Here is a 56,301-nt window from a genome sequence, read left to right on the forward strand (position 1 = left end):
ACCTCGCCGGTCTGCGCCGCCGCCGCGCGAACCTCCGGCGGCGCCGCCGTTTCCGCCGCCGCCAGCACGGTCACGCCCGCCGCGCGCCCGGCGGCGGCCAGCACCTCGTCCCAGTCCGGGAGCCGGCCGGCCACCGGGAGCAGGACGAGTCCGCCGGGGCCGTCCAGTGACGCGAGCACGCCGTCGCCGCAGAACCGTTCGAACGCCGCCAGGAACCGGCGGAGCTTGCGGCGGACGGCGATCCCGGCGTCCACCCCCGGCGACTCCTCGTCGGCGTGCGGCCCGAGTTCGACGTTCAGCACGAGGTACCGCGCGGGCAGCGTGATCCCGGCGCTGCGGGCGACGACGTCGACCGGGCCGCCGTCGACGAGCACCGACAGCAGCGTCCGGCGCGCGGTGTGCTCCTGCCCGACCTTCGTCCGCAGCTCCTCCAGGTACCCGCGGGTCACCGCGCCGGTGACCGTGCCGACGAACGCCAGCACCCGGTCCGCGACTTCGAGCAGGTCGGCGACGTCCGCGCGGCCCGAAGATGCCGATCCGACGGCGAAGATCTCCCGCGCACCGACGTGGTAGGCGGTCAGCACCGCCTCCAGCGGGAAGCCTTCCTCCGCCCGCCGGACCGCGGACGCGCCGACCTGCCGCAGCTCGGCCGCGTCGAGCTCCCGGTCCTCGCGCAGGCTGCGCGCGAACGCCCGCACCGCCTGCCGGGTGATGCCCGCGATGTCGCCGGCCAGTTCCTCCACCGGCAGCCGCCGGTAGTCCGCGACCTCGGCCTGGATCCGCTCGAGCACCCGGGCGATCAGCTCGGGCTCTTCCCGGGTGAGCCGCTCGTGCACGCGCTGCCCGCCGAGGGTGAGGTCCCCGCCGCACTTGTGCTCGGTCACAACCGATCCCCCCGTTCTCTGCCCGGATTCCCAGTCAATCCGGTGACGGCCCGTGCCGATGGTGTCACGGAGACCAACAGTGTCAAGGAGGACACCGTGCGAGTGAGGACAACGGCGTTCATCGCGATCCTGGTCACCGCGCTGACGGGCGCGGCGGCGGGCCCGGCGGCCGCGGGCACCGGCGGCGAGTACGTGGCACTGGGCGATTCGGCGGCCGCCGGACCGCTGATCCTGCCCTGGGACCTCTCCTCCCCCGGCTGCCTCCGCTCCCTGCTCGACTACCCGCACGTCGCCGCGAAGCAGCTCGGCGTGCCGCTGAAGGACGTCACCTGCTCCGGCGCGACGACGGCGGACATGACCGCCCCGCAGCAGACGTCGGCCGGCGCGGTGCCCCCGCAGCTGGACGCGCTGAGCGAGCAGACCCGCACGGTGTCCGTGACGATCGGCGGCAACGACGTCGGCCTGGTCGGCGCCGCGACGAGCTGCATCAACCCGCTGCCCGGCGTGGTCCCCGACTGCGTCGACCGGTACACCGCGGGCGGCCACGACCAGCTGGCCGAGAAGATCGCCGCGTTCGAGCCGGTGTGGGGCGCGCTGCTGGACGCGATCCACGCGAAGGCACCGAACGCCGACGTCTTCGTGGCCGGGTACGGCACCTACCTGCCGCACAACGGCTGCTGGCCGGTCGCGCCGCTGACCCCGCGCGACGCCAACTACATCCAGGGCAGCATCGACAGGACCAACGCCGCCCTCGCCCGGCAGGCCGCCGCGCACGACGCGCACTACGTCGACGTCCGGACCGCCTCGGTCGGGCACGACGTCTGCAAGCGGCCCGGCGTGAAGTGGTTCGAGAGCCTGGTCCCGACGTCGGTAGCCGCGCCGCTGCACCCGAACGAGGACGGCATGGCGGCGATCGGCGGGCTGGTCGCCTCGGCGGTCAGCGGCTGAAGTCCCAGCGGGTGGCGCCGTGCGGCTCGGCGGTGGCGACACCGATGGCCCGGTGCAGCGTGAGCCGGTACAGGTGCCAGGGCGCCGGCCCGGCACTGGCCGCCATGAAGGGCGCGTTGAACCCGCCGTCCTCCACCGTGGCGGGCCAGCCGCCCTCGCGGTAGACGGCCGCCACCCGCTCGAGGGTCTCCGGGTCGGCGATCCGGTGCGCCGCTCCCTCCATGGTGAGGTCCAGGCCGCGCAGCCGCACCGACACGCTGCACGCCGGGTTCGCCGCCAGGTTGCGGGCCCGGCGCGTGCCCGGCCCGCTCACGAAGTACAGGGCGTCGTCCACCCAGATGGCCCCGACGCCGGCGGCGTGCGGCCGTCCGTCGGGCCGGACGGTCCCGACGAAGAACGTCAGGTCTTCCTTGGGGGTCTGGGTGGCGAGGAGGTCGCGCGCCCTGCTCCACGGCAGCGCCGCGAGGCCGGACCGGTCGAGGTTCCTGGTTTCGCTGGCTTCAGTCATGCCTACGCGTCGAACGGGACGACGGCGGATCGACACGCGACGAGAGTTTTCGCGCCGCCAGGGTCGTCGTCGCTGGTCGCGGGCACGATCGCCAGCTCGTCGACACCGGCCTTCGCGTACTCGGCGGCCTTCGCGGCGATCTCGGCGCCGGACCCGAGCAGCCCGACCGCGGCGATGGCCTCGACCGGCACCGCGGCCAGGAGCTCGCGCGGGTGCGGGCGGGTGCGTGCGAAGTCGACCAGGTCGCCGAACCCTTCGGCGCGGAACATGTCGGCGTAGCCCGGCGCGGCGAGGTAGCCGACGACGCCGCGGCGCAGCTGCTCGGTTTCCGCCGGGCCCGGGTCGGCCGCGCCGACCACCCACGCCGCCACCGGCGGCGGGGTGGTGCCCGCGCGCGCCGCGGCCGCGTTCAGCCCGCGCACCAGCGTCGCCGCGGCTGCCGGGCTGACCAGGTTCACGACCATCCGGTCGGCGTGCCGCGCGGCGACGTCGAGGGCACGCGGGCCGAAGGCGGCGATCGTCAGGGGCGACTTCGGGGCGGCCAGCCGCAACCGGTACCCCCGCGAGCCAACCACCTGGCCGTCCACAGTGGACTTCTCGCCCGCCAGGAGCTGCCGGACCGCGATCGCGGACTCCGCCAGCGCCGTCGCCGCACGCGAGCGCGACCGCCCGTGCCAGCCGCGCACGACGACGTCGCTGGACGTCCCCAACGCGACCCCGGTCGACCGGCCGGTCAGCGCCGCCACCGACGCGACGCCCACGGCGATGGTCGCCGGGTCCCGCACGGTCACCGCCAAGGGCCCGAAGGTCAGGGAAATCCGCGAGGTGGCCGCGCCGATCGCCGTCCCCAACGCGAAGGCATCCCACGTCGCCATCTCGCCGATCCACAGCTCGGGGTAGCCCGCGGCCTCGGCCGCGCGGGCCGTCTCCAGCGCCTCCTCCGGCGGCCGGTCCTGCCAGAGCCCCAGCGACACCGACAACCTCATGCGGCGGCCTGCACGATCATGGTGACCACCGTGGTGAACGACCCGCCGACGTTGAGCGTCAACGCCGTCCGCGCGCCCCCGACCTGCGTCTCGCCCGCCGTGCCCGAGACCTGCCGGGCCGCGTCGCGCAGCATGCGGACGCCGGTGGCGCCGACGGGGTGGCCGAGGCCGATCAGGCCGCCGCCCGGGTTGATCCCGGCCGCGTCGAGGCCGCCGCCGTCGATGAACCGGCCGCCTTCGCCGGGCGGGGCCGCACCGAGGTGCTCCAGCGCGACCAGGCCCGTGATGGTGAAGCAGTCGTGCAGTTCGACGACGTCGAGCGCGCCGGCGCCGGGAACGCCCGCCCGCCGGTAGGCGTCGGCGACGGCGCCGCGCAGGTGCGGGAACAGGTACTCGCCGCCGGAAGCGATCTTCTCGCGCAACCCGATGTGGGACGTCCGGTGCCCGAACCCCGCGATGCGGGGGAACCCGCCGCCGAGCCGTTCCGCGAAGGCGGGCGAGGCCAGCAGGACCGCCGCGGCGCCGTCGGTGATCCGGCCGCAGTCCTGCTTGCGCAGGCTGCCCTCGATGACGGGGTTGAGCTCGTCGTCGGGTCCGAACGAGCCGGCCGGGAACCGCCAGTCACGGGCCTGGGCCAGCGGGTTCAGCGCCGCCCTGGCGAACGCGTGCTCGGCGAACTGCCCGAGAGGCTCGGGGTCGAGGCCGTAGCGCGAGTCGTAGGCGGACGCGACGTCGGCGAACAGCGCGGGCCACGGGAACTTCGCGGTGACGGCCTCGTGCCCGGCCCACGCGGCGGACCCGAGGTGCTCGGCGGCCCGCTGCCCGTCGACGTTGCGCATCAGCTCGACGCCGACGACCAGCGCCAGGTCGTAGCGGCCCGCTTCGAGGTCCGCGCACGCGGCGAGCACCGCGGTGCTGCCGGAGGCGCACGCGGCTTCGTGCCGGGTCGAGGGCACGCCGTCCAGCTCCGGCACGGCCGCCACCAGCAGCCCGCCGAGCTGGGCCTGACCGGTGAACAGCTCGGCGGCGAGGTTCCCGACGTGCGCGACTTCGACGTCTTCGGCGCTCACGCGAGCGTCCGCGAGGGCCGCGGGCACGACCTCGGCGAACAGCTCGAGCAGCCCGCGCCCTTCCTTCGTGAAGTTGCGCGCGAAGTCGGTCTGCGCCCCGCCCAGCACGAACACCGTCATGGCCTCACCCCAAGCTCTCCCGCAGCTGCCGCTTCAGGATCTTCCCCACCGGGTTGCGGGGCAAGGCGTCGGCGTACTCGAGCCGTTCCGGCAGCTTGAACGCGGCCACCTTCTTCTCGCGCAGGTACGCGACCAGCTCGTCCAGGCTCGGCTTGCGCGAACCGGGCACGACGACCGCGCACACCCGCTCCCCCATGACGTCGTCGGGCACGCCGATCACGCCGACGTCGGCGACGTCCGGGTGCCCGGACAGCAGGCCCTCGACCTCGGCGGGCGAGATGTTCATGCCGCCGCGGATCACCAGGTCCTTCATCCGGTCGACGTACTTCAGGAACTCCCCGCGCTCACCGGCGATCTCGAAGACGTCGCCGGTGCGGAAGTGGCCGTCGTCGTCGAAGGACGCCGTGTCCAGTGGCTCGCCCATCTCCTTGAGGTACCCGGCGAAGACCGTCGGCCCGGCGATGTGCAGCTCGCCGGGGCGCCCGGGTCCGGTCACGTGCTCGCCGGTGGCCGGGTCGTGCAGCCGCACCGACGTCCAGCCGGCGACCGGGGTCGACCAGGTGACGTCCGAGGCGTAGTTCGGGAAGTAGCTCGCGCACTGGTCCGGGTCCGGGATGTCCACCGGGCCGGACAGCAGCGCGGTGCCTTCGTTCGAGCCGAAGAAGTTGATGATGTCGATGCCGTACCGCTCGGCCCAGCTGCGCACGAGCCACGGCGAAAGCGGCGCCGAACCCGACCCGATCTTGCGCAGCGCCGAGATGTCCACTCCGGACAGGATCTTTTCGTTGTGCAGCAGCATGGTCAGCAGCGCCGGCGGCGCGAGGGTGTAGGTCACCCGCTCGGCCGCGAGCTGCCCCAGGAACACCGGCAGGTCGAACGGGTGGTGCGGGACGAACACGGCGCCGGTCAGCAGCCACGGCAGGAACATGCCGCCGATGCCGGCCATGTTCGTCATCGGGAACGGCGAAAGCAGGACGTCTTCGCGGGTCATCCCGGCGGCCTGGACGCAGCCGCGCGCGGTCGCGAGCCAGTCGCCGTGGCAGCGCGGGACCGCCTTCGGTTCGGCTTCGGTGCCGGACGTCCAGCAGATGGTCACGCAGTCGTTCACGTCGGCTTCGGTCAGCCGGGAGTCCAAAGTAGATTTCTCCGCCGCGGACAGTGGCGCTTCGGGCCAGGCCAGGGCGCCGGCCGGTTCGTCGTCCCCCGAGGCGACGACGAACCGGACCGGCTGCGCCGAAGCGCCGATTAGCCCAAGGGCCGCCCCGGCGAGCTCGTGCTCGCCGTATCTGGATGCGGTCACCACCCCGACGGCGCCGGTGCGCCGGCACATCGGGCCGAGCTCGTGTTCCCGGTAGGCCACCGGGAACGGGGTGACGATCGCGCCGATCCGCACGATCGCGAGGAACGCCTGGACCAGGGCCGAGCAGTTCGGCAACTGCACGGCCACGACGTCGCCTGCCCGCACCCCTCTGGCGAGCAGGAACGCGGCCAGGACGTCGACGCGTTCGTCGAGCCGGTTCCAGGTCCACCGCACCGGGTCGCGTCCGACCAGTGCGGTGGTGTTCGGTGGATCGACCAGCGCGAGACCCTCCGGGTCGGCACTGACCCGCTCCTTCACGAGCCGGTCGATCGTCTCCGCACTCCACCATCCCCGCGTCCGGAAGTCCCGGGCGCGACCCTCTCGATGGCATCTCATGAACGGAGGTTTTCCAGCTGGTCCGCCCGGACCCAGGTCGCGTGAAAACCGAGCGGGACACGCTGGGGAAGCAGGACCCTGGCCACGGGTCCGGCAGCGAGATCGGCGGCGTCGAAGATGTCCAGTTCCGAGCGTCCCTCGCGCTCGTCCTGCACGAACGTCACCAGATAACCGTCCGCCGAATCGGCGGCTGCTCCGTCGCGGGGTGCGAACGGGGCCTCACTGCCCCACCGGCCGGGACCGAACCGGTATTCGGTCTTTGTGCCGGCAAGATTGTCGTGGCGCACCAGCCCGTCGAACTTCAGCGTCGACTCGGGCGAGATGTGCACCGCGTAGGAGTACCGGTTCGCCCGTCCGACACCGCGGGCGTCGACGGTCGGGAACTCGGTGTTGTCGTCGTCGAGCGGCGCCTCGTGGCACGCGCCGGTCCGCAGGTCGAAGCGGTAGCGGTGCAGCTGGGCGTCCAGGCGCAGGTAGGAGAGCATCTTCGCGAGCGGCGTGTGCGCGTCGGCGCGCGGCTGCGGGCGCTGCACGCGGCAGACGTCGAGGACGACTTCGCTGCCCTCTTCCCACGCGTTGACGACGTGGTAGATGTAGCACGGGCTCGCCTCGAACCACCGGATCTGGCTACCGTCTCCGTAGCGTGGCAGGACGCCGAAGCGGCTCGGCATCGAGCGGTCGAAGTGCAGCTTGTGGCGGCCCTGCTTCGCCGCCTCGAGGTCCTGGACCAGCGGCAGGTCCATCAGCACCGCGTAGTGCTCGGTGATGGCCATGTCGTGCGGCAGGCGCGGGCCGGGCAGCTCCACTTCGGTGGTGCGCACGACCTTGCCGTCCGCGCTGATCACGCCGTAGCGCAGGTACGGCGGGCGAGGGCCGTAGTCGAACCAGAACAGCTCGCCGGTGGTCTCGTCGACCTTCGGGTGGGCCATCATGTCGCCGGCCAGCGTGCCGAGGAAGTCGTCGGCGCCGAGGGTCTCCAGCGAGAGCGGGTCGACCGCGTACGGCGAGCCGCACAGGTACCAGGTGGCGAGGATCCGGCCGCGGTGGAAGACGACGTCGGTGTTGGCGTTGTCCTTGAGGCCCAGGCCGTGGGTGTTGCCGAAAGGGTTGTCCTTCGGGTTCTCCATGACGCCGGTCCAGAGCGCCCGGCCGGCCGCGGACTCGGCTTCGAAGGCCTTCGTGCGGACCCAGCGGTTGCGGTAGCGGGCCTTGCCGTTCTCCAGGTGGACCGCGTGGATCATGCCGTCACCGTCGAACCAGTGGTAGCGGCCTTCCGGGGCGAACCGCGGGTTCGGGCCGTTGCGCAGGTAGACGCCGTTGAGGTCCTTCGGGATTTCGCCGACGACCTGCAGGTCTTCGGCGTCGATCTCGGTGCCGACCGGGGCGTAGACGCCGAGCAGGTAGGGGTTCGCCTCGGCCGCGTCCGCCGTCCGGGCCACCATCAGCGGCTGTTCGGAGGTGCTGGTCATCGGGCTGCTCCCTGGCTGCGCGGGCTGATGGAGATGAGACTATGATTTGTGTACCCAGGTGTCAATAGGCTTCTTTTGGTGTAGTCAGGTGCTACCCTGAGGCCGTCATGCAACAAGGGGGAAGACGTGGTTCAGGCGACTGCACAGCGCATCAGGCCGGCGGGAGATCCGCTCCGCCGGGCGCTCGAGCTGGTCGGCGACCAGTGGACGCTGCTCATCCTGCAGAGCCTGTTCCTGCGCTTCCGGCGGTACGAGGAGCTGCGCCTCCGCCTGGGCATTTCCCCGACGGCGCTGTCCGGACGGCTGCGGGACATGGTGGACGCGGGCATGCTCACCCGGGTGCCGTACCGCGACGCGCGGCGCACGCGGCACGAGTACCGGCTCACCGAGCGCGGCCTCGAGCTGTGGCCGCTGCTGATCTCGATCTGGGCGTGGGAGCGCGAGTGGGTCGAAGGCCGCCGCGAGGTGCTGCCGACGCTGATCCACCTCGACTGCGAGCTGGCTACATCAGCGCCCCTCGGCTGCGCGGCCTGCGGCCGCCGGGTCGACGCGCGTGACGTGCGGGCCTCGCGGCTGGACAGCACAGGTGTCGCGGCGGCGACGGCGTCCAAGCGCTTCCGCCGCAAGGACGCGGATTCGCTGGCCGGCGACCCGATGATGTTCTTCCCGGACACGATGGAGCTGCTGGGCGACCGGTGGTCGACCGGCCTGCTGGTCTCGGCGCTGCTCGGCTGCCGGCACTTTTCGGAGTTCGAGCGTGAGCTGGGCATCGGGCCGAGCGTGCTGTCGGCCCGCCTGAGCAAGCTGGTCGAGGTGGGCGTGCTGCGAACAGGAGCGGCGGCCACGCGCACGGACGCGCGCGACTACCGCCTGACGGCGAAGGGCCTGGCGTTCTTCCCGGCGCTGGCGTTCATCGCGGAGTGGTCCCGCGGGTTCGAGGTGGCGGGCCAGGAACCGGACATCACGCTGCACCACGTGGAGTGCGGCGAGCGCCTGCGCCCGATGCTGCTGTGCGACCACTGTGGCCGCCCCCTGACCCGCAAGTCGGTGCAGTTCGGCGGCGTGCCGTCGCCCAAACGCCGAGGGTGACGGAAATCGGCTCGCCAAGGGGTGCGAGTGGTGCCAGGCTGGAGCGGTCACACGTCGTCGTTTTCGGAGGTAAGCATGAGTGAACCGACCCCGTCGCCCAGCGGCGAGGAGGACGACGTCAAGCGCAAGTTCCGCGAGGCACTGGAGCGCAAGCAGGCCCACGCGCGTTCGGGAGCGTCCCACGAGAACGGCGGCGGCAAGAACCAGCACGCCCACGGCCCGGCGGCGAACAAGCGGACCTTCCGCCGCAAGAGCGGCTGAGCGGCCGGACCCGAGAACTCCCCCGCCCTCCCAGGCAGGGCCCGGCAAAGTCGTGTCGTTGCAGGCAGGCACGGCTCTCGGTGGTGATCATGTGGTTGTCGAAGCCCATGATCTGTGAGAGAGCCGTGCCTGCTGTTGCATCTTCTCCCATTCCCGACGTGCTGACCCAACTGGCCTCTGCCGACCCTGAGCATGTCGCTGACCTGCGCGAATACCTGGCACTGGTGCCTGATCCGCGGAAGCGGCGCGGCGTGCGGCATTCGCTGGGATCGGTCCTGACCCTGGCCGCGGTCGCGGCGGGCGCCCAGTCGTTCACCGCGATGGGGGAATGGGCCGCAGACGCACCACAACGTGTACTGGCCCGCCTCGGCGCCCGGTTCGACCCCCACCGCGACCGGCACATCCCTCCCGAAGAGGCCACCATGCGGCGGGTGCTGTCGGTGGTCGACGGCGACGAACTCGACACCGCGATCAGCAGCTGGATCACCGCCACCGCCACGGATACCTCACAGGCGATCGCGGTGGACGGCAAATCACTGCGCGGCACCTTCGCCCGCACCGGCGGAGCGGGCGTCCATCTCCTGTCCGCGTTGACCCACCGCACCGGAACAGTGCTGGCTCAGCAGCAGGTCACCGCCGGGACCAGCGAGATCACCTGGATGCAGCCCCTGCTCGACGCCCTCGACCTGGCCGGGGTGGTGGTGACCGCTGACGCACTGCACACGACCCGCGGTCTGGCCGCCTACCTCGCCGGCCGTGGTGCGCACTACATATTCACCGTCAAGGAAAACCAGCACCGGCTCCACACCCGCCTGCAGGCTCTGCCCTGGCCCCAAGCCACCCACCACACCACCACCGGGATCGGGCACGGCCGCTGCGAGCAGCGCATCATCGAAGTCCTGCCCGCCCCCCACGACCTCGGCTTCCCCGACGCGGCAAGGGTTTTCCAGATCACCCGCTACCGCACCGACCGTGCCAGCAAGAAACGCGAAACCCACACCGTCCACGGCGTCACCAACCTCACCACCGCACACTGCGACCCCGCCGGCATCGCTACCCACCTACGCGGCCACTGGCGGATCGAGAACCGGCTGCACTGGGTCCGTGACGTCACCTACCGCGAAGACGCATCCCGCGTCCGCACCGGCACCGCACCCCGCGCCATGGCCACCCTGCGCAACCTCGCCATCAGCGCCCTCCGCCACACCGGCCACACCAACATCGCCGCCGCCCTACGAAAACCGCCCGCGACCCCAACCGGCCACTCACACTCTTCGGAATCCCCACATGACCAGTACAAACGACTTTGCCGGACCCCTGGCCCTCCCAGGGGGGCGTCCCCGGATCCAGTCTATCGCCCCGCACTGACAAAGCCGCCCGAAAGCATCTCGGGTGGCTTTGTTGTCCACAGCACCGTGAGGATGTGGACAACCAGTTACGGCGTGAATTCCCCGAGGTGGTCCAGCACCACGAACTCACTCCCCGGGCCGGCCGCCGCCACTGCCTTCCGCAGTGCCTCCAGCCCGCCGTTCGGGTCGTGGGCCTGCCCCAGCGGCAGGTCGAAGTCGTCCCAATGCGTCGCCGCCACATACCGCGGGTTTCCCAGCGTCCTCAGCAACCGTGGCACGTATTCGCGCACCCGGGCTCCTCCCGGTGGTACCAGCGCCACGTCCGGACGCAGCCCCGCCAGCTCGGACTCCACGTAGTTCGCGCCGCCGAAATCGAGCACGCTCGCCCCGCCGCCGGACACCAGGTACGCCAGCGTGCCGCCCTCCAGCAGGTCCGAAATCACCCGCGGCCGATCTCGGCGGGACAGCGGCCGCGTCCCCGGGAAGGCCACCCGGGCCCGGGCGCCCGTCGCCGAATGCAGGGATCGCAGCACGCGGATCGAGTACCCGTCGAACGCCAGGTCCTCCCCGCCGGTCGCGATCGACAGCTGGTCCTCCGGGGCGCCCAGCGCCGCCATGAGACTCAAATGGGTCTCGGTGCCGATCACCGTGGCGCCCGTGCGGCGGGCCAGGTACGGGACGTCCGTCAGGTGGTCGTAGTGGCCGTGCGTCACCAGTATGTGGTCCGCGCGGAGGAACCCCCGATCCAGGTAGCCGTCGATCAGCGCGTGGTTCACCGAGAGCGGGGTGCGGGGGTCGGCGCCCGCCGGCGTGTACGTGCCCGTCTTGAACCTCGTCAGCCACGGGTCGATCAGGACCGTCTTCGGCCCGATGCGGATCTCCCAGCCGTTGTTCCCCCACCAGCGCAACGTCATTCCCGAAGCCGCGCGGGCCGTGGCCGGTGCGCCCGCGAGGATCGCCGCGGCCGCCGCGCCCGCTCCGAGCAGCCCGCGTCTGCTGATTCCTGTCTCCATGCCGACACCCGACCACGAACCGCCGGCGCCTGTCCAAGATCGCCCACCGGCCATAGCCATAGGCGAACGGCTATCGTCGCAGCGTGGACCACCTTCGTTCGCTGCGCTACTTCCTCGTCGTCGCCGACGAACTCCACTTCGGGCGGGCCGCCGAGCGGCTCGGGATCGCACAGCCGCCGTTGAGCCAGCGCATCAAACGGCTCGAAGCCGAGCTGGACGCGACGCTGTTCGAGCGCGGCCGCCGCGTCACGCTCACCGAAGCCGGCGAAGTGCTGCGTGCCGAAGCCCGCGAGCTGCTCGCCCGGTGGGACCGCATGACGAACCTCGTCGCGAAGGCCGAGCGAGGGGAAACCGACGCCCTGCGCGCGGGCGTGCCGCCGGAGCTGCCCGGCCGGATGCTGGCCGCGATCCTGACCCGGTTCGCCGAAGAATGCCCGGCCGTGCGGCTGGACCTGCAGGAGCTCACCACCGCCGAACAGGCCCGGCTGCTCGCCGACCGCGAGCTCGACGCCGGGCTGCTGCAGCTGCCGGTCGACGTCGTCGGACTCGACCTCGGCCCGGCCGTCGACACCCCGCTCGGCGTCGTGCTCCCCCGCGACTCGCCGCTGGCGCGCCACCCCCGGCTCGCCCTCGCCGACCTGGCAGGCGAAGGCCTGGTCCACGCCCCGCGCGCCGCCGCGCCCGGCAGCTACGACGCGCTGCTGCGCACCTGCTGGGACCACGGCTTCCGGCCGCAGTCGATCCGCCACGCCCGCAACCCCGAGTTCGTTCTCGGCCTGGTGCTGGCCGGCCACGGCGTCGCGTTCGAACCGGACGTCCGGAGGGAACCGCGGGTGGTCTGGCGCCCGCTCGAAGGCGAGGTGCTGCGGGCCCGGACGGCGTTCGCGTGGCCCTCGGCCGACCGGCACCCGCAAGCGGCGAAGCTGGGGGAAATCGCGGCCGGAGTCCTCGGCGACGACGGCGTCTCGCGGCTGGTGCCGCCGCCGGAGAGCCCGCGGCCGTGGGACGTCTTCTACGACCGCAGCTGATCGACCGCGGCCCGCGCGGCCGCGCCGATCGCCTGGTCGATGTCCGGGCGCCGCAACGCCTCCGCCCCGCCCGCCGTGAACACCGCCACCGCGTACGCGGCGCCGTCCGGGTAGGTGGCGACGCCGATTTCGTTGCGGATCCCCGGCATCGTGCCCGTCTTGCCCGCCACCGCCACCTCCGGCGGGAACCCCGCCGCCAGCCGGTGCCAGCTGACCTGCGCGGACATCCACTCGCGGACCGGGGCAGCCCCGTCGTCGGCCCAGATCGCCGATAGCAGCGCCGTCATCTCGCGGGGCGTCGTCGACGACGTCCGCAGGGGATCCAGCGCCCGCAGCGGCCGCCCGGCCCCGGTGTCCTCGATGATCGTGCGCAGGACGTCCCGCGGGGCGCCGATGACGGCGGTCCGCGTCAGGCCCAGCTCGGCCAGCAGGGACCGGACGTTGTCCACGCCGACGCGGTCGAACAGCAGGTCCGCGGCGGTGTTGTCGGACACCGACAACGCCAGCCGCGCCGCGTCGCGCAGGCTGTAGGAGACGTCGTCCGCGAACCCCGCCGAACCGGTGCCGCCCAGGCGGTCCGCCGCCGACGCGCACACGCGGTCGGCCGGATCGAGCAGCCCGGCCGCGACCTGGCGCGCGAACTCGTACGCCAGCGGCACCTTCACCACCGACGCCAGCACCACCGGCGCGTCCGCGTCCCACCCCAGCGCATCGGCGGTACCGAGACGGCGGGCGTGCAGGAACCCCCGCACGCCCACCGCATCGAAGAACTCGGAAAGACTCACACGGTCAGGATGGACCGCAGCCGCCCGACCTCCGCCATCCGCCGCTCGGCGAGCCGGTCGGCCGCCGTCGCCGGGGGCACGCCGTCGGTGTCGGCCAGCGCGAACACCGCCTTCGTCGTGTCGTAGATGGCCGTCGTCTTGCGCTTGGCGCGGTCGAAGTCGAAGCCGTGGCGCTCGTCGTCGACCTGGATCACGCCACCGGCGTTGACCAGGTAGTCCGGCGCGTACAGGACACCGCGCTCGGCGAGCTGCTTGTCGATGCCGGCGTGCGCGAGCTGGTTGTTCGCGGCGCCGCAGACGATCCGCGCGCCGAGCACCGGCACGGTTTCGTCGTTCAGGACGCCGCCGAGCGCGCACGGCGCGAAGACGTCCAGCTCGGTGCGCAGCAGGGTGTCCACATCGGACGCGACCTGCACCGAGGGGTGGACGCTGAGCGTCCGGGCGATGGCGGGCTCGTAGACGTCGGTGATCGTCACCTGCGCGCCGGCTTCCACGAGGTGCCCGACGAGGATGTGGCCGACCTTGCCGACGCCGGCCACGCCGACGCGCTTGCCCGCCAGGTCCGGGCTGCCCCAGACGTGCTCGGCCGAGGCCCGCATGCCCTGGAAGACGCCGAACGCGGTGAGCACGGACGAGTCGCCGGCGCCACCGTCCTCGGGCGAGCGGCCGGTGACGTACTGGCACTCGCGGGCCACGACGTCCATGTCGTGCACGTACGTGCCCACGTCGCACGCCGTGATGTAGCGGCCGCCCAGGGACTGCACGAAGCGCCCGTACGCACGCAGCAGCGCTTCGGACTTGAGGGTCTTCGGGTCGCCGATGATGACGGCCTTGCCGCCGCCGAGGTCGAGCCCGGCCAGCGCGTTCTTGTACGCCATGCCCTTGGACAGCGCGAGGACGTCGTCGAGCGCGGCGGATTCGGTGGGGTACGGGTGGAAGCGCGTCCCGCCCAAGGCGGGCCCGAGCGCGGTGGAGTAGATGCCGATGATGGCCTTGAGGCCACTGGCTTGGTCGTGGCAGTACACGACCTGTTCGTGCCCGGTGCCCCGGGCGAACACTCCTTCGGTCACGGTGGTGACTCCTTTGTCTCCCGCGCCCGGTTTCGTGGCCGGGACGCGCTTCACGGATTGGCCCGCACCCGCCGCGGAGGTCGTCCGCTCGGGTGCCCGGGACCAACCTAGATCCCCGGTGATCGAGGGACCAGTGGAGGTCCCGCGATACGGACGGGTAGCCCGATCTTTAGGGGGCCCGGCGGCCCCGCCTGGGGTTCGGCCCCCGAGGGGCTCAGCCGCCGATCACCTTGCCGAGCGTGCCCATCGCCGTCTCCAGCTGGGTGTCGGAGAGGTACGGCGCCGGGCCGAAGCGCAGGTGGGCGCCCCGGCTGTCGGTGCGGACGCCGTGCGCGGCCAGCGCCGCCTGCAGGCCCGCGGCGTCGGCGCAGCGCAGCGAGAGGAACCCGCCGAGCATCCCGAGCGGCGTCTCCCGGTCGCGGGTGACGACGTCCTCCGGCAGCGCGAGCTCGTCGAACACCGAAGCGAGCAGCCCCACCTGGTGCTGCGACACCTCGCGGAGGAACTCCGGGGTGAGCCCCTGCTCGGCGAAGAACCGCTGGACCCGGACGCCGCGGTAGTGGCTGGCCGGGTCGTAGGTGGCGCCGGCGAACCGGTCGCCGCCGGTGGCGTAGGGCACCGCGCCCGGGTGGCGCTCGTCGGCGAGCGCGCCGAACTCGGCGTACCAGCCGGTGATCACCGGCCGCAGCTCCTGGGCGTGCGCCGGCAGCCGCAGGAAGCAGTTGCCCTCGCCGAGCTGCAGGTACTTGTAGCCGCCGCCGAGCACCCAGGCGTTGGTGAGCCCGAGGTCGTGCAGGGCGAACGGGACGACGCCGAGCGCGTGGTAGGCGTCGACGACGAGCTCGATCGAGCGGCCGCGGCAGACGTCGGCGAGGTGCGCCAGCCCGGGGACCAGCCTCGACGTTTCGAAGAGCACCGCGGACACGAGGACGGCGGCGGTGTTGCCGTCGACCTCGCCGGCGACGCGCTCGGCGAGCGTCGTCACCGGTTCCAGGGGCACCCGCACCACCTCGACCCCCTCCTCTTCGAGGCGGGCGAGCTGACGGCGGAGGGTGTGGAACTCACCGTCGGTGGTGACCAGGCGCGGCCGCCGCGGCAGGTCCATCGCCGACAGGAAGCGCAGCACCAGGTCGTGCGTGCTCGCACCCAGCGCGTACTCGCCGTGCGGGTCGCCGAGCAGCAGGCGGAAGCCCGCGCGCAGCTCGTCCGCTTTGGCGAACGCGCGGTCCCACTTGCCGTCGACGTCGCGGGCGGCGTCCGCGAAGGACTCCAGGAGCCCTTCCTCGGCGACGTCCGGCCAGGCCTGGTGCGAGTGCCCGGAAAGCAGGAGGCGGTCGGCCACCGCGAACCGGGTGTAGTGCGCGGCGAGGCTGTTGGCGTCCGCGCGCAGATCGTCCAAAGTGGTCACAGTCGGCTCCGTACGGCCCAGAGATCCGGGAACATCGGCTGGAAAAGCGTGGTACGCAGGTAAGTCGCGCCGGATGATCCTCCCGTCCCGGTCTTGTCGCCGATGGTGCGTTCGACCATCTTCACGTGCCGGTAGCGCCACTCCTGCATCCCTTCGTCGAGATCGACCAGACACTCCGCGACGACCGAGGGTCCCCCGTCGTCGCTGTACACGTCCAGCAATATCGCCTGCAGGGCCGGGGACGGCTCCACCGGTCGAGTGACGTCTCGGTCACACTCGACCGCGTAGCCAGAAACCTTGAGGTACGCGAGAAAAGAGTCGAACAACGACGGGCGCGCCATGGCTTCGGCAATGCGTTTCCGCTGCTCGCCGTCCTCCGGGTAGTGCGCGAACACGCGCTCGTCACGGCGTCCGAGCACCGCCTCCAGCTCGCGGAACTGGGCCGACTGGAAGCCGCTCGAAGCGTCCAAACGGGCGCGGAAACTGGTGAACTGGCTGGGCGTCATGGTTTCCAGCACGTCGATCTGCGCGACCGCGACCTTGAGGATGGTCAGGATGCGGCGCAGGGTGCGGATCGAGTGCGCGGTGTTGCCCTTCTCCAGGTTCGCCTGGAGGAAGGCGGCTTCGTGCAGGATCTGCTTGAACCACAGTTCGTACACCTGGTGGATCACGATGAACAGCAGCTCGTCGTGTTCGTCCGAGCGCAGGCGTTGCGCGTTGAGCACTTCGTCGAGCCCGAGGTACGAGGTGTAGCTCAGGGCTTCCTGGGTCGCTTGGCTGGGTTCGGTCATCCCTTGGTCACCTCGTCGAAATGGCGCTGAGCGGGCTGCGCGAGCGCGGTGTACAGATCGTGGAACAGCTCGACGGCCGCCGCCCGGCGGTCCGGGGCGGGCACCAGCTCGGCGGGCAGTTCCGGGTCGAGCGACGGGAACATCCGGAAGGTGTGCACCAGCCGGGTGCGCACCTCGAACGCCTCGGCGTCCGGCGGCTCCCGCCCCGCGTACCCGCCGAACTGGCCGACGAACGCGGCGTACCGCGCGGCCAGGTCGTCGAGGTCCCAGGCCCGGCCGGCGAACCGGCGGACGTCCAGCGCGGCCGACGGGCGGCCGAGCAGCAGTCCGGCGTGCTCGGTGACGTCCAGTTCGCCGAGCAGCGCGACCACCTCGGCCTCGCGGTCGTGCGGGGCGATCCAGGTGCCGTCGGAGTAGGGCCCGAACCCGAGGAACCGCAGGCGCCGGACCAGCCGTTCCCTGGCCTGCCGGCGGGTCTCGGGGATGTTCTGCCACAGCACGGTCCACTCGCCGGCGGCCCGCTCGCGGCGGCCGAGGGAGAAGATCCGGTGGTCGCCGTCGGCGAGCAGGGCGATGGTGCGCTTGGTCAGCGAGTAGTGCACGGTGCGGCCTTCGCGGTGGCGCTGCAGCAGGCCGCGGCGCACCAGGCGGGTGAGCGCGATCCGGGCGGCGCCGTCGGAGAAGCCCAGCTCGGCGAGCACCGCGACCAGGCCGCCCGACCACACCCGGCGGGTCTCGCGCGGGTGCACGTAGCTGCCCAGCAACGTCATGACCAGCTCCTGCGGGCCGGCTTCGAAGGCGTCAGTGGGCATGGGCGCAACTCTATACACCCGAGGACGCTGCGGTGTAGCGTGAATTTCGTGACGTACTTCGCGGACCTCAGCTCGCGGCAGGTCGCTTCACTGCCGGACGGCGGGCGCGTGCCGGTGCTGCTGCTCCCGCTGGGCGCGGTCGAGCCGCACGGCCCGCACGCGCCGCTGGGCACGGACCCGCTCATCTCGCGCGGGATGTGCGAGCGCGCGGCTTCCCGCTTGGCCGCCGACGACGAGGTCCACGTCCTGGTCCTGCCCGAGGTGCCCTACGGCGTGACGCGGTTCGCGGCCGGGTTCGCCGGCGGGATCCACATCGGCGAGGAGACGCTGCACTCGCTCCTCGTCGACGTCGGCGCGGCCTTGATCGGCCAGCGCCTGCGGCGGATCCTGCTGGTCAACAACCACTTCGAGCCCGCACACCTGGTGACGCTGCGGCGGGCGGTGGAGACGCTGAACTTCGCCTACGACGGGCGGGTCGCCCTGCTCGACCTGGTCCGGCGGCGGCACGCGCAGCGGCTGACCGAGGAGTTCCGGTCCGGCGAGTGCCACGCCGGGCGGTACGAGACGTCGCTGGTCCTCGCCGACCGGCCCGAGCTGGTCGACCAGGCGTTGATGCGGACCTTGCCGCACGTTCCGGTCAGCCTGGCCGCCGCTCCGGAAGACGGGGGCTTCCGGGAGATGGGCATGACCGAGGCGTACTGCGGCAAGCCCGCGGAGGCGACCGCGGCCGAAGGTGAAGAGACGTTTTCGACGTTGACCGACCTGCTGGTGGAAGCGATCCGGGAGCTGGCCCGTGAGTGAGCCGTTCAACCTCGCCACGCACTTCCTCGACCGGCACGTGGCCGCGGGACGAGGTGACCGGACCGCCCTGTACGTCGGCGACCGCGAGGTCAGCTACGCGTCGCTCGCCGCGCTGGCGAACCGCGTCGGCCACGTGCTGCTGGACGCCGGCGTCCGCCGCGGGCAGCGGGTGCTGCTGGCGCTGAGCGACGGCGACGAGTTCGTCGCGGCCTGGTACGGCGCCCAGAAGATCGGCGCCGTCACCGCCGAGGTCTACCCGTTCCTGCAGCCCAAGGACTACGCCTACTACCTCGGCTACACCGAGGCCGTGGTGGTGCTCGCGGACGCCGTCACGCTGCCGGCGCTGCGGCAGGCCGGTGCTTCCGGGTTGCTCGTCACCGGGGTGCCCGAAGCCGAGCTGCTGCCGGGCGAACGTCCGTTCCGGACGCTGGTGGACGCGGCGCCGGAGGAGCTGGCGGCCGCACCGACCACTGTGGACGACGTCGGGATCTGGAAGTTCACCACTGGCAGCACGGGCGCGCCCAAGGCGTGCGTGCATCCCCTGCGGAGCCCGCTGGAGAGTTTCGAGCGGTACGCCGTCCAGGTGCTCGGCCTGCGGGAGGACGACACGGTCCTGGCCGTGCCGAAGCTGTTCTTCGGCTACGCGCGTGATCTGGTGGCGCTGTTCCCGTTCGGCGTGGGCGCCGCGGGAATCGCGTTCCCCGAGCGCAGCACGGCGGACCTGATGTTCGAGCTGATCGCGAAGTACCGGCCGAGCGTGCTGGTCAACGTGCCGACGATGATGAGCGCGATGGTCGCGCACCCGGCCGCGGCGGAGCAGGACCTGAGCTGCCTGCGGATGACGACGTCGGCGGGCGAGGCCCTGCCCGCCGAGCTGCACCGCAAGTGGGACGCGGCCTTCGGCGTGCCCGTGGTGGACGGGATCGGCTCGTCCGAGGCGTACCACATCTACCTGTCGAACCGGCCCGGTGAGGCCCGCGTCGGCACGCTGGGCACGCCGGTTCCGGGGTACACCGCCGAGGTCGTCGACGAGCTCGGGAAACCGTTGCCCGACGGGGAGATCGGGCCGCTTCGGGTGACCGGGCCGACGATCGCGCTGGAGTACTTCGGCGATCCGGAGAAGTCGGCGCGGACGTTCGACGGCGACACGCTGACCTCGGGCGACCTGTTCAGCCGCACGCCGGACGGGTACTTCCACCACCACGGCCGCGCGGACGCGCTGCTCAAGGTCGGCGGCGTGTTCGTCGCGCCCGGCGAGATCGAGGACTGCCTGCTCGGCCACCCGGACGTCACCGACTGCGCGGTGGTCGGCCACCAGGCGGACGGCTTGGTCGTGCCGCGCGCGTACGTCGTGCTGCGGCCCGGTTCCGAAGTCTCCGCCGACGCGCTGAAGGACCACGCGAAAGCCCACCTGGCCAAGCACAAGTACCCCCGCGAGGTCGTCTTCATGACCGAACTCCCCCGCACGGCCAACGGAAAGCTCGACCGGCGCGCACTGGCGGCCCGCCCGTGAGCCGCCTGGTGGTGGTCACCGGCGGCACGCGCGGCATCGGCGCGGCGATCGCGGCCCGGTTCCGGTCCGCCGGTGACACCGTGCTGGCGCCGGGCCGCGCGGAATGCGACGTCACCTCCGAGGAAGCCGTGGCGGAGTACTTCGCCTCGGCAGGGCCGGTGGACGTGCTGGTCAACAACGCCGGCATCTCCTCCAGCGCCCCGGTTTCCCGGACGTCGCTGGACGATTGGCGTGCGCAGTTCGAGGTGAACGCGACCGGGGCGTTCCTCTGCACGCGCGCGGTGCTGGACGGAATGCGCGCGCGTGACAGCGGCCGGATCGTCACGGTGGCGTCGACGGCTTCGCACGTCGGCTACCGCTACACGGCGGGGTACACGGCGTCGAAGCACGCGGCGGTGGGCTTCATGCGCGCGGTGGCGGCGGAGCTGGCCGGCACCGGCGTCACGGCGAACGCGGTGTGCCCGGCGTTCGTCCGCACCGACATGACGGCGACCTCGGTGGAGCGGATCGTCTCGCGGTCCGGACGGTCCACTGCGGACGCGGAAGCGGCACTGGCGGCGGCGTCCCCGCTCGGCCGGCTGCTGGAGCCGGCCGAGGTGGCGTTCGCGGTGTCCTTCCTGGCGGCCCCGGAGGCCGCCGCGATCAACGGCCAGACCCTCGTACTCGACGGCGGAGGAATCCAGTCATGAGCCCGTTCCGCGCAACCGCCCCGCTGACCCGCGACTGGGAGCACTTCGGGTTCGCCGTGGCGGACGGGGTGGCCACGGTGACGTTCACGCGCCCTTCGAAGCTCAACGCGCTGACGTTCGACGTGTACGCGGACCTCCGGGACCTGGTCATCGAGCTCCCCCAGCACGAGGACGTCCGGGTACTGGTGATCACGGGCGAAGGCCGCGGGTTCTGTTCGGGCGGTGACGTCGAGGAGATCATCGGCGAGCTGCAGAAGTTCGAGACGGCGCAGCTGCTGGAGTTCACCCGCATGACGGGCGCGGTGGTGAAGGCCCTGCGCGAGTGCCCGATCCCGGTGATCGCGGCGGTCAACGGCGTGGCGGCGGGGGCGGGCTCGGTGATCGCGCTGGCGAGCGACTTCCGGCTGCTGGCGGAGTCGGCGAAGTTCGCGTTCCTGTTCACGAAGGTGGGCTTGGCCGGGGCGGACATGGGATCGGCGTACCTGCTGCCGCGGCTCGTCGGCTTGGGTCGCGCGACGGAGCTGTTGATGCTGGGCGACAAGGTCACGGCTTCGCGGGCATCGGAGATCGGGCTGGCTTCGCAGGTGGTCCCCGACTCGGATCTCCCGGCCGCGGCTTCGGCGTTGGCACGCCGACTGGCCGACGGCCCGGCGCTGGCGTACGCGACGACGAAGGTGTTGCTGACCCGCGAGCTGGACATGGACCTGGGCAGCGCGATCGAGCTGGAGGCGATCACCCAGGCGCTGCTGATGACGGCGAAGGACCACAAGGAGTTCTACGCGGCTTGGACCGCGGGGCGGGAGCCGCGCTGGACGGGCCGCTGAGCGGCCTACGGCACCACTTCGCCGAGCCCGATCAGGTTGCCCTCGCTGTCGCGGAACCACGCGGCCCGCTCGCCGCTGCCCTTGCTCGGGTAGTTGCCGCGGATCTCCATGATCCCGCCGCGCATGCCCTCGTACTCCTCGAACACGACACCGCGCTCGCGCAGCACCGCGACCGTCGATTCCAGGTCGTCGACGTAGAAGGCGACCTGCGTGAACGAGGCATCGGAAGCTCCCGCCGAGGCGTAGAGGCAGAAGACGCCCGAGGCGCCTTCGTACCGCAGGCCGCCCTCGCGTTCTTCGACCGCTTCGAGCCCCAGCTTCTCGGCGTACCAGCGCCGGGCGCGGTCCAGGTCCTGGGTGGGGATGCGGGCTTCGATCCGGACGTTGCTCAGCATCACCCGATGGTAGGCGTCACCGCGATCGCCGACTCCTCCAACGACCCGAAGTACAGCCGCCCCTGCCACTCCCGCACCCCCACCAGCATGTGGAAGCCGTCGATCTCGCCGCGCAGCTCGCGCTTCACCTTCCCGTCCGCCGCCACGCCCAGGACACCGACCTCGCGCCCCGGGCTGGGCTGCAGCGACGTCGGCAGCCGGCGGACGCCCGCACGCACGAACGCCGGCAGCCGCCGGACCACGTCCAGCGCCGCCACCTTCGGCGACGCCTGGGTGATCCAGATGAGCCCGTCCGTGCCCGTCGAGATGTTGTCCGGGAAGCCCCACAAGCCGTCGACGAAGACGTCCGACCGGCCGTCGGGAAGCCACACCCGCGACACCCGGCACGCGCCCGTCTCCGCCACCGCCACGAACGACTCGTCCGGGGCCAGCGCCACGCCGTTCGCGAACTGGAGGCCGTCCAGGAGCAGGTCGATCGAGCCGTCCGGGGAGCGGCGCAGCAGGCGGCCGCCCGCCGTCTGCTCGATCAGGTCGTCGCGCCAGTTGTCGATGCCGAAGCGGCGGGAGGAATCCGTGAAGTAGATCGTGCCGTCCGCGGCCACCGCCGCGTTGTTGCAGAACACGAAGTCCAGCCCCAGCGCGGAAGTCGCCAGCACCGAAGGCGAACCGCCGGACAGCGGGACCACCAGCAGCCCGGCCCGCGCGTCGCAGATCAGCAGCTCGTCTTCGCCGTACAGCTCCAGCCCGAGCGGGCGGCCGCCCGTGTCGGCGATGACGTCGATGCGCTGCCCGTCCGGCGACAGGCGCAGGATCCGGCCGTCGTCGACGCCGGTGTAGATCCGGCCCTCGGCGTCGACCACGACGTCCTCCGGGCCGTGGCCGTTCACCGGGTGCAGCGTGACCTCGCCGAACCGCATCGGGTGCCTCCTAGCGATAGGTGAGCAACGAGGCCGCGTCCGCCTCGAAGTGCGGGTGCTCGTTGAACGACAGCAGCGTGACGCCGCCGCGCCCGGACACCAGCTTGGTGATGCCGCCGTTGACCGTGACGCGGTTGAGCTTGAGCAGTCCCGTCTCCGGGGTGCCCATCAGCAGCCCGCAGATCGTCGCGATCACGCCGCCGGAGGTGAACACGACCGCGTGCTCGCCCTTGCCCAAGGACGCCACCAGGTCGGCCAGCGCGGACCGGCACCGGGCGAGGAACGCGGGCCACGTCTCGGCGCACGGCCCGCCGTCGCCCGCCGACGTCCACGCGGTCAGGGCCGCGTCCAGGACGCCCTGGTAGGCCCGCGAATCCTCCTGCGGGGCCCCGCCGGCGTGGTGGCGTGCGATGTCGACGTGGTCGTACTCGTTCCAGCGCGGGTCCTCGACCACCGGGACGTCGCTGCCCAGCACCTTCAGCGCGGTCGCCGCGGTGTCGCGCTGCCGGGCCAGCGTTCCGGACCGGACCTGGCTGAAGGAGACGGCGCGCCGCAGCAGTTCCGCACCGACCACAGTGGACTGCTCGAAGCCGCGCGGGGACAGCGCGTCGTAGTCGGAAGCGCCGAACGACGCCTGGCCGTGCCGGACCAGGTAGATCGCGCCCACTACACGCTCCCCTTCGCGATGATCTCGCGGCAGCGCCAGTCCAGGTAGTTGACGAACTGCCAGAAGTCCTTGAACGCCGGGTTGCGGGTGCCGCCGTCGCGGTAGCGCCGGTACAGCTGCTGCAGCACCGCGGCGAGCCGGAACAGGCCGTAGACCTCGTAGAACCGCCAGTCGCCGACCACGAGCCCGGTCTTCTCGGCGTAGCGCGTGACGAACTCCTCGCGGGTGAACATGCCGGGCAGGTGAGTCGGCTGGCGGCGGCTGGTGTGCATGACGTCGTCGTCGCCGGCCTGGACCCAGTAGGCGAGCATGCTGCCCAGCTCCATCAGCGGGTCGCCGAGGGTGGCCATCTCCCAGTCGAGGACGCCGGTGATGTTCAGCGTCGCCGGGCCGTCGAGCACCAGGTTGTCGAGGCGGTAGTCGTTGTGGATCAGGCAGATCTTGACCTCGCCGGGCTGGTTCGCCGCCAGCCACGCGCGCACCTCGGCGAAGTCGCCGACGTTGTCCGTGCGCGCCGCCACGTACCGGTCGGACCAGCCGCGGAGCTGCCGCTCGACGTACCCGGCGCCCTTGCCGAGGCCGGCCAGCCCGGCCTTCTCGACGTCGACGGCGTGCAGGTCCACCAGCCGGTCGACGACCCTGCCGGACAGCTCGCGGGCCTGCTCCGGCGTCAGCGTCATCCCCGGCGGCAGGTCGCCGCGCAGGATCAGGCCGTCGAGCTTCTCCATGACGTAGAAGTCGCCGCCGAGCACGGCCGGGTCGTCGCCGAAGGCCACCATCCGCGGCACGTACGGGAACACCGGCTTCAGCGCGTGCTGCACGCGGTACTCGCGCCGCATGTCGTGCGCCGACGCCGCTTTGTGCCCGGCGGGCGGGCGGCGCAGGATCAGCTCGCGGTCCGGGTAGGTCAGCAGGTACGTCAGGTTGGACGCGCCGCCGGGGAACTGCCGGACCTGCGGCGGTGCGTCGCCGAGGCCCTCGACCTTCGCGCTGAGCCAGGCGTGCACCGCTTCCGCGTCGAAGGCGTCCTCCGCGCGGACCTCGACCGGGGCGTTCACGCGAACCTCCGCAGCAGCGCGGCCGGCACCACGCGCATGACGACGCTCAACGGCACCCACGGCCAGGCCGGGACGTAGGCGCGGCGCGGTTCGGCCTCGATCGCCTTGGCCAGCGCCCTGGCCCCGGTCTCGGCCTTGCCCAGCAACGGGTTCCGGCCGATCCGGTCGTTCATCTCCGACTCGATGTAGCCGGGCCGGACATCGGTGACGGCGATGCCCTTGCGCTTCAGCTCGATCCGGGTGCCGTCGACGAACGCCGAGATCCCGGCCTTCGAAGCGGCGTACGCGGTCAGTTTGCCCGGGAACGGGCGAAGCGCACTGAAGGAGGAGATGACGGCGAGGTGGCCGGCGCCCTGCTCGCGGAAGATCCCGGCGGCGGCCTCGATCTGGGCGGCGGCCGCGACGAAGTTGACCTCGAGGGTCTGGCGGTTGGCGTCGAACCGGCCGGTGCCGACCCGCTGCCCCTTCCCGAGCCCGGCGTTCACAATCACCCGGTCGAGGGACCCGAGCTCGGCGCGGAACTCCTCGAAGACGGCGAACACGCGGTCGTGCTCGGTGACGTCGAGGGTGCGGATGACGACCTTGATCCCCGGGTGCCGGGCGGTCAGCTCGGCGGCCAGTTTCTCGAGCCGCTCGGTGCGGCGCGCGCACAGCGCGAGGTTGCGCCCCTTCGCCGCGAACTGGCGGGCCATTCCTTCGCCCAACCCGCTGCTGGCGCCGGTGATGAGGATGTTCTGCCGGAGCGTCATGCCCGGGATGCTACCCGGTGGTAACAAGACCGGTGGCCCGGCGCTGGGGGCGTCGCCGGGCCACCGGTCATCGCGCGGCCACCTCGGCCGGTCGCACAACTCGGCCGGGTGAACCGGAGCCGGAACCGCTCGCGCGGCCGGTCACACCTGCGCCCGGGTGAGCCGTGAGGGGAGGCGGTGCCACCGGCGCAGGCAAGTCATACAAGCGCGTCGCCCCAGGCCGGGGCAATGGTTCACAGTTGCCAGTACTAGCCCGTTCGCCCGAGTGGCGGCCCCGGCGGCACGGCCGAAGAGGGGCGCGGAGACCGCGCGGAAAACTGCTAACGTGCTCCGTGTCGGGGATCGTCGGGGGACGGCATGGGGCGGGTCGGGATTTCAGCGATGGCGGGCAGCGTGACGGGTGACGGCCAAGAGAGCGGCCGCACCGAATTCGCCATCCGGCTGCGCGCGGCCATCGCCACCAGCGGGCTGTCGCTCGACCGGATCCAGGCGCGGCTGCGGGCCCGCGGCGTCGTCATCAGCGTGACCGCGCTCAGTTATTGGCAGTCGGGCAAGAGACAGCCGGAGCGGCAGAGCTCGCTTTCGGCCGTCCGCACGCTCGAAGAGATCCTCGACGTCCCGGCCGGTTCCCTGCTCGGGCTGCTGCCCCCGCCCCGGCCCCGCGGCGGCGCGGGGAAGCGGCATGCCGGCGCCGAGCCGATGTCGTTCCCGCGCGAGGTGCTCCAGCCGCTGCTGGAGAAGGTCGGCGCGCCGCACGCCCTCGACCGCCAGCAGCCGCTGAGGATGGTCGGGCTGCACGACCTGTGCGAGATCGCCGCCGACGGCGGGCAGCGGGCGGTGACCGCGCGGGCGGTGTTCCAGGCGGTCGCGGACGGCCAGGACCGCTGGCTCCTGGTCTACACCCAGGACGACCCGGCGGCGGGCGTGCCGGAGCTGCACGCGGTGCGCAACTGCCGGGTCGGCCGCGCCGAGACCGACGAGGCACACGGCCTGCTCGTCACCGAACTGCTCTTCGACCAGCCGATCAACCGCGGCGAGACGCACCTGATCGAGTACACCCTGACCAACGGCGGGCCGCCGTACCCGGAGTGCCGCAACACGCACTACCGCGAGTTCCGCCGCCCGGTGCGGGAGTACCTGCTGGAGGTCCGGTTCGCCCCGGGAACGGCACCGGACCGCTGCTGGCAGTACTCCCGCGACGGCGCGAACGGCACCCTCGCCCGGCGGGCGCTGAAACTCGACGGTGCGGACGGGGTGCACGCGGTGACGTTCGACTTCGGCCCGGGCGTCTTCGGCATCGACTGGGACTGACTCAGCCGAGGCGGGCCGCCGCCAGCGTCGCCAGTTCCGTGCGGTTCGCGATGTCGAGCTTCGCGTACACGTGCGCCAGGTGCGTCTTCACCGTGCCGCGGCTCATGAACAGCCGGGTGCCGATCTCCGGGTTCGTGCAGCCCTCCGCCGCCAGCTTGACCACCTCCAGTTCGGTCGGGGTCAGGCTGCCCCAGCCGCTCGACGGGCGACCGCGACTGCCGCGGGTGCGGCGCACGAACGCCACCACGTCGTCGAGGCCCATCGGCGGCTCGGCGGTCGCCAGGCCGAGCGCGTCCAGCTCCGCCTGCGCGAACGGGCGGCGCGGCACCCCCAGCGAGGCCCGGGCCTGCGACGCCGACACCAGCACGCGACCGGCGTCCCCGGCACGGCCGGAGCGGGCGAGCAGCGAAGTCAACGCGTCCAAGCTGGACAAGACACCCAGCCGGAGGCCGTGGTCGAGGCGCAGGGTCAGCGCCTCGTGGTGCAGCTCGGCCGCCTCGGCCGGCTCCGCCAGGTACCCCTGCTCGTCCAGGGCGTCCGCCAGTGACGACGGCTGCGACCAGCGGCGAGTGAGCTCGACGGCGGTGGCCAGCACCGCCGCGGCCTCCTCGGGACGGCCCAGCGCGCGCAGGAGAGCGCCGCGTTCGGGCAGGCCCTGCGCGGCCATGTACGTGCCGGGCACGCTTTCGCGCTCGAACCAGCGCAACGCGGTTTCGAAGTCGCCTCGCCGCCAGTGCAGCTCGCCCAGCACGCCGGCCATGCCCGGGACGAAGACGTCACCGGCCGTCTCGACCAGCCTCAGGAACGGTTCCATCACGCGGAACCCCGCGTCGACGTCCCCCGCCGCGCAGTGCACCAGCGCCAGGCGGCACAACGTCGTGTTCACGCGGTGGAAGTCCCGCAGCGGCGCGGCGACTTCGACGGCCTGCGAAGCGAGTTCACGCGCCCGCCGCAGGTCCGCCGCGGCCAGCGCGCTCGCCGACTGCACACTGAGGACGGTCGAGGCGAGCCCTCGGTCGCCGCGGCGAAGGAGTCCTTCGGCCGCTTCGGCGAGCAGCGGCGCCGCTTCGTCGTGGCGGTCGCGGGCGGTCCGGATGATTCCGCGCAGCATCAACGCGCTGTCCCGCGCGAAGCCGTCGGCTTCCGTTCCGGCTTCGACGGCGAGGTCCCACGCGGTGTCCAGGTCTGTGTACAGGTGGCCGAGGGCGGTCAAGGTGAGGCATCGCGCGCGCAGGCCCGCTTCGCCCAGCTCGGTGGCGAGCTCCAGGCCCTGCCGCGCGGCTTCGACGTCGAACGGCGCCGTCGTGTCCGCGACCAGGCCCATCCCGGTCAGCAGCCGGGCCTGCAGCCGCGTCCGGTCGTCCGGGCGGCGGGCCACCGCGCGCTTGAGGTACGCCAGGCCTTCGTGGCCGCGGCCGTGGGAGTTCCACAGCCACGCGACGGCGGCGGCGAGCCGACGGCCCCGGGCCGGATCTTCCTGCGCCAGCCCCCATTCCAGGGCCGCGCGCAGGTTGTCGCGCTCGGGCTCGACCCGGGCCCGCCAGGCGTCCTTGTCGCGGTCGAGGTCGGGTTCGGCGGCCTCGGCCAAGGCCAGGTAGTGGTCGAGGTGGCGGTCCCGGACGGCGTCGGTCTCCCCCGCCTCGGCCAGCCGGGCGGCCGCGTACTCGCGGAGCGTCTCCAGCAGCCGGTAGCGGCCGTCTTCGGCCAGGACCAGGGACTTGTCGACGAGCCTGCCGAGCGCGGGCAGCACGGCCGCGCCGCCCGCCGCGTCCAGGGTGAAGCCGCCGGCGAACACCGCGAGCCGCCGGAACACCGCGCGGTCTTCCCGGTCGAGCTGGTCGTGGCTCCACGCGATCGAGCCTTCGAGGGTCCGCTGGCGCTCCGGCACGCCGCGCGGACCGCGGGTCAGCAGCGCGAACCGGTCCCCGAGGCCGGCGTCGATCTGGTGCGGGGTCAGGGTTCCGAGCCACGCCGCGGCCAGTTCGACGGCCAGCGGGATGCCGTCGAGCCGGGTGCAGATCGACCGGACGGCGGCCGCGCTCGAGGCGTCCAGGGTGAACAGCGGCCGGACCGCGCCCGCGCGCTCGACGAACAGCGCGACGGCGTCCTCGACGCCCAGCGGCGGCACCCGCCACACCGTCTCCCCCGGCACGCCGAGCGGCTCCCGGCTGGTCGTCAGCACCGCGACCTCGGGGCAGGACCGCAGCAGCTCGACCGCGACCGCGGCGGCGCCGTCGAGGACGTGCTCGCAGTTGTCGAGGCAGAGCAGGACGCGCCGGTCGCGCAGGTGGGTCACCAGCGACCGGACGGCGCCGACGTGCGGCTCGACCGGCACCCCGAGGGTCGCGGCGACCAGTTCGGCGGCTTCGGCGGGCGCGGGGTCGAGTTCCACCCACCACACGCCGTCGGGCCATCGCCCGGCCGCGGCGGCGGCGACCTGCGCCGCCAGCCGGGTCTTGCCACTGCCGCCGGGCCCGGCCAGCGTGACGAGCTGTCCCCCGGCAAGCCGCCGCTCGAGCTCGGCGGCTTCGGTTCCGCGGCCGACGAAGCCGGTCAGCTGCACGGGGAGGTTGTTCGGGGTCGTGTCGAGCGAGCGCAGCGGGGCGGGTTGGCCGCCGAGCTGGAAGATCCGCTCGGGGCCGGTGAGATCGGGCAGCCGGTGGACGCCGAGGTCGTGCAGCGGCTCGCCCGGCAGTTCGGCGGCGGCGCGCGCGGAGACGAGCGTGCGGCCGTCGGCCAGCTCGCGCAGGTGCCGGCAGCGCCGGACGGCGGGACCGGTGGGGGTGCCGTCTTCGCGGAGCAGCACTTCGCCGGTGTGGACCGCGGCTGGTCCGCCGGTCAGGGTCGCCAGCGCCTCTTCGGGCGTCGCGAAGACAGCCGGGGGTTCGTCACCGGCGCACAGGATGGTTACCGTGCCCGCGGGCACGAGGTTCGTCTCGCTCATCGCCCGGCCAGTCTGCCAGCGAATCTCGGCCAGGTGGCAGATGTCCGCGCCACCGCCGCCTGCGACCTTCGACCTCGTGGACACGTTCGAAGAGCTGCTGGCTCGCTGGCGCGACGCCGAAACCCGTGGCGACGGCGCTGCGTCGTTGCTGGCCGCCGACTTCCGCGGTGACGGCCCCGACGGGCGGGTGCTCGACCGCGACCACTGGCCCGGCCGGGCACCGGCAGCGGCGTTCCGGTGGACCCGGCTGGAGGTGACCGCCGCCGTCGGCGTCGCGACCGGGCACCGCGACGGCGTCGCCTGCACGGTGGTCGCCGAGCGCCGCGAGGGACTTTGGCGGATCGTCAACGTCCAGCGTGGCTCATGAAAGCTTGGTCCGGAGCACCTTTCCGGTGGCGTTGCGGGGCAGCTCGTCCAGGAATTCGACGTCCCGCGGCACCTTGTAGCGGGCCAGGTTCGCCTTGACGTAGTCGCGGATCTCGTCGGCGTCCAGCTTCGCGCCTTCGGCCCGCACCACGAACGCCTTCAGCCGCTGCCCGAACTCCGGGTCCTCGACGCCGATCACCGCCGCCTCGATCACGTCTTCGCGCTCGACCAGCAGGTTCTCCACCTCGATCGGGAACACGTTCTCGCCGCCGGAGACGATCATCTCGTCGTCGCGGCCGTCGATGAACAGCAGGCCGTCTTCGTCGAAGTGGCCGACGTCGCCGCTGGAGAGCAGGCCGTCGATGATCTCCTTGTGCCGTCCGTCGGTGTAGCCGCCGAAGCTGAGCCCGCTGCCGACGAACACCCGGCCGGTCACGTTCGGCTCGGTGATCTTCCGGCCCTTTTCGTCGTACAGAGCCACCTTGCAGCCGACCGGCGCGCGGCCGACCGTGCCCGGCGCCTTCGCCCAGTCCTCCGGTGTCGCGACCGTGGCCACCGCGACCTCGGTCGAGCCGTAGAGGTTGTGCACGACCGGGCCGAACGCCTCGTTCGCCCGGTTGCCCAGGTCCGGCGAAAGGGCCGAACCGGCGACGAAGATGATCCGCAGCGCCGACGTGTCGTACTTCTCGCGGACGTCCTTCGGCAGGTCGACGATCCGCTGCAGCATGGTCGGCACCAGCACCAGCGCGGTGCACTTGTGCTCGGCGACGCCGCGCAGCGCCTCTTCGGGGTTGAACTTGCGCCGCATCACGACCTTCGAGCCGAGCGCGAAGGACAGGATGAACTGCGAGAGGCCGGTGCCGTGGAACAGCGGCGCGCCCATGTAGGTGGCCTCGTTCGAACGCAGCGGGATCCGGTCGAGGAACTGCGCCGACGCCAGCGCGGAGGTGTGCGGCCGCGGCGCGCCCTTCGGCGTGCCGGTGGTGCCGCTGGTCAGCAGCACGAAACCGCCCGGTTTGGCCGGCGCGGGCCAGGGCCGGTCGTCGGTGCTGGCGATGATCTCGTCGAGCACCGGGACGGTCCGGTCGGTCAGGTCGGAGCCCGGGTCGACCCAGGCGAGGTAGCGGTCGACACCGTCGGGGATCGCGTCGAGCAGGCCGGTGAACTCCTGGTCGTAGACGAGCGCGGTGACGCCTTCGCGCTTGGCCACGTCGGCCAGCTGCGGCTTCGCGAAGCCGGTGTTCATCAGCAGCAGCCGGACGCCGAGCTTGCCGGACGCGGCCATCGTGATGACCAGGCCGCGGTGGTCGCGGCAGAGCGCGGCGACCACCTGGCCGGGCCGGATGCCGCGCTCGGACCAGGCCCTGGCCAGCGCGTTCGACTGGTCGTCGAGCTGCTTGTAGGTGAGCGGGCCGAGCTCGTCGACGATGCCGACGGCGGCCGGGTCGCGGCGCGCGGAGATGTGGTTGGCGCCGGCGAACGGGCCGAACTTCCGCAGCGCGACCAGCGACCGCACGCCCTCGTCGAGTCTCGGGAAGGGGACGAGGCCCGCCCGCCGCATCACGTCGACGCTGCGCACCGTGTCGGTCACCTTGTCCGCCACCGTGGTGGCGAGCGCGACCAGGCTCATCCAGGCACCTCCGTTGCTGCGGGGAAGAGAGCCCACGCCGACGGCTGGCGTACCGGCGGTATGGGAGCTACCGGAGAGTAAACCAACCGTGCGCCGAACGCACCAGCCCGGAAACTGTCGGTGGTGGTCGGCATGATGTCCCAGTGCAGGTGATCGCCGGGCGAGAGGAGGACGGGAGCTTCACCGTGCACACGTCGACGTCGACGGTGGATGGCCTGGACGAGGCGGGTTTCGCGGAGCTGGCACGGGAGCTGGAGGCGTCGCTGGCGCCGAGGTGGGTGTTCCCGTCGGTCGAGCGGACGTACCCGGTGCTGATGGCGGCCGGGCTGCGGGTGCGCCGCTGCTACGACCTCGAGCTGGCCGAGGGGCTGCTGCTGGCGTACGAGGGCGCCGAGGAGCAGTCACGAAGCCTGCGCGCGGCCTGGGCCAGGGCAAACGGCGAAGACCCGCCACCGGACTCGGCGGCCGTCGAGCTGGCGCAGCCGACCCTGTTCGAGACGAGGGTGCCGACACTGCCCGAGGGCGTGACGGTCGTCACGGCGGTGCGGCGCGTCCTCGCCGAGCAGCAGCGGCGGGTGGCGGCGACCGAGCACCCGGACCGGATGCGGCTGCTGCTGGCCGCGGAGTCGGCGAGCGCGCTGGCCGCCGCCGAGATGTCGGCCGACGGGCTGCCCTGGCGCGCCGACGTGCACGAGGAGCTGCTGGCTTCGCGGCTGGGCCCGCGGGTGCCTGCCGGGCAGCGGCCGAAGGCGCTGGTCGAGCTGGCGGCGAAGATCAGCGAGGCGTTCGGCGGGCGGCCGGTGAACCCGGACTCGCCGCCGAGCGTGGTCCGGGCGCTGGCGCGCGAGGGGATCGAGGTGCCGTCGGCGCGGAAGTACCTGCTGCGCGGCATCGACCACCCGGCCGTCGGGCCGCTGCTGGAGTACAAGGAGCTGTCGCGGCTGTTCACCGCGAACGGCTGGGCGTGGCTCGAAGAGTGGGTCGCCGAGGGCCGCTTCCGCCCGCACTACGTCGTCGGCGGGGTGGTGTCCGGGCGGTGGGCCAGCCGCGGCGGCGGGGCGCTGCAGATCCCGAAGGTGCTGCGGACGTGTGTCCGCGCGGACCCGGGCTGGAAGCTGGTGGTGGCCGATGCGGCCCAGCTGGAGCCGCGGGTGCTCACGGCGTTGTCGGGCGACCGCCGGCTGGCCGACGTCGCGGCGGCGACGGACCTGTACGCCCGGCTGGGCGAGGCGCTGTTCTCCGGCGCCCGCTGGGTACCGGCGGCCGACGACGACCGCGATGACAGGGCCCGGGCGAAGATCGCGATGCTGTCGGCGATGTACGGGGGCACGTCCGGGGAGGCGGGGCCGCTGCTGGGGTTGCTGCGGCAGCGCTTCCCGGACGCGGTGTCCTACGTGGAGCGTGCGGCGCAGGCGGGCGAGCGCGGCGAGCGGGTCCGGTCCCGGCTGGGCCGCACGTCCCCGGCGCCGTCGGCGGCCTGGCGGGCGTTGACGGGCGGCCTGGCTTCCGACGAAGCGGCAGAGCTGAAGGCCCGCCGGGCGTCACGCGGCTGGGGCCGGTTCACGCGCAACTTCGTGGTCCAGGCCAGCGCGGCGGACATGACGGCGGTGATGCTGGCAACCCTGCGCACCCGGTTGCCGTCACCCGCCCACCTGGTGTTCTTCCAGCACGACGAGGTGATCGTCCACACCCCGGCCGCCCTGGCCCCCGCTGTTTCCCAGGCCATCGAGGAGTCGGTTTCCGAGGCGGCCCGCCTCCTGTTCGGCCCGGCCTGCCCGGTCCGCTTCCCGATGCAGACCGCCGCGGTCGACACCTACGCCGACGCCAAATAGCCGAACCCCGCCGGACGACACGCGTACCCGGAAAGACGACACGCGTACCCAGGTGGACGACACGGCTCAAGCCGGCCGGCTGGGCCGTGTCGTCCGTCCAGGTACGCGTGTCGTCCGTCCAGGCACGCGTGTCGTCCGTTGGGCTACGGGAACATCGGGAGGGACTGGGTCCCGACGTCCTGGTTCGGCAACGTCTTGCCCGGGTTGCCGCGGAAGTCGGTCCACGCCGGGTGCAGCTTGAAGTCCGCGCCGACCGCCGCGGCCGTGTAGTCGCCGATGAACACGCCCTGCAGCTCCTTGCCCGTCTCCGCTCCCGTCGAGACGAACTGGACCTGCGGGTTCGCCGTCTGCGTGGTGATCCTGCGCAGCGGGGACAAGCCGTCGCCCCAGCCGGTTGCGTACGCGTAGTCCAGCCCGATGCCGTTCGGGTCGTACGCGCGCGTGTACGACGTGACCGCGACCCGCCCGCCGAACGCCGCGACCGCCGGGAACACCTCGTCGGCGCCCGTGCCGACCTTCACCGGCGTGGACCAGCCGTGCCGGCCGTCGGAGCCGCTCAGGAAGGCGTCGCCGTTCGTCTTCACCGACTCGCCGTCGCGGTACGTTCCGTTGCGGTCGTCGGCCCAGGTCACCCACAGGTGGTCCGTGACGCGGTCGTACGTCAGCTGCGGGAAGCTGTTGACGCGGAAGTTCTCGCCGGTCAGCGCGTTGTTGGCGACGTCTTCGTCCACCGGGAAGTCGAAGTCGAGCGCCACTTCGGTGTGCCGGAACGTCCGGCCGCCGTCACGGGACGTCGCCACGACCACCGCGTCGTGGTCGGCCGGCTGGTCGCACGCCGCCGTCGCGCACACCGACGTCTCGTACGCCACCTGGAGCGTCCCGTCGCGGGTGACGACCGGGTTCGAGCCACTGCCGAACGGCGTGATCCCGCCGTGGAACCCGGTCAGCGACGGCGAAATCCGCCGCAACGGCGACCACGTCCGGCCGAAATCGCGGGACTTCGACAGCACGATCGGCGACTCGACGAACGCGCCGGCGGAGTCGTAGGTGAACTGCGTCCAGGTCACGTAGACGTCGCCGGTCACCGGGTCGGCGGCGATCCACTCCTTGTCGTTGAAGATGTTCGCCGGCGTCGGCGTGCCCGCCGGCGTGACGCCGTCGAGGTGCAGGATGGCCGGGTCGCCGAAGCTGCGGCCGCCGTCGTGCGACACCGACACCGCGATGCCGCTGGCGAGCTGCTGGTCGTCGGGCACCGCGGCACGGCTGAAGACCAGCGTCGCGTAGTACACGGTGCCGTGCGGCCCGAACGCGATCGCCGGGTCACCGGCGGCGTCCATGTAGGACAGTGGCGCGGCCGCTCCGGTCGGGTAGTCCAGGTGCGGCAGCTGGACGTTCGCCCAGGTCCGGCCGCCGTCGAACGACGTGTAGGCGAAGCCGCCGGAGTCGTTGCGGGCCTCGCGGGTGTTGTACAGCCGGTAGTCGTTCGACCCGGCGACGATGTTGCGCGGGTTCTCCGGGTTGACGGCGATGGTGGTCTCGTTCTGGGCCGTGCTGCAGCCGGTCTGGCTGCCGGTCGGCACGATGGTGTCCCCGTCGATGACGTCGGTGTTCGGCGCGAGCGGCCGGTACGGGTTGGGCTTGCCGATGTAGGTCTGGCAGAGCGCGGACAGCGCGGGGTCGTCGCCGTCCTCCTCTTCCTCCTCGGCGAACTGCTCCTTGAGCAGCGGATTCGGCACGTCGTGCCGGGCCTCTTCGGCGAGCCGCTGCTTGCCGGCGTGCGGGTTCACCGGCAGCGGCGAGCCCCCGGTGGTCGCGTGCGCGGCGGGCGCGAAGACGAACGGCAAGAGGAGCGCGGTGCAGGCGACGGCGATTCTTCGCCTGGCGGACGAAACACCCAAGGACATCGGAAAGTCCTTTCCCGGTAGGGTCTCCAGCCGCCCCAGGCTTGTCCGGCGGGCGAACGCGGTCAACCGACGGAAGTTCGAAGCCGGACATTCCGGTTCTTCGGTAATTTGACACAATGATCGACTACGGCTTGGACCTGTCCGCGGTGCCGCGCGACCAAGCGCGGCCCGACCTGGTGGCCGAAGGCGAGGAACTCGACGCCCTCGTCTCGGCGGCGCCCGACTGGACCCGCCCGGCCCCGGCGGCGAAACCTGGACATGGGACCCGGCCGGCGCCGCGCAGCGGATCCAGGGCAGCGCGCTCGGCTTCTGCCTCCGGGTCACCCATCGTCGTCCGCTCGCCGAAAACCGGCCTCACCGCGGTCGGCGAAGACGCGCGGAAGTGGCTGGAAGTCGCCCAGGTGTTCCTCTAGCCGAGTGCGTCGTCGATCGCTTTCGTGATCCGCTTCAACGACACCGGGTGCGCCGTCCCCAACGTCTGGGCGAAGAACGAAACCCGCAGCTCCTCGATCATCCACCGCACCTCGGTCAGCGCCGGGGACGACGTGCCCGGTGGCAGGGACGCCACCGCGTCGGCGTACTCGCGCTGGATCCACGCGATGTCCGCCGTCCGTTGCAGGTCGCGCGTCGGCTCCGAAACCAGTTTCTCCAGCCTGCGGGAAATCCCCTGCAGATAACGCACTACGTGCCGCAGCCGCGATGCGCCCGTCTCCGTCACGAAACCCGGGTACACCAGCGCCTCCAGCTGGGCGCGGATGTCCGCCAGGGAGTCCGCCGGGCCGCGGGCCGACGACAGCTGGACCTCGACGTCGTTCGCCGCCCGGAGGATCTTCTCCACGTCCGTCAGCACCGCCAGGACTTCCGGGTGCAGCCCCTCGCGCACCTTCGACAGCAGCACCTGGAAGCCGGCCTCGTCGAACGCCGGGCCGCCGGCGGCCACCATCAGGGCGTCCACCGCGCAGTCGACGCAGTCCTCGAGCAGGGCGGCCACACTGCCGTGCGGGTTGCGGTTCAGCACCAGCTTCGACGAGTTGGACAGCGACCGGGTGATGAACTTCATCGGCGAGTTCAGGTTCAGCCGCAGCATCCGCCGCGTGCCCGCCCACATCGCGTGCTGCTGCTGCTCCGGCGTGTCCAGCAGCCGCACGGCCACCGACGCGCCTTCGTCCACCAGCGCCGGGTACGCCTTGACGTCGTGGCCGCGCTGCTTCGACTCGAAGACGTGCGGCAGCGACCCGAACGACGGCTTCGTCAGCCCCGCCTTCTCGAGGCTGTTGGCCGCCTTGGAGATCGTCTCCCGGACCTTCGGCGCCAGCCGCCGCTGCAGCTCGGAAACGTCCTTGCCCTCGGCCACCCGACGACCCCGCTCGTCGACCACGCGGAACGTCATCTTCAGGTGGTCCGGCACCGAAGACAGGTCCCAGTCCGCGTACGGCACCGTGATGCCGCGCAAGGCCCGCAGCTCGCGGCCGAGCACCTCCAGCAGCGGACCGTCCACAGGCGACACTCGCGAAAGGACTTCCCGCGCGGTGTCCGGCGCCGGGACGAAGTTGCGGCGCAACGCCTTCGGCAGCGACTTGATCAGCTGGGTCACCAGCTCCGCGCGCAGGCCCGGCACCTGCCAGTCGAACCCGTCCGGCGTCACCTGGTTCAGCACCGGCAGCGGGACGTGCACGGTGACGCCGTCGGCGTCCGCGCCCGGCTCGAACTGGTAGGTCAGCTTGAAGACCTGCGCGTCCTGCGTCCACGAGTCCGGGTAGTCGCCCTCGCGGACGCTGCCCGCCGACTCGTTGATGAGCATGGACTTCTCGAACGACAGCTGATCGGGATCCTCGTGCCGCGCCTTCTTCCACCAGCTGTCGAAGTGGCGCACCGAGACGACGTCCGCCGGGACGCGCGCGTCGTAGAACTCGTACAGCGTCTGGTCGTCGACCAGGATGTCGCGCCGCCGGGCGCGGTTCTCGAGGTCCTCGACCTCCTCGAGCAGCGCCCGGTTTTCGGCGAAGAAGTGATGGCGCGTCTGCCAGTCGCCCTCGACCAGCGCGTGCCGGATGAACAGCGCCCGCGACATCTCCGGGTCGATCCGGCCGTAGTTGACGCGGCGGTCGGCGATCAGCGGGACGCCGTACAGCGTCACCTTCTCGGTCGCGATCACCGCGCCCTGCTTGCGTTCCCAGTGCGGCTCGGAATACGACCGCTTCACGACGTGCTGGGCCAGCGGCTCGACCCATTCCGGCTCGATGCGCGCGTTGACCCGCGCCCACAGCCTCGACGTCTCGACCAGCTCCGCCGACATCACCCAGCGCGGCTGCTTCTTGAACAGCGCCGACCCCGGGAAGACGCCGAAGCGGGCACCGCGCGCACCCAGGTAGTCGCCCTTCGCCGGATCCTTGAGCCCGATGTGCGAAAGCAGGCCGGCGATCAGCGACGTGTGCACGCGCTGCGGGTCGACCGGGGCCGTGTTCGTGTTCAGGGAGATGCCGAGCGGCTTGGCCAGCTGGCGCAGCTGGCTGAAGATGTCCTGCCACTCGCGCAGGCGCAGGTAGTTCAGGTACTCGGTGCGGCACATGCGCCGGAACTGGTTGCCGGACAACGCCTTCTGCTGCTCGGCGACGTACTCCCAGAGGTTCAGGTAGGCCAGGAAGTCCGACGTCGGGTCGGCGAACCGCGCGTGCTGGGCGTCCGCCGCCTGCTGCTTCTCGGCCGGCCGCTCCCGCGGGTCCTGGATGGACAGTGCGGCCGCGATGATCATCACTTCGCGGACACAGCCGTTGCGAGCGGCCTCCAGGACCATCCGGCCCATCCGCGGGTCGACCGGCAGCTGCGCGAGCTTGCGGCCGATGTCGGTGAGGCTGCGGTCGGAACTCGTCGAGGAGAACGCGCCCAGCTCCTGCAGCAGGCCGATGCCGTCGCTGACCTGGCGGCGGTCCGGCGGCTCGACGAACGGGAACGCGGCGATGTCGCCGAGCCCCAGCGACGTCATCTGCAGGATGACCGAGGCCAGGTTGGTCCGCAGGATCTCCGGATCGGTGAACTCGGGCCGGCTCTCGAAGTCCTCTTCGGAATAGAGCCGGATGCAGATGCCGTCGGACGTCCGGCCGCAGCGGCCCTTGCGCTGGTTCGCCGACGCCTGCGACACCGGCTCGATCGGCAGCCGCTGCACCTTGGTGCGGTGGCTGTAGCGGGAGATCCGCGCGGTGCCCGGGTCGACGACGTACTTGATGCCCGGCACGGTCAGCGACGTCTCGGCGACGTTCGTCGCGAGCACCACCCGCCGCCCGGTGTGGGACTGGAAGATGCGCTGCTGCTCGGCCGAGGACAGCCGCGCGTACAGCGGCAGGACCTCGGTGTTGCGGAGGTTCGCCCGGTTCAGCACGTCCGCGGTGTCGCGGATTTCGCGTTCGCCGGAGAGGAACACCAGGATGTCGCCGGGGCCTTCGGCGCACAGCTCCTCGACGGCGTCGAGGATGCCCTGCGTCTGGTCCCGCTCGTCGGCGTCTTCCGAGGGGTCGTCCGGGTCGACCAACGGCCGGTAGCGCACCTCGACCGGGTACGTCCGGCCGGAGACCTCGACGATCGGCGCGTCGTCGAAGTGCTTCGAGAACCGCTCCGGGTCGATGGTCGCCGAGGTGATGATGACCTTGAGGTCGGGACGGCGGGGCAGCAGCTGCTTGAGGTAGCCGAGGATGAAGTCGATGTTGAGGCTGCGCTCGTGGGCCTCGTCGATGATCAGCGTGTCGTACTGGCGCAGCGACCGGTCGGTCTGGATCTCGGCCAGCAGGATGCCGTCGGTCATCAGCTTGACCAGGGTGTCCTGCCCGGACTGGTCGGTGAACCGGACCTTGTAGCCGACGGCGTCGCCGAGCTCGGTCTTCAGCTCGCTCGCGATCCGGTCGGCGACCGTGCGCGCGGCCAGCCGCCGCGGCTGGGTGTGCCCGATCTGGCCGCGGATGCCGCGCCCGAGCTCGAGGCAGATCTTCGGCAGCTGGGTGGTCTTGCCGGAGCCGGTCTCCCCCGCGACGATCACGACCTGGTGCTTGTCGATGGCGGCGGCGATCTCGTCCTTGAGCTTGCTGACCGGCAGCTGCTCGGGGTACTCGATCTTGGGCACGCTCTCGCGCCGCGACTGGACGCGCAGCTCGGCCTTGTCGATGTCGGCGGCGATCTGCGCGAGCACGGAGTCGCGGTTGCGGGCTTTGCGGGCGCCTTCGAGCCGCCGGCGAAGCCGCTGCTCGTCGCGCGGCATCAGCTCGGGCAGGCGCGCTCGCAGCGCGGTGAAGGGGGATGGCTCGGACATTCTCGGTCCAAGGATAGCCGTGCGTGACGAACCGGGCCTCCGAATATCCCGGCTACGTGACCGGCCACACCCTCGGCCCGGCCCAAAGCGCCCCAATGCGGCCTTCGGTGCGTCAGACGCACCCAAGGCCGCCTTGGGGCGCTTGGGCTCAGCCTCAGCCGGGCTGACCGGGCTGCTGCGGCGGCTGGGCCTGCTGGACCGGCGCCTGCTGCGGCACGGCCTTGGCGCGGCTCAGCGCCACCGAGCCGCCGATCAGCGCGAGCCCGGCCACGCCGAGGACGATGCCGAAGACCGGCTGCATGTCGCTGGCCCAGGACAGGATCCGGAACTCGTAGTCGAACTGCTCGAGGACGATGGTGCCGAAGCCGAGCACGGCGCACAGCACGCCGATCCGCATCATGATCGAAGACATGGGAAAACCCCTCGTGAAAGGACTGGTGGAACCATCGGTCCGTCCCCGAGCGGCCGTGGCGAAGCAGAACCGTAGCCGCCGCGGATCACCCTGTCGCCGGAATTCCCGATTCGTTACCTCACGTCCGCTGCAGCGAGTCCGGGCCCAGGTCGGCGAGCGTGCGGTGGCCGGACAGGCCCATCGTCAGGTCGAAGTCCGCCAGCAGGCTCCGCAGGACGTGGCGCACGCCGTCCTCGCCCGCGTGGGCCAGGCCGTACACCCACGGGCGGCCGACCAGCACCGCCCTGGCCCCCAGCGCGAGCGCCTTGAGGACGTCGGCGCCGGTGCGGATGCCCGAGTCGAACAGCACCTCCATCCGGTCGCCGACCGCCGCGACGATGCCGGGGAGGGCTTCCAGCGCGCCGATCGCGCCGTCGACCTGGCGGCCGCCGTGGTTCGAGACCACGATGCCGTCCATGCCCGCCTCCGCCGCGCGGCGCGCGTCGCCGACGTGCTGGATGCCCTTGAGCACGATCGGGCCGTCCCAGTGCTCGCGCAGGAACGGCAGCTGGTCCCACGTGCGGTCGGTGCCGGTGAGCATGCCGATCCACCGCAGGATCGCCATGTTCGGGTCGTCTTCCGGCGTCTTCTCCAGCAGGCCGCGGAACACCGGGTCGGTGAACGGCACGGCGCAGCCCTCGCCCTTGAGGAACGGCAGGTACGCCTGGTCCAGATCGGACGGTCGCCAGGCCAGCGTCCAGGTGTCGAGGGTGACGACCAGCGCGGTGTAGCCGGCCTTCTTCGCCCGGGTCAGCAGGCTCGCGCAGACGTCCGCGTCGCCGGGCCAGTACAGCTGGAACCAGCGCGGGCCGTCGCCGTTGGCCGCGGCGACGTCCTCGATGCCGGTCGACGACGCCGTGGACAGGATGAACGGCAGCCCGAGCGAGGCGGCCGCGCGGGCGGTCGCGGACTCCGCGTCCGGGTGCACGATCGACTGGACGCCGACCGGCGCGACGGCCACCGGCGCGGGCAGCCTGCTGCCGAGCACGGTCGTGGCCAGGTCGCGGTCGGTGGCGCCGGTCAGCATCCGGGGCACGACCCGCCAGCGGTCGAACGCCTCGCGGTTGGCGCGGGCGGTCGCGCCGGAGCCGGCCGCGCCCGCGACGTAGGAGAACGGCCCGGGCGCCAAGACCTCGCGCGCCGACGCTTCGAGCTTCGTCGCGTCGGTCGAGCACGGCGGCAGCTGACCACCGAGTCCCTGCAGGTAGATCTCGTTCTGGTAGCTGCCGAAGCGTTCGGTCACGGTTGCCTCCTCGCGTTCGAGGGGGCACTGTACCCGCCGGTGGTTCACCCGGCGCCAGGATGTGACCGGCGGGTAACCTGAGCGCGCCGGCCGCCCACCGAAGGAGCAGACATGCGCGCGTACGACGTGGTCCTGTTCGGCGCCACCGGGTTCACCGGCGGGCTGACCGCCGAGTACCTGGCCCGGCACGCGCCGTCGGACCTGCGCTGGGCGCTGGCCGGGCGCAACCGCGGCAAGCTCGAGGCCGTCCGGGCGCTGCTCACCGAGATCGACGACCGGTTCGGCGCGCTCGACGTGCTCGTCGCCGACTCCGGCGATCCGGCGTCCCTGCGGGCCGTGGCCGAGGCCGCGAAAGTGGTGATCACGACCGTCGGCCCGTACCTGGCGCACGGCGAGCCGCTGGTGGCCGCCTGCGCCGAAGCGGGCACCGACTACGTCGACCTGACCGGCGAAGCCGAGTTCGTCGACCGGATGTACCTGGCGCACGACCGGCGCGCCTGCGAGACCGGCGCGCGGCTGGTGCACGCGTGCGGGTTCGACTCGATCCCGCACGACCTCGGGGCGTGGTTCACCGTTCAGCAGCTGCCCGAAGGCGTGCCGCTGAAGGTCGACGGCTACGTCCGGGCCGGCGGGATGCCGTCGGGCGGCACGTTCCTCAGCGCGCTGACCATCATGTCACGCCTGCCTGCCGGGGCCCGGGCGGCGCGCGAGCGGGCGGCGGCCGAGCCGCGGCCGGCCGGGCGGTTCGCGCGCGCCCCGCTCGGGCGCCCGCACCGGGTCGCCGGGCCGGGCTGGTGGGCGGTCCCGCTGCCGACGATCGACCCCGAGGTGGTCCGCCGCTCGGCGGCGGCGTCCGAGCGCTACGGGCCGGACTTCACCTACCGGCACTTCGCCGCGGTGAAGCACCTGCCGGTGCTGGCCGGCGGCGTGGCCGGAGCGGGCGCCCTGCTCGCCGCGGCGCAGGTCCCCCCGGCCCGGCGGGCGCTGTCCCGGCTGCTGGCGCCGGGCAACGGACCGAGCCCTTCGCGGCGGGCGAGGTCGTGGTTTTCGGTGCGGTTCGTCGGCGAAGGCGGCGGCTCGCGGGTGGTGACGGAGGTGTCCGGCGGCGACCCGGGCTACGACGAGACGGCGAAGATGCTCGCGGAGTCGGCGTTGTGCCTGGCGACCGACGAACTGCCGGAAACGGCGGGCCAGGTGACCACGGCGACCGCGATGGGCGGCGCGCTCGTGGACCGGCTAACCAAGGCGGGCATCCGCTTCACCACCCTCGTGAGTGGTAAGGCGGGTTAGCACAAGCCTTACCACTCACGAGGCTTTTCACGGTTTCACAGTGCCGCAGTGTGAAATTCCGGCGCTGTGATGAATCTTCTGACGGTCTCCTCCCGCGGTTAGCGTCGATCGGGTTCTCCCTTTCCCCTTCGCGTTTTCCCAAGGAGCGTCATGAGATTGCCCCAACGGTTCGCCGCGCTCGGCGGCGCGACGGCGGCGGGCATGGTGGTGGTCGGTATCGCCGTCGCCGCGCCCGCGCAGCCCGCCCCCGTGCCACCGCCGTCCGCCGCGCAGGCACAGGCCAACGCCACCGGCGCCGCCGCCGGCCTGGTCGCCGCCCGCCCCGCCGCCCTGCACGCCGGCAAGCACGACAAGTTCGTCCAGCGGGACGTCCGGTCGGCCGCCGGGCTGTCGTACGTGGTCTACGACCGCACCTACGACGGGCTGCCGGTGATCGGCGGCGACCTGGTCATCGCCACCGACGCCGCCGGCACGGTGAAGACCACGTCCGTCGCGCAGCAGCAGGCGCTCGGGGACCTCGACGTCCACGGCGCGAAGCTCACCGCCGCGCAGGCCGAAGCCGTGGCCCGCAAGCAGCTCCGCGAGCCGAAGAGCCTGCCGGGCGGGCAGCTCGTCGTGGTCGCCGACGGAGCCGGGCGGCTCGCCTACGAGAGCAACGTCGAGGGCACCGACGAACACGGCGAGCCGAGCAGCTTGAGCGTCTACGTCGACGCCGTGGACGGGCGCGTCCTGCGGACCGTCCAGCACCTCGCCGCGGGGACCGGCACCGGCAAGTGGAACGGCCCGTCGCTGCCGCTGAACACGACGAAGTCCGGCAGCACGTACTCGATGGCCGACCCGAACACGCCGAACCTCGACTGCCGCAACTACAGCAGCGACTCCGTCCTCACCGGACCGGACGACAGCTGGGGCAACGGCACCGGCACGAACATCGAAACCGGCTGCGCGGACGCGTTGTTCGTCGCGCAGACCGAGAAGAAGATGCTCTCGGAATGGGTGGGCCGCAACGGCTTCACCGGCAACGGCGGCGCGTGGAAGATCCGCGTCGGGCTCGACGACGAGAACGCCTACTACTACAACTCGCGCCCGGCGTACGTGAACCTCGGCCACAACCCGAGCGGCGAATGGGTCGGCTCGCTGGACATCCTCGGCCACGAGATGGGCCACGGCATCGACGACTACTCCGGCTCCGGCGGCTTCTCCGGCGGTGGCACGCAGGAGTTCATCGCGGACACCTTCGGCACGGCGACGGAGTTCTACGCGAACGAGCCGTCCCAGTACGACCCGCCGGACTACGCGATCGGCGAGGAGGTCAACCTGGTCGGCACGGGCGCGATCCGGTACATGTACGACCCGTCGAAGGTCGGCGACCCCAGCTGCTACTCCAGCTCGACGCCGAACGCCGAGGTGCACAAGGCGGCCGGGCCCGGCGACCACTGGTTCTACCTGCTCGCCGAGGGCAGCAACCCGACGAACGGGCAGCCGGCCAGCTCGACGTGCAACGGCAGCACGCTCTCCGGCATCGGCATCCGCAAGGCGATCAACATCATGCACGGCGCGGTGCAGCTGAAGACGTCGGGCAGTTCGTACCTGCGGTACCGGACGTGGACGCTGCAGGCCGCGAAGAACCTGTACCCGGACAGCTGCGCCGAGTTCGACGCCGTGAAGGCGGCGTGGAACGCGGTGAGCGTCCCGGCGCAGTCCGGTGACCCGACGTGCAGCGGAACGCCGCCGACCACGACCACGACGCCGCCCACCACGACTCCCCCGGGCGGGTGCAGCGGCCAGCTGGTGCAGAACCCGGGCTTCGAGTCCGGGCAGGCCTCCTGGACCGACCCGAACACGACCATCGGTCAGTGGGGCAGCCAGGCGCCGGCGCGCTCGGGCAGCTACGACTCCTGGCTCGGCGGCTGGGGTTCGGCGCACACGGACACGCTGACGCAGTCCGTCACCATTCCGGCAGGCTGCAAGGCGAGCCTGACGTTCTGGCTGCGCGTGTGGACGGCGGAGACCGAGAACGTGGCCTACGACAAGCTCGTCGTGTCCGCGGGCTCGGCGACGCTGGCGACGTACTCGAACCTCGACCGCAACTCGGCGTACGTCCAGAAGACGCTCGACCTGTCCGCCTACGCGGGCCAGACGGTCACGCTGAAGTTCGCCGGGACGGAGGACCAGTCGCTGCAGACGTCGTTCGCCGTCGACGACACCGGGGTCACCGTGAGCTGACCCGGCGGGGCCTGCCACCTACTTTGGTGGCAGGCCCTCGTTGCGCCCGATGCGCCCGGTATTCATGCTTACCCGGATGGAGGCGTTATCAGCGTCGGCCCCGTTCGCCGAGGCCTTCGACCTGGCGATCCGGCAGCGCGGCCTGAGCCTGGAGGCCCTGCAGCGGCGGATGGCGATCCGGGGCGCCCAGGTCAGCCTGGCCACGCTCAGCTACTGGCGCCGGGGCCGCCGCCACCCGGAGGGCCACCGCTCGCTGCACGCGGTGGCCGTCGCCGAAAGCTGCCTCGGCCTGCCGGCGGACGCGCTGACCAGCCTGGTGACGCGGCCGCGGGAGCGCCGGGCGGAGCCGTGGCCGTCCGGGGTGAGCCTCGCCAGCGCGCTCGGCTCCGAGCCGACGGACCTGGCGGCCTGCGACGGCATCGACCTCGACGGCAACGCCCGGCTCGCGCTCGTGTCGGTCCACCAGCGGGCGACGCTGGGCGCGGACCGCACCGAGCGGTCGGTCCGCACGGAACTGGTGGTGACCAGCCGCGCGGACGGCGTCGACCGCTGGGTGTCGTTCTTCCGCCCCCAGACCGGCGGCGGCCGCCGGCCGGTGCTGCGCTCGGCGCACTGCTGCCGCCCGGGCCGCGTCCGCCGCGACGCGGTGTCCGAGCTGGTGGCGTGCGAACTGCGGTTCGACTACCCGCTGCGCGCGGGCGAGACGTACGTGTTCGACTTCGAGTTCGCCTACGACGGGGAGCCGCCGGAGACGAACTACCTGCAGTTCGGCGTGCGCGCGCCGGCCCGCCAGATCGTGCTGCAGGCGTGCTTCGACCCGGCGGCGGTGCCGGTGCGGTGCTACCGGTACGACGGGTCGGCCGGCCGCCCGGAGCTGCCGGTGGGGCCGAGCTCGACGAGCCACATCGCGGTGCTGGACGCCCGGCCGGGGGTCTACGGGATGCGCTGGGAGTGGGACTGAACCTGCGTCGGGTCTTGACCGTGCCGGGCGATCGCGCGGTCCGGCAGTCCCCACGAGCGGCCCCCATCCGGGCAACAGCGCCTACGGAACTGCGTCCACCCTCCCGAATTCGTAGTCCGCCTCGTCGAACGCGCCCACCTCCGAGCGCAGCCGGTCCGTCGAGAACGGCCAGCTGAAACTGTTGCGCCCGTTGACGTCCGTGTAATAACTCGAGCACCCGCCCGACTGGTACACCGTCCCCGGCAGGGCTGCCTGGACCCGGGCGTTGAACGCCTCCTGCACCGACGGCCGCACCGACAACGACGTCCCCTCCGAACGCAACGTCCGGGTCACCGCCGCCACCGTGTGCCGCAGCTGGGCCTCCAGGATCATGAACGCCGACGAATGCCCGGTGCCGAGGCTCGGGCCCAGCAGCAGGTACAGGTTCGGGAACCCGGCCACCGTCGTGCCCGCGTACGCCTGCGGGCTGCCCTTCCAGTGGTCGTCGAGGCTGCGGCCGTCGGCGTCGAAGACCCGCGACGACACCGGCATGTCGAGGATGTGGAAACCCGTGCCGAAGATGATCGCGTCGACCTCGGCGCTCGAACCGTCCGCGCCCAGCACCCGCGAGCCCTGGACCGACCGCACCGCCGTCGGGTGGACGTCCACCTGGGACTGCGTCAGCGACCGGTAGTACGTGTTGGACATCAGCAGCCGCTTGCAGCCGAGCGTGTAGTCCGGGGTCAACGCCCGGCGCAACGCCGGATCCCGCACCGCCAGACGCAGGTGCGCCAGCCCGATCTTCTGCACCTGGCGCAGCAGCCACGGGTGCCGGAAGCCGAACCCGAGCGTCTCCATCATGCCGTACTCGGCACTGCGCAACGCCCGCTGCAGCGCCGGGAACCGCCGCAGCAGGAACCGTTCGACGCCGGGGACGGGGTGGTCCGGCTTCGGCAGGACCCACTGCGCCGTGCGCTGGAACAGGTGCAGCCGGCCGACCCGGGGCACGATCTCCGGGACGAACTGGACCGCCGACGCGCCGGTGCCGATCACCGCGACCCGCTTGCCCGCCAGGTCGTAGCCGTGGTTCCAGCGCGCCGAATGGAACACCTCGCCGGGGAACTCGCCGAGTCCCGGTAGGTCCGGGATCAGCGGTTCGTGCCAGGGACCGGTGCCGGCCACCAGGATCCGCGCGGTGTACGGCCCCCGTGACGTCTCGAGGTCCCAGCGGGACTCCCGGGAGTTCCACTGCGCCCGCGTCACCTCGACGCCGTAGCGGATCTTGGAGGTGACGCCGAAGCGCGAGGCCGTGTCCTGCAGGTAGGCCCGGATCTCGGCCTGGCCGGCGAACGCGCGCGTCCACCCCGGATTGGGCGCGAAGGAGTACGAGTACAGCGCGGACGGGACGTCGCACGCGCAGCCGGGGTAGGTGTTGTCGCGCCAGGTCCCGCCGAGCGCATCGGCCTTCTCCAGCACGGCGAGGTCGCCGACGCCGGCCTGGGAGAGGCGGATGGCGGCCCCCAGCCCCGACGCCCCGGCTCCGACGACGAGGACCGCGAAGTGGCGTTGTTCCATTTTCGGAGACTAACAGTATCTGAAAACTATCGGTACCCCGATTCCGAGACTCGCTAGAGTGCCCCCATGGCCCGACTCACCCGCGCGGAAAGCCAGGCGCGCACCCGCGAGCAGCTGATCGAGACCGCCAAGCTGCTCTTCCTGCGCGACGGCTACTCGGTGACGTCGCTGGAGAAGGTCGCCGACGAGGCCGGGTACTCGAAGGGCGCGGTGTACTCGAACTTCCGCAGCAAGGACGAGCTCTGCCTGACCGTGCTCGACCGCATCCACGACGAGCAGGTCGCCCTGATCGCCGAGGCACTGGCCGGCGCCGAGGGCGTGGAGGGCCTGCTCACCGCGTTCCAGGCGTGGGCCGAGCGCAGCATCGGCGACGAGGCCTGGACCGCGCTGGAAGTCGAGTTCGCCACCAACGCCCGGCGCGACCCGCACGTGCGCGCCGAGCTGGCCGCCCGCGACAAGGCCATCCGCGACACCATCGCCGGCCTGCTCACCGGGTACGCCGAGCGGTTCCGGATCACGCTCCCGATGTCGGCCGACGACGCCGCGACGGCGTTGCTGTCCCTCGGCATCGGGCTCGGCGTGCAGCGCGCGATCGACCCGACGATCCCGGTGTCGGTGCTGCCGGACGTCATCCGGCTGTTCGCCGGGGTGCGCTGACCGTCCTCTGAGGACCTTCCCGCGGTGGTCTGGACCGTTCACGAACATGAACGAATTCCGCCTCTTGTGGAGCTCGCTGACTCTTCGCTACCGTGTCGCTACGCCGCAGCTCCACCCGCACCACCCGTACCGCCGTGATCCGACGGCGCACCCCGCGGAAAGGGTTTCCTCCCCATGAGCAAGAAGTTGCGGCCGGTCCTCATCGGCACGCTCGGCGCCGCGTCCGTCGCGGCCCTCGTGATCACCACGCCCGCGCTCTCCTCGGCCGCCCCGGCGCCGGTGGCCGGCGTTTCGGTGCTGGCCGCCGGCGACCTTTCGGCGCCGGCGAAGAAGGAGATCGCGATGAAGCTGGTCTCCAGCGCGGAAAACTCGTCGCTGGACTGGAAAGCGCAGTACAAGTACATCGAAGACATCGGCGACGGCCGCGGCTACACCGCGGGCATCATCGGGTTCTGCTCGGGTACCGGCGACATGCTGGAACTCGTGGAGGCGTACACGAATTCGGTGCCGGACAACCCGCTGGCGAAGTACCTCCCCGCCCTGCGCAAGGTGAACGGCACGGACTCCCACGCGGGCCTCGGCTCGGCGTTCGAGAGCGCGTGGAAGCAGGCCGCGGCGACGACGGCGTTCCAGACGGCGCAGAACAACGAGCGCGACCGCGTCTACTTCAACCCGGCGGTGAGCCAGGGCAAGTCGGACGGGCTGAGCAACCTCGGCCAGTTCGCCTACTACGACGCCATCGTGATGCACGGCCCCGGCGACAGCTCCGACAGCTTCGGCGGCATCCGCAAGGCCGCGATGAAGAAGGCGAAGACCCCGGCGCAGGGCGGCGACGAGGCGACCTACCTCAAGGCGTTCTTCGCGGCCCGCAAGGTGATCATGAAGCAGGAAGAGGCCCACGCGGACACCTCCCGCGTCGACACCGAGCAGGCCAAGTTCCTGAGCGAGGGCAACTTCGACCTGCACACCCCGCTGAAGTGGAAGGTGTACGGCGACTCGTACACGATCAACTAGCCGGGGCTACCGGGTCAGGAGCGCATCCGCCGTGCGGGTGTTGAGGATGCGCTCCGGCCCGATCCCCGCCTTGATCGCCCGCTCGCAGCCGTAGCCCAGCCAGTCGAGCTGCCCCGGCGCGTGCGCGTCGCTGTCGATCGTGAAGTCGCACCCGAGCTCCGCCGCCAGCCGCAACAGCCGCATCGGCGGATCGAGGCGCTCCGGCCGGGAATTGATCTCCACCGCGACCCCGTTCTCCCGGCAGGCCGTGAAGACCTTCTCCGCGTCGAACTCCGACTCCGGGCGCCCCCGGCCGAACACCAGCCGTCCGGTGCAGTGCCCCAGCACCCGCACGTGCGGGTTGCGGACCGCCGCCACCATCCGGCGGGTCATGTCGCGCGAAGGCATCCGCAGCTTCGAATGGACGCTCGCCACCACGAAGTCCAGCTCCCCCAGCAGCTCCTCTTCCTGGTCGAGCGAACCGTCGTCGAGGATGTCGACCTCGATGCCGTGCAGCAGCCGGAACGGGGCCATCAGCTCGTTGGCCTTGGCCACGATCTGCATCTGCGTCCGCAGCCGGTCCGGCGAGAGCCCGTTCGCGACCGTCAGCCGCGGCGAGTGGTCGGTCAGCACCATCCACTCGTGGCCGACGTCCCGGCCCGCCACCGCCATCTCACCGATCGAGCTCCCGCCGTCCGACCAGTCCGAATGGGTGTGGCAGTCGCCGCGCAACGCCGAGCGCAGCGGCTCGCCGTCCGGCAGCTCCTTCTCGACGATCTTCCCGCGGTAGGCCGGATCACGGCCGGCCAGCGCGTCCTCGATCACCCCCGCGGTGGCCTTGCCGATCCCGGGCAACGACGTCAGCGTGCCGTTCTCCGCCAGCTGCTTCAGCTGCTCGGCGCCGGTCTTGTCGACCGTCGCCGCCGCGTTCCGGAACGCCCGGACGCGGTAGGTCGGTTCGCCCGCGCGTTCGAGCTGGAACGCGATCTCTCGCAACGCCCATGCCGGATCCATGGGACCTGTCTACCCCTTCCGGGGCAGTTGATGCAGCTCGACGTCCACCAAGGCGCCGTCGCGCACCGCGGCCGTCTGGTACGTGCAGTACGGCTGGCGACGGCGGTCCGTCGGCGACCCCGGGTTGAGCAGGCGCAGGCCGGACGGCGCCACCGTGTCCCACGGGATGTGGCTGTGCCCGAAGACCAGCACGTCGGTGTCCGGGAACTGCGCGGCGCACCGCTGCTCGCGGCCCTGCTTGGCACCCGTCTCGTGGATCACGGCCAGCCGCACGCCGCCGAGCTCGGCCCGGGCGATCTCCGGCAGCCGGGCCCGCAGCGCCGGGCCGTCGTTGTTGCCGTACACGCCGATGAGCCGCTTGCTGCGCTCCTCCAGCTCGTCCAGCAGGGCGACGTCGACCCAGTCGCCCGCGTGCACGACGACGTCGGCGGCCGCCACCTCGGCCCACACCTGCGGCGGCAGCTCCCGGGCCCGGGCCGGCAGGTGGGTGTCCGAGATGAGCAGCAGCCTCATCCGATGGCCTTCAGCACCCGCTCGAGGAACCCGCCGATGTGGTCGTGCAGCAGCGTGGCCGCGCCCTCGGCGTCCCCCTTCTTCGCCGCCGCGAGGACCGCCTTGTGCTCGGTCCACTCCTTCTTCCAGCTGGGGTTGGCCTCCCAGCCGACGACGCTGATCAGCGCCGCGCGGTCCTTGAGGTCGTCGAGGATGCTGACCAGCAGCGGGTTTCCGCAGCCCGAGTAGAGGGCGCGGTGGAAGCGGCGGTTCAGCAGGCTCAGCGCGGCCTGGTCCTTGTCCGCGATCGCCGTCGACGCCTCCTTCAGCGCCTCGGCCGCGTCTTCGAGCAGCTCCGGGTCGTGCCGCCCGACGGTCCGCCGGACGGCCTCGGGTTCGAGCACCATCCGCACGTCGTAGACGGACTTCGCGAGCTCGGCGTCGACGGTGATCACCGACGCGCCCTTGTACGGGCTGAACGTCACCAGGCCGGAGTTCGACAGCACCTTGAGCGCCTCGCGCACCGGCGTCTTCGACACGCCGAGCCGCGCGGCCAGCTCCGCTTCGACGAGCGGTTGACCGGGGACGAGTTCCCGGGTCAGGATGCCGCGGCGGATCTCCTCCAGGACCACTTCGGTCCGGGAGGCGGGCAGGCTGAACGTCCCGGTCATGGCGCGCTCCCTCGATCTGTGAAACCCCAATTCAACCAGGCCCACCGATCGTATATCAGATGCCATACTGGATCGCATGAAACGACCCGAGGAACTCCGCAGCCACCGGTGGTTCGGCGGCGACGAACTGCGCAACTTCAGCCACCGCGCCCGCAGCCGCCAGCTCGGCTACAACCCGGAAGAGCACCTCGGGAAGCCGGTGATCGGCATCCTCAACACCTGGTCGGACATCAACCCCTGCCACCTGCACCTGCGGGAACGCGCCGAGCAGGTCAAGCGCGGTGTCTGGCAGGCCGGCGGCTTCCCGCTGGAGTTCCCGGTCGCCACGCTGTCGGAGACCTACCAGAAGCCGACGCCGATGCTCTACCGCAACCTGCTGGCCATGGAGACCGAGGAGATCCTGCGGTCCTACCCGATCGACGGCGCCGTCCTGATGGGCGGCTGCGACAAGACCACGCCCGCGCTGCTGATGGGCGCGGCCAGCGCGGGGCTGCCCGCCATCTTCGTCCCGGCCGGGCCGATGCTGCGCGGCCACTGGCGCAACGAGGTCCTCGGCAGCGGCACCGACATGTGGAAGTACTGGGACGACAAGCGCGCCGGCCTGATCGGCGACGCCGAAATGTCCGAACTGGAGCGCGGGCTGGCCCGGTCACCGGGGCACTGCATGACGATGGGGACGGCCTCGACCATGACCTCGGCCGCCGAAGTGCTCGGCGTGACGCTGCCGGGCGCCGCGTCGATCCCGGCCGTCGACTCGGCGCACCACCGGATGGCCGCCGCCAGCGGCGCCCGGATCGTCGGCATGGTCTGGGAAGACCTGACCATCACGCAGGTGCTCGACAAGCGCGCGTACGCCGACGCGATCACCACCGTGCTCGCGCTCGGCGGCTCGACCAACGCCGTGATCCACCTGATCGCGATGGCCGGCCGCAGCGGGATCCCGGTGAGCCTGGCCGACTTCGACGCGATCGCGCGCCGCGTGCCCGTGCTGGCGAACATCCGGCCCGGCGGCGACTGGCTGATGGAGGACTTCTACTACGCGGGCGGCCTGCCCGGGCTGCTGTCGCGGCTGACCGACCTGCTGCACCCCGACCGGCTCACCGTCACCGGCCGCACCCTCGGCGAAAACCTTTCCCAGGCGCGCGTGCACAACGACGACGTCATCCGCACGCGGGACAACCCGGTGGCGGCCGAGGGCGGGGTCGCGGTGCTGCACGGCAACCTGGCGCCATCCGGCGCGGTGATCAAGCACATCGCGGCCGAGCAGCACCTGCTCACGCACACCGGGCCGGCGGTCGTGTTCGAGGACTACCCGGACCTCAAGAAGCGGATCGACGACCCGTCGACCACCGCGGACTCGGTGCTGGTGCTGCGCGGCTCCGGCCCGCTCGGCGGCCCCGGCATGCCCGAGTACGGGATGCTGCCGATCCCCGCGCACCTGCTCGAACAGGGTGTGCGGGACATGGTCCGGATCTCCGACGCGCGGATGAGCGGGACGAGCTACGGCGCCTGCGTCCTGCACGTGGCGCCCGAATCGCACGTCGGCGGCCCGCTGGCCCTGGTCCGCGACGGCGACCTGATCACCTTGGACGTTCCTTCGCGCACCCTGCGGCTCGAGGTGTCCGATGAGGAGCTGGAGCGGCGGCGTGCCGGGTGGACGGCACCGGCCTCCCGGTTCGAGCGCGGCTACGGCGCGCTCTACACCGAACACATCACGCAGGCCGACGAGGGCTGCGACTTCGACTTCCTGGCCCGGGCCGGCCACAACCCCGAACCGGACGCCCGCTGACCCAGAGCAGCGGTGACCGATTCATCCCCCATTAGGGCGAGTGGTACGGCTTGTCCGGGTGCCCCGTACGCTGTTCCCGTCACCGGCGGGACCCGGTGCCGCGCTGAAGGGGTGGAGAGTTTTGCCGTACGAACCGCACTGGCCCGACTCACACGGCGAGCAGACCGACGTCCTGCCGGTCGTCCGGCCCGAGCCGCGGCCGGACCCCTCCTCGGCGAAGCGCTCCTTCCGCAAGGCCGGCTTGATCGCGGGCGGGGTGTTCGCCGTGCTCGTCGCGATCTACGGGATCGACATCCTGCTCAGCCAGGGCAGCGTCCCGCGCGGGGTGACCGTGGCCGGCGTCGACGTCGGCGGGATGAGCCGCGAGGCGGCCGAACAGGAACTGCGCGGGAAGATCGAGCCGCGGCTCACCCGCCCGATCGCCGTCACCGCGGGCGAGTACCAGGGCACGCTGGCGCCGACGCTCGCCGGGCTGAAGCTCGACTGGCCGCAGACCCTCGACCAGGCGGGCGACCAGCCGCTGAACCCCTTCACCCGGCTGTCCTCGCTGTTCTCCAGCCGCGAGGTCGGCGTCGTCAGCCACTCCGACAACGCCAAGCTCGCCGCCGCGCTGGAGTCGCTGCGCGGCCAGGTCGACCGCGACCCGGTCGAGGGCACCGTGAAGTTCGAGGGCGCCACGCCGGTCGCCGTGCCGCCGAAGACCGGGCAGAAGCTCGACGTGCCGGCCGCGACCGCCGCCGTCGTCGAAAAGTGGGCGAGCGGGGAAACCCTGGCGCTGCCGGTGACCAGCACGCCGGTCCGCACCACGCCCGAAGCCGTCCAGGCGGCGCTCGACGGCTTCGCGCGGCCCGCCGTGTCCGGGCCGCTGCTGGTCAAGGGCGAGGGCAAGGTCGCCACCGTGAAGCCGGAGGCGATCGCCGCGGCGATCACCTTCGAACCGGCCGAGGGCGGCGGGCTGGCCCCGAAGATCGACAACAAGAAGATCGCCGAAGCCGCCGGGCCGCAGCTGAAGTCCACCGAGAAGGAGGGCAAGGACGCGACCGTCGTGTTCGAGGGCGGCAGGCCCACGGTCGACCCCTCCACCGACGGCCGGACCATCGACTGGGACCCCAGCCTCAAGCCGCTGCCCGACGTCCTGAAGAAGACCGAGGGCCGCGAGATCCCGGCGGTCTACAAGGACAGCCCGGCGAAGGTGACCACCGACCAGGCGAACCAGCTGGGCATCAAGGAGGTCGTCGGCGAGTTCACCACCGGCGGCTTCGCCCCCGAGTCCGGGGTCAACATCCGCGTCGTCGCGCAGAAGGTCAACGGCGCCATCGTCAAGCCGGGGGAAACCTTCAGCCTCAACGGGTTCACCGGCCCGCGCGGCACGGCCCAGGGCTACGTCGAGGCGGGCGTGATCAAGGACGGCGCCCCCGGCCGCGAGGTCGGCGGCGGCATCTCGCAGTTCGCGACCACGCTGTACAACGCGTCGTACTTCGCCGGGCTGAAGGACGCGGGGCACAAGGAACACAGCTACTACATCAGCCGCTACCCCGCCGCGCGCGAAGCGACGGTGTTCCAGAACCCCAACGGCTCGAGCGTCATCGACCTGAAGTTCACCAACGACTCGCCGACCGGCATCGCGATCCAGACGATCTGGACGTCGTCGTCGATCACCGTGAAGCTGTGGGGCACCAAGCGCTACACCGTCGAGTCGATCCCGGGCGCGCAGACCAACCAGAGCGACCCGCAGCCCAAGCCGGGACCGGCCGAGAACTGCCACGCCTCCAACGGCGCGCCGGGGTTCACCACCACCGACACCCGCGTGCTGAAGGACGCCGCCACCGGCCGCGAGGTCGGCCGCTCGACCCGGACCGTCCACTACAACCCGCAGCCGAAAATCGTCTGCGGCGGCGGTCAGTGACCTCCTAACGGACGTTCACGCTGGGCGTCCGCGGCGGTACCCTGAGTGCCCATGACGGCGCGCGCGGCAGGGTTCCGGGACGTCCTCGCGGTGACCGAGTTCCGGGCGCTGTTCGCGGCCCAGCTGGTCTCGGTCACCGGTGACCAGCTGGCCAGGGTCGCGCTGTCGATCCTGGTGTACGACCGCACGAACTCGCCGGGCTGGGCCGCGCTGACCTACGCGCTGACCTTCCTGCCGGACCTCGTCGGCGGGCCGCTGCTGTCCGGGCTGGCCGACCGGCACCCGCCGCGGACGGTGATGGCGCTGGCCGACGTCCTGCGGGCCCTCGCCGTCGCCGTGATGGCGGTGCCCGACCTGCCGCTGCCCGCGGTGGCGGCGCTGCTGGTCGGCGTCCAGCTGTTCAACCCGGTGTGGAACTCGGCGCGCGCCGCGCTGCTGCCGCAGGTGCTGCCGGGCGAGACGTTCGTGCCCGGGATGGGCCTGCTGATGATGCTGGTGCAGGCGGGCCAGGTCGCCGGGTTCGCGCTCGGCGGGCTGCTCGTGGCGGGCCTGGGTACCGGCGGCGCGCTCCTGGCGGACGCGGCGAGCTTCGCGGTGTCGGCGCTGTTCCTGGTCGCCGGACTGCGGCCGCGGCCGCCGCGCGAAACCTCCGGCGTCCGGTGGTGGCCGCACGTCCGGGCCGGCTGGACCGTCGTGGCCGGCGACCGGCGGCGGCTCGCCCTGGTGGCGCTGGGCTGCGTTTCGGGCAGCTACATCGCGGGCGAAGCGGTCGCCGCGCCGTACGCCGCCGAGCTCGGCGGGGGCGCGGTGGTCGTCGGGCTGCTGCTCGGGGCGTTCGCGCTGGGCAACGTGCTCGGCATGGCGGCGCTGTCGCGGATCCCGCCCGCGCGGCGGGGCCGCCTGCTGGGGCCACTCGCGGTGCTGGCCTGCGCGGCCCTGCTGGGCTGCGCGCTCGAACCGGACCTGGCGGCCACTTTGGCGCTGTTCACGCTCTCCGGGGTGGCCAGTTCGTACAACCTGATCGCCAACACGACGTTCGTGCAGCTGACCCCGGACGCCCAGCGCGCGCAGGCCTTCGGGTTCGCGTTGACGGCGTTGCGGGTTTCGCAGGGGCTCGGCGTGGTGCTGGCCGGGCTGGCCGCCGAACGCGTGGCCCCGCACGGCGTCGTCGCCGGGGCCGGGGCGCTCGGCGTGGTGGCGGCGCTGGGCGCGGCCCGGCTGTGGCGGCGGGCACAAGCACGTGGCTGAGCCGCCCCCGAATTCCACGCCACCGGCGGTTCGGCCCCCGTCCCGGTGACCGGCGCGCGGGCGCCGGTCACCGGGTCCCGCTCAGGGCCGCGTCCAGTCGGTCGGGATGCGGCGCGGGGTCCAGTCGGTCGGGCACTGCGCTGGCGCGACGCCCGGGTGGGTCCAATCGGTGGGCAGCTCGCGGGCGGTCCAGTCGGTGGGCAGTTCGCGGGCGGTCCAGTCGGTCGGCAGCTGCCGCGGGGTCCAGTCGGTCGGGATCGCGCGGGTCCAGTCGGTGGGGAGCTGCCGCGTCCAGTCGGTCGGCCGCTGCGCGCGGCGGCGGGACGGGACGATGTTGGCGTTGGGCAGGAAGTGCGACATGATTTCTCCAGTTCGCGAGAGAGTTCTGCACGGTGCGTGACCGGACGGTAGCCCGACCAGCCTAGTGACACACCGCGTTCATTCGATTACAGTGACGGTTTCTGCGAAGAGTCCCGTCCTGAGCAGAAGGGCGTTTTGTGGGATTGTCCGGGTCCCCAGGGCGAAAGCCCAGCTCAGAACCTCCACGATCAGGTTTCCGAACGTGGGCGATGTGGAAGCTGGCCACCCCGGTGTTCGGCTATGTTCTCGTCGTCGACGCACT

Annotated in this window: 49 protein-coding genes and 1 pseudogene (2 of these 50 cut by a window edge); 22 read left to right on the forward strand and 28 right to left on the reverse strand. The window is 72.0% G+C overall.

Annotated elements, in window-relative coordinates; genetic code table 11:
* Positions 1 to 884: the 5' portion of a PucR family transcriptional regulator gene (locus tag ACWEGE_RS36140; RefSeq protein ID WP_449664976.1), read on the reverse strand. 340 nt of this gene lie to the left of the window's left edge; the window shows 884 of its 1,224 coding nt (coding positions 1-884); it begins with the start codon at positions 882 to 884; its stop codon lies off the left edge, out of view.
* 102 nt (positions 885 to 986) lie between these two features.
* On the opposite strand from ACWEGE_RS36140, the gene ACWEGE_RS36145 reads away from it, so the two are divergent.
* Positions 987 to 1,832, forward strand: a complete 846-nt coding sequence (locus tag ACWEGE_RS36145; protein ID WP_449665028.1) for an SGNH/GDSL hydrolase family protein — start codon at positions 987 to 989, stop codon at positions 1,830 to 1,832.
* Here ACWEGE_RS36145 and ACWEGE_RS36150 read toward each other — a convergent pair.
* Genes ACWEGE_RS36150 through ACWEGE_RS36170 form a run of 5 tightly spaced genes read right to left on the reverse strand, consistent with a single transcriptional unit; the run spans position 1,822 to position 7,681 of the window.
* A complete protein-coding gene (locus ACWEGE_RS36150; RefSeq protein ID WP_449664977.1) occupies positions 1,822 to 2,340 on the reverse strand; it encodes a pyridoxamine 5'-phosphate oxidase family protein in 519 nt (172 codons plus the stop codon). The genes ACWEGE_RS36145 and ACWEGE_RS36150 overlap by 11 nt on opposite strands.
* Before the next feature lie 2 nt (positions 2,341 to 2,342).
* Complete coding sequence (locus ACWEGE_RS36155; protein ID WP_449664978.1) at positions 2,343 to 3,326, reverse strand: LLM class F420-dependent oxidoreductase; 984 nt, start codon at positions 3,324 to 3,326, stop codon at positions 2,343 to 2,345.
* The gene (locus tag ACWEGE_RS36160; protein WP_449664979.1) at positions 3,323 to 4,516 is read right to left on the reverse strand and encodes an acetyl-CoA acetyltransferase; all 1,194 of its coding nucleotides are present in this window, start codon (positions 4,514 to 4,516) and stop codon (positions 3,323 to 3,325) included. Before ACWEGE_RS36160 ends, ACWEGE_RS36155 begins: the two co-directional genes overlap by 4 nt.
* A gap of 4 nt (positions 4,517 to 4,520) precedes the next feature.
* Positions 4,521 to 6,212, reverse strand: a complete 1,692-nt coding sequence (locus ACWEGE_RS36165) for a class I adenylate-forming enzyme family protein (RefSeq protein WP_449664980.1) — start codon at positions 6,210 to 6,212, stop codon at positions 4,521 to 4,523.
* The gene (locus ACWEGE_RS36170; RefSeq protein ID WP_449664981.1) at positions 6,209 to 7,681 is read right to left on the reverse strand and encodes a carotenoid oxygenase family protein; all 1,473 of its coding nucleotides are present in this window, start codon (positions 7,679 to 7,681) and stop codon (positions 6,209 to 6,211) included. Before ACWEGE_RS36170 ends, ACWEGE_RS36165 begins: the two co-directional genes overlap by 4 nt.
* A gap of 126 nt (positions 7,682 to 7,807) precedes the next feature.
* Here ACWEGE_RS36170 and ACWEGE_RS36175 point away from each other — a divergent pair, with 126 nt between their 5' ends.
* From ACWEGE_RS36175 to ACWEGE_RS36185, 3 genes and pseudogenes are all read left to right on the forward strand, one after another.
* A complete protein-coding gene (locus ACWEGE_RS36175; RefSeq protein ID WP_449664982.1) occupies positions 7,808 to 8,770 on the forward strand; it encodes a winged helix-turn-helix transcriptional regulator in 963 nt (320 codons plus the stop codon).
* 75 nt (positions 8,771 to 8,845) lie between these two features.
* Positions 8,846 to 9,031 carry a DUF5302 domain-containing protein gene (locus ACWEGE_RS36180; RefSeq protein ID WP_086858770.1) on the forward strand — a complete coding sequence of 62 codons (186 nt, stop codon included), beginning with the start codon at positions 8,846 to 8,848 and terminating at the stop codon, positions 9,029 to 9,031.
* Between the two features lie 107 nt (positions 9,032 to 9,138).
* Positions 9,139 to 10,167, forward strand: a pseudogene (locus ACWEGE_RS36185) (ISAs1 family transposase); the annotation flags it as partial.
* 299 nt (positions 10,168 to 10,466) lie between these two features.
* On the opposite strand, the gene ACWEGE_RS36190 reads toward ACWEGE_RS36185, so the two are convergent.
* A complete protein-coding gene (locus tag ACWEGE_RS36190; RefSeq protein WP_449664983.1) occupies positions 10,467 to 11,393 on the reverse strand; it encodes an MBL fold metallo-hydrolase in 927 nt (308 codons plus the stop codon).
* A gap of 83 nt (positions 11,394 to 11,476) precedes the next feature.
* Between ACWEGE_RS36190 and ACWEGE_RS36195 the strand changes: the two genes are divergently transcribed.
* Positions 11,477 to 12,421, forward strand: coding sequence for a LysR substrate-binding domain-containing protein (locus ACWEGE_RS36195; protein ID WP_449664984.1), 945 nt, complete (start codon positions 11,477 to 11,479; stop codon positions 12,419 to 12,421).
* Here ACWEGE_RS36195 and ACWEGE_RS36200 read toward each other — a convergent pair.
* The 5 genes from ACWEGE_RS36200 to ACWEGE_RS36220 form a co-directional block, all read right to left on the reverse strand.
* Entirely contained in the window at positions 12,406 to 13,206 is an 801-nt protein-coding gene (locus ACWEGE_RS36200) for a serine hydrolase (protein ID WP_449664985.1), read from the reverse strand. The two genes, ACWEGE_RS36195 and ACWEGE_RS36200, sit on opposite strands and share 16 nt — an antisense overlap.
* Positions 13,203 to 14,276, reverse strand: a complete 1,074-nt coding sequence (locus ACWEGE_RS36205; RefSeq protein WP_449664986.1) for a Glu/Leu/Phe/Val dehydrogenase dimerization domain-containing protein — start codon at positions 14,274 to 14,276, stop codon at positions 13,203 to 13,205. Before ACWEGE_RS36205 ends, ACWEGE_RS36200 begins: the two co-directional genes overlap by 4 nt.
* A gap of 214 nt (positions 14,277 to 14,490) precedes the next feature.
* Positions 14,491 to 15,684 (reverse strand): kynureninase, encoded by a 1,194-nt coding sequence (locus ACWEGE_RS36210; protein WP_449664987.1) that lies wholly within the window; start codon positions 15,682 to 15,684, stop codon positions 14,491 to 14,493.
* A complete protein-coding gene (locus ACWEGE_RS36215) occupies positions 15,681 to 16,475 on the reverse strand; it encodes a tryptophan 2,3-dioxygenase (protein ID WP_449664988.1) in 795 nt (264 codons plus the stop codon). The genes ACWEGE_RS36210 and ACWEGE_RS36215 overlap by 4 nt, the downstream gene beginning before the upstream one ends.
* Entirely contained in the window at positions 16,472 to 17,287 is an 816-nt protein-coding gene (locus tag ACWEGE_RS36220; protein WP_449664989.1) for a PaaX family transcriptional regulator, read from the reverse strand. The genes ACWEGE_RS36215 and ACWEGE_RS36220 overlap by 4 nt, the downstream gene beginning before the upstream one ends.
* Positions 17,288 to 17,335: 48 nt before the next feature.
* On the opposite strand from ACWEGE_RS36220, the gene ACWEGE_RS36225 reads away from it, so the two are divergent.
* The 4 genes from ACWEGE_RS36225 to ACWEGE_RS36240 are packed head-to-tail and all read left to right on the forward strand — an operon-like array spanning position 17,336 to position 21,114.
* Positions 17,336 to 18,088 (forward strand): creatininase family protein, encoded by a 753-nt coding sequence (locus ACWEGE_RS36225; RefSeq protein ID WP_449664990.1) that lies wholly within the window; start codon positions 17,336 to 17,338, stop codon positions 18,086 to 18,088.
* A complete protein-coding gene (locus ACWEGE_RS36230; RefSeq protein WP_449664991.1) occupies positions 18,081 to 19,601 on the forward strand; it encodes a benzoate-CoA ligase family protein in 1,521 nt (506 codons plus the stop codon). The genes ACWEGE_RS36225 and ACWEGE_RS36230 overlap by 8 nt, the downstream gene beginning before the upstream one ends.
* Positions 19,598 to 20,290, forward strand: coding sequence for an SDR family NAD(P)-dependent oxidoreductase (locus tag ACWEGE_RS36235; RefSeq protein ID WP_449664992.1), 693 nt, complete (start codon positions 19,598 to 19,600; stop codon positions 20,288 to 20,290). The genes ACWEGE_RS36230 and ACWEGE_RS36235 overlap by 4 nt, the downstream gene beginning before the upstream one ends.
* Positions 20,287 to 21,114, forward strand: coding sequence for an enoyl-CoA hydratase family protein (locus ACWEGE_RS36240; RefSeq protein ID WP_449664993.1), 828 nt, complete (start codon positions 20,287 to 20,289; stop codon positions 21,112 to 21,114). The genes ACWEGE_RS36235 and ACWEGE_RS36240 overlap by 4 nt, the downstream gene beginning before the upstream one ends.
* Positions 21,115 to 21,119: 5 nt before the next feature.
* Here the strand turns inward: ACWEGE_RS36240 and ACWEGE_RS36245 are convergent, their stop codons facing one another.
* From ACWEGE_RS36245 to ACWEGE_RS36265, 5 genes are read right to left on the reverse strand one after another with little or no spacing between them, the layout of a single operon-like run.
* Positions 21,120 to 21,509 (reverse strand): VOC family protein, encoded by a 390-nt coding sequence (locus tag ACWEGE_RS36245; RefSeq protein ID WP_449664994.1) that lies wholly within the window; start codon positions 21,507 to 21,509, stop codon positions 21,120 to 21,122.
* Positions 21,509 to 22,426, reverse strand: a complete 918-nt coding sequence (locus tag ACWEGE_RS36250) for an SMP-30/gluconolactonase/LRE family protein (protein ID WP_449664995.1) — start codon at positions 22,424 to 22,426, stop codon at positions 21,509 to 21,511. Before ACWEGE_RS36250 ends, ACWEGE_RS36245 begins: the two co-directional genes overlap by 1 nt.
* 10 nt (positions 22,427 to 22,436) lie before the next feature.
* Entirely contained in the window at positions 22,437 to 23,093 is a 657-nt protein-coding gene (locus ACWEGE_RS36255) for a histidine phosphatase family protein (protein WP_449664996.1), read from the reverse strand.
* On the reverse strand, positions 23,093 to 24,151 hold the full coding sequence (locus tag ACWEGE_RS36260) for a phosphotransferase family protein (protein ID WP_449664997.1): 1,059 nt from the start codon (positions 24,149 to 24,151) through the stop codon (positions 23,093 to 23,095). Before ACWEGE_RS36260 ends, ACWEGE_RS36255 begins: the two co-directional genes overlap by 1 nt.
* Positions 24,148 to 24,900, reverse strand: a complete 753-nt coding sequence (locus ACWEGE_RS36265) for an SDR family oxidoreductase (RefSeq protein WP_449664998.1) — start codon at positions 24,898 to 24,900, stop codon at positions 24,148 to 24,150. Before ACWEGE_RS36265 ends, ACWEGE_RS36260 begins: the two co-directional genes overlap by 4 nt.
* A 381-nt stretch (positions 24,901 to 25,281) precedes the next feature.
* Between ACWEGE_RS36265 and ACWEGE_RS36270 the strand changes: the two genes are divergently transcribed.
* Positions 25,282 to 26,211, forward strand: a complete 930-nt coding sequence (locus ACWEGE_RS36270) for a hypothetical protein (protein ID WP_449664999.1) — start codon at positions 25,282 to 25,284, stop codon at positions 26,209 to 26,211.
* Between the two features lies 1 nt (position 26,212).
* On the opposite strand, the gene ACWEGE_RS36275 is transcribed toward ACWEGE_RS36270, so the two are convergent.
* Positions 26,213 to 29,155, reverse strand: a complete 2,943-nt coding sequence (locus ACWEGE_RS36275; RefSeq protein ID WP_449665000.1) for a helix-turn-helix transcriptional regulator — start codon at positions 29,153 to 29,155, stop codon at positions 26,213 to 26,215.
* 76 nt (positions 29,156 to 29,231) lie between these two features.
* On the opposite strand from ACWEGE_RS36275, the gene ACWEGE_RS36280 reads away from it, so the two are divergent.
* Positions 29,232 to 29,522 carry a nuclear transport factor 2 family protein gene (locus tag ACWEGE_RS36280; RefSeq protein WP_449665001.1) on the forward strand — a complete coding sequence of 97 codons (291 nt, stop codon included), beginning with the start codon at positions 29,232 to 29,234 and terminating at the stop codon, positions 29,520 to 29,522.
* Here ACWEGE_RS36280 and ACWEGE_RS36285 read toward each other — a convergent pair.
* Positions 29,517 to 31,151 (reverse strand): acyl-CoA synthetase, encoded by a 1,635-nt coding sequence (locus tag ACWEGE_RS36285; protein WP_449665002.1) that lies wholly within the window; start codon positions 31,149 to 31,151, stop codon positions 29,517 to 29,519. The two genes, ACWEGE_RS36280 and ACWEGE_RS36285, sit on opposite strands and share 6 nt — an antisense overlap.
* A gap of 143 nt (positions 31,152 to 31,294) precedes the next feature.
* Here ACWEGE_RS36285 and ACWEGE_RS36290 point away from each other — a divergent pair, with 143 nt between their 5' ends.
* Positions 31,295 to 32,983, forward strand: a complete 1,689-nt coding sequence (locus tag ACWEGE_RS36290; protein ID WP_449665003.1) for a bifunctional 3'-5' exonuclease/DNA polymerase — start codon at positions 31,295 to 31,297, stop codon at positions 32,981 to 32,983.
* A gap of 143 nt (positions 32,984 to 33,126) precedes the next feature.
* Here the strand turns inward: ACWEGE_RS36290 and ACWEGE_RS36295 are convergent, their stop codons facing one another.
* On the reverse strand, positions 33,127 to 34,887 hold the full coding sequence (locus ACWEGE_RS36295; protein ID WP_449665004.1) for a sialidase family protein: 1,761 nt from the start codon (positions 34,885 to 34,887) through the stop codon (positions 33,127 to 33,129).
* Between the two features lie 116 nt (positions 34,888 to 35,003).
* On the opposite strand from ACWEGE_RS36295, the gene ACWEGE_RS36300 reads away from it, so the two are divergent.
* Entirely contained in the window at positions 35,004 to 35,300 is a 297-nt protein-coding gene (locus ACWEGE_RS36300) for a hypothetical protein (RefSeq protein ID WP_449665005.1), read from the forward strand.
* Here ACWEGE_RS36300 and hrpA read toward each other — a convergent pair.
* From hrpA to ACWEGE_RS36315, 3 genes are all read right to left on the reverse strand, one after another.
* Positions 35,297 to 39,184 carry an ATP-dependent RNA helicase HrpA gene (gene hrpA / locus ACWEGE_RS36305; protein ID WP_449665006.1) on the reverse strand — a complete coding sequence of 1,296 codons (3,888 nt, stop codon included), beginning with the start codon at positions 39,182 to 39,184 and terminating at the stop codon, positions 35,297 to 35,299. The two genes, ACWEGE_RS36300 and hrpA, sit on opposite strands and share 4 nt — an antisense overlap.
* Before the next feature lie 154 nt (positions 39,185 to 39,338).
* A complete protein-coding gene (locus ACWEGE_RS36310) occupies positions 39,339 to 39,596 on the reverse strand; it encodes a hypothetical protein (RefSeq protein WP_449665007.1) in 258 nt (85 codons plus the stop codon).
* Between the two features lie 118 nt (positions 39,597 to 39,714).
* Complete coding sequence (locus tag ACWEGE_RS36315; protein WP_449665008.1) at positions 39,715 to 40,878, reverse strand: lactate 2-monooxygenase; 1,164 nt, start codon at positions 40,876 to 40,878, stop codon at positions 39,715 to 39,717.
* Between the two features lie 111 nt (positions 40,879 to 40,989).
* On the opposite strand from ACWEGE_RS36315, the gene ACWEGE_RS36320 reads away from it, so the two are divergent.
* From ACWEGE_RS36320 to ACWEGE_RS36330, 3 genes are all read left to right on the forward strand, one after another.
* Positions 40,990 to 42,168: a saccharopine dehydrogenase family protein gene (locus ACWEGE_RS36320; protein WP_449665009.1), complete on the forward strand. Its 1,179-nt coding sequence runs from the start codon at positions 40,990 to 40,992 to the stop codon at positions 42,166 to 42,168.
* 150 nt (positions 42,169 to 42,318) lie between these two features.
* Positions 42,319 to 44,394 (forward strand): M4 family metallopeptidase, encoded by a 2,076-nt coding sequence (locus ACWEGE_RS36325; protein WP_449665010.1) that lies wholly within the window; start codon positions 42,319 to 42,321, stop codon positions 44,392 to 44,394.
* Positions 44,395 to 44,470: 76 nt separating this feature from the next.
* Positions 44,471 to 45,355, forward strand: a complete 885-nt coding sequence (locus tag ACWEGE_RS36330; RefSeq protein ID WP_449665011.1) for a hypothetical protein — start codon at positions 44,471 to 44,473, stop codon at positions 45,353 to 45,355.
* An 81-nt stretch (positions 45,356 to 45,436) separates the two neighbouring features.
* On the opposite strand, the gene ACWEGE_RS36335 is transcribed toward ACWEGE_RS36330, so the two are convergent.
* A complete protein-coding gene (locus ACWEGE_RS36335; protein WP_449665012.1) occupies positions 45,437 to 46,909 on the reverse strand; it encodes a flavin-containing monooxygenase in 1,473 nt (490 codons plus the stop codon).
* 66 nt (positions 46,910 to 46,975) lie between these two features.
* On the opposite strand from ACWEGE_RS36335, the gene ACWEGE_RS36340 reads away from it, so the two are divergent.
* Together ACWEGE_RS36340 and ACWEGE_RS36345 are read left to right on the forward strand one after the other, a co-directional pair.
* Positions 46,976 to 47,566: a TetR/AcrR family transcriptional regulator gene (locus ACWEGE_RS36340; protein WP_449665013.1), complete on the forward strand. Its 591-nt coding sequence runs from the start codon at positions 46,976 to 46,978 to the stop codon at positions 47,564 to 47,566.
* Between the two features lie 174 nt (positions 47,567 to 47,740).
* The gene (locus ACWEGE_RS36345; protein WP_449665014.1) at positions 47,741 to 48,580 is read left to right on the forward strand and encodes a chitosanase; all 840 of its coding nucleotides are present in this window, start codon (positions 47,741 to 47,743) and stop codon (positions 48,578 to 48,580) included.
* A gap of 6 nt (positions 48,581 to 48,586) precedes the next feature.
* Here ACWEGE_RS36345 and ACWEGE_RS36350 read toward each other — a convergent pair whose 3' ends face one another.
* Genes ACWEGE_RS36350 through ACWEGE_RS36360 form a run of 3 tightly spaced genes read right to left on the reverse strand, consistent with a single transcriptional unit; the run spans position 48,587 to position 50,736 of the window.
* Positions 48,587 to 49,573 carry a PHP domain-containing protein gene (locus tag ACWEGE_RS36350; RefSeq protein WP_449665015.1) on the reverse strand — a complete coding sequence of 329 codons (987 nt, stop codon included), beginning with the start codon at positions 49,571 to 49,573 and terminating at the stop codon, positions 48,587 to 48,589.
* A 9-nt stretch (positions 49,574 to 49,582) separates the two neighbouring features.
* On the reverse strand, positions 49,583 to 50,086 hold the full coding sequence (locus ACWEGE_RS36355; RefSeq protein ID WP_449665016.1) for a metallophosphoesterase family protein: 504 nt from the start codon (positions 50,084 to 50,086) through the stop codon (positions 49,583 to 49,585).
* Positions 50,083 to 50,736, reverse strand: a complete 654-nt coding sequence (locus tag ACWEGE_RS36360; protein WP_449665017.1) for a GntR family transcriptional regulator — start codon at positions 50,734 to 50,736, stop codon at positions 50,083 to 50,085. Before ACWEGE_RS36360 ends, ACWEGE_RS36355 begins: the two co-directional genes overlap by 4 nt.
* A gap of 76 nt (positions 50,737 to 50,812) precedes the next feature.
* Between ACWEGE_RS36360 and araD the strand changes: the two genes are divergently transcribed.
* The 3 genes from araD (at position 50,813) to ACWEGE_RS36375 (ending at position 55,679) form a co-directional block, all read left to right on the forward strand.
* Entirely contained in the window at positions 50,813 to 52,525 is a 1,713-nt protein-coding gene (gene araD, locus ACWEGE_RS36365; RefSeq protein ID WP_449665018.1) for an L-arabinonate dehydratase, read from the forward strand.
* Positions 52,526 to 52,646: 121 nt separating this feature from the next.
* On the forward strand, positions 52,647 to 54,431 hold the full coding sequence (locus tag ACWEGE_RS36370) for a VanW family protein (RefSeq protein WP_449665019.1): 1,785 nt from the start codon (positions 52,647 to 52,649) through the stop codon (positions 54,429 to 54,431).
* Positions 54,432 to 54,482: 51 nt separating this feature from the next.
* Entirely contained in the window at positions 54,483 to 55,679 is a 1,197-nt protein-coding gene (locus ACWEGE_RS36375) for an MFS transporter (RefSeq protein ID WP_449665020.1), read from the forward strand.
* A gap of 81 nt (positions 55,680 to 55,760) precedes the next feature.
* On the opposite strand, the gene ACWEGE_RS36380 is transcribed toward ACWEGE_RS36375, so the two are convergent.
* The gene (locus tag ACWEGE_RS36380; RefSeq protein ID WP_449665021.1) at positions 55,761 to 56,039 is read right to left on the reverse strand and encodes a hypothetical protein; all 279 of its coding nucleotides are present in this window, start codon (positions 56,037 to 56,039) and stop codon (positions 55,761 to 55,763) included.
* Between the two features lie 209 nt (positions 56,040 to 56,248).
* Between ACWEGE_RS36380 and ACWEGE_RS36385 the strand changes: the two genes are divergently transcribed.
* Positions 56,249 to 56,301: the 5' end (the start) of a diguanylate cyclase gene (locus ACWEGE_RS36385; protein WP_449665022.1), read on the forward strand. The gene runs 1,222 nt beyond the window's last position; the window shows 53 of its 1,275 coding nt (coding positions 1-53); its start codon is at positions 56,249 to 56,251; its stop codon lies beyond the right edge, outside the window.

The organism is Amycolatopsis sp. NPDC004747, from assembly GCF_053601335.1.

Coding starts and splice junctions, on each gene's coding strand:
- ACWEGE_RS36285 (WP_449665002.1), bottom strand. CDS start 31,151: ATGAGCCTGGTCGCGCTCGCCACCACGGTGGCGGACAAGGTGACCGAC.
- ACWEGE_RS36165 (WP_449664980.1), bottom strand. CDS start 6,212: ATGAGATGCCATCGAGAGGGTCGCGCCCGGGACTTCCGGACGCGGGGA.
- ACWEGE_RS36265 (WP_449664998.1), bottom strand. CDS start 24,900: ATGACGCTCCGGCAGAACATCCTCATCACCGGCGCCAGCAGCGGGTTG.
- ACWEGE_RS36155 (WP_449664978.1), bottom strand. CDS start 3,326: ATGAGGTTGTCGGTGTCGCTGGGGCTCTGGCAGGACCGGCCGCCGGAG.
- araD (WP_449665018.1), top strand. CDS start 50,813: ATGAAACGACCCGAGGAACTCCGCAGCCACCGGTGGTTCGGCGGCGAC.
- ACWEGE_RS36245 (WP_449664994.1), bottom strand. CDS start 21,509: ATGCTGAGCAACGTCCGGATCGAAGCCCGCATCCCCACCCAGGACCTG.
- ACWEGE_RS36320 (WP_449665009.1), top strand. CDS start 40,990: ATGCGCGCGTACGACGTGGTCCTGTTCGGCGCCACCGGGTTCACCGGC.
- ACWEGE_RS36220 (WP_449664989.1), bottom strand. CDS start 17,287: ATGCCCACTGACGCCTTCGAAGCCGGCCCGCAGGAGCTGGTCATGACG.
- ACWEGE_RS36345 (WP_449665014.1), top strand. CDS start 47,741: ATGAGCAAGAAGTTGCGGCCGGTCCTCATCGGCACGCTCGGCGCCGCG.
- ACWEGE_RS36360 (WP_449665017.1), bottom strand. CDS start 50,736: ATGACCGGGACGTTCAGCCTGCCCGCCTCCCGGACCGAAGTGGTCCTG.
- ACWEGE_RS36150 (WP_449664977.1), bottom strand. CDS start 2,340: ATGACTGAAGCCAGCGAAACCAGGAACCTCGACCGGTCCGGCCTCGCG.
- ACWEGE_RS36160 (WP_449664979.1), bottom strand. CDS start 4,516: ATGACGGTGTTCGTGCTGGGCGGGGCGCAGACCGACTTCGCGCGCAAC.
- ACWEGE_RS36240 (WP_449664993.1), top strand. CDS start 20,287: ATGAGCCCGTTCCGCGCAACCGCCCCGCTGACCCGCGACTGGGAGCAC.
- hrpA (WP_449665006.1), bottom strand. CDS start 39,184: ATGTCCGAGCCATCCCCCTTCACCGCGCTGCGAGCGCGCCTGCCCGAG.
- ACWEGE_RS36380 (WP_449665021.1), bottom strand. CDS start 56,039: ATGTCGCACTTCCTGCCCAACGCCAACATCGTCCCGTCCCGCCGCCGC.
- ACWEGE_RS36330 (WP_449665011.1), top strand. CDS start 44,471: ATGGAGGCGTTATCAGCGTCGGCCCCGTTCGCCGAGGCCTTCGACCTG.
- ACWEGE_RS36350 (WP_449665015.1), bottom strand. CDS start 49,573: ATGGATCCGGCATGGGCGTTGCGAGAGATCGCGTTCCAGCTCGAACGC.
- ACWEGE_RS36340 (WP_449665013.1), top strand. CDS start 46,976: ATGGCCCGACTCACCCGCGCGGAAAGCCAGGCGCGCACCCGCGAGCAG.
- ACWEGE_RS36375 (WP_449665020.1), top strand. CDS start 54,483: ATGACGGCGCGCGCGGCAGGGTTCCGGGACGTCCTCGCGGTGACCGAG.
- ACWEGE_RS36270 (WP_449664999.1), top strand. CDS start 25,282: ATGGCGGGCAGCGTGACGGGTGACGGCCAAGAGAGCGGCCGCACCGAA.
- ACWEGE_RS36275 (WP_449665000.1), bottom strand. CDS start 29,155: ATGAGCGAGACGAACCTCGTGCCCGCGGGCACGGTAACCATCCTGTGC.
- ACWEGE_RS36295 (WP_449665004.1), bottom strand. CDS start 34,887: ATGTCCTTGGGTGTTTCGTCCGCCAGGCGAAGAATCGCCGTCGCCTGC.
- ACWEGE_RS36335 (WP_449665012.1), bottom strand. CDS start 46,909: ATGGAACAACGCCACTTCGCGGTCCTCGTCGTCGGAGCCGGGGCGTCG.
- ACWEGE_RS36180 (WP_086858770.1), top strand. CDS start 8,846: ATGAGTGAACCGACCCCGTCGCCCAGCGGCGAGGAGGACGACGTCAAG.
- ACWEGE_RS36300 (WP_449665005.1), top strand. CDS start 35,004: ATGATCGACTACGGCTTGGACCTGTCCGCGGTGCCGCGCGACCAAGCG.
- ACWEGE_RS36215 (WP_449664988.1), bottom strand. CDS start 16,475: ATGACCGAACCCAGCCAAGCGACCCAGGAAGCCCTGAGCTACACCTCG.
- ACWEGE_RS36250 (WP_449664995.1), bottom strand. CDS start 22,426: ATGCGGTTCGGCGAGGTCACGCTGCACCCGGTGAACGGCCACGGCCCG.
- ACWEGE_RS36170 (WP_449664981.1), bottom strand. CDS start 7,681: ATGACCAGCACCTCCGAACAGCCGCTGATGGTGGCCCGGACGGCGGAC.
- ACWEGE_RS36190 (WP_449664983.1), bottom strand. CDS start 11,393: ATGGAGACAGGAATCAGCAGACGCGGGCTGCTCGGAGCGGGCGCGGCG.
- ACWEGE_RS36310 (WP_449665007.1), bottom strand. CDS start 39,596: ATGTCTTCGATCATGATGCGGATCGGCGTGCTGTGCGCCGTGCTCGGC.
- ACWEGE_RS36325 (WP_449665010.1), top strand. CDS start 42,319: ATGAGATTGCCCCAACGGTTCGCCGCGCTCGGCGGCGCGACGGCGGCG.
- ACWEGE_RS36355 (WP_449665016.1), bottom strand. CDS start 50,086: ATGAGGCTGCTGCTCATCTCGGACACCCACCTGCCGGCCCGGGCCCGG.